50 protein-coding genes (2 of these 50 running past the window's edge) are annotated in these 57,671 nt (G+C 57.8%); 30 read left to right on the forward strand and 20 right to left on the reverse strand.

Annotated features, from left to right (window positions below; all coding sequences use genetic code 11):
- Positions 1-646: the 5' portion of an MFS transporter gene (locus tag H8B15_RS05875; protein ID WP_187318741.1), read on the reverse strand. It extends 620 nt beyond the left edge of the window; 646 of the gene's 1,266 nt are visible here — the first part of the coding sequence; it begins with the start codon at positions 644-646; its stop codon lies beyond the left edge, outside the window.
- Between the two features lie 278 nt (positions 647-924).
- Positions 925-2,499 (reverse strand): alpha,alpha-trehalase TreA, encoded by a 1,575-nt coding sequence (treA, locus tag H8B15_RS05880; RefSeq protein ID WP_187318742.1) that lies wholly within the window; start codon positions 2,497-2,499, stop codon positions 925-927.
- A 311-nt stretch (positions 2,500-2,810) separates the two neighbouring features.
- Between treA and H8B15_RS05885 the strand changes: the two genes are divergently transcribed.
- From H8B15_RS05885 to H8B15_RS05895, 3 genes are all read left to right on the forward strand, one after another.
- Positions 2,811-3,545 carry a hypothetical protein gene (locus H8B15_RS05885; protein ID WP_187318743.1) on the forward strand — a complete coding sequence of 245 codons (735 nt, stop codon included), beginning with the start codon at positions 2,811-2,813 and terminating at the stop codon, positions 3,543-3,545.
- A gap of 217 nt (positions 3,546-3,762) precedes the next feature.
- Complete coding sequence (locus H8B15_RS05890; protein ID WP_187318744.1) at positions 3,763-4,080, forward strand: hypothetical protein; 318 nt, start codon at positions 3,763-3,765, stop codon at positions 4,078-4,080.
- A gap of 58 nt (positions 4,081-4,138) precedes the next feature.
- A complete protein-coding gene (locus H8B15_RS05895) occupies positions 4,139-5,776 on the forward strand; it encodes a catalase (protein ID WP_187318745.1) in 1,638 nt (545 codons plus the stop codon).
- Between the two features lie 354 nt (positions 5,777-6,130).
- Here the strand turns inward: H8B15_RS05895 and H8B15_RS05900 are convergent, their stop codons facing one another.
- Positions 6,131-7,063, reverse strand: a complete 933-nt coding sequence (locus tag H8B15_RS05900) for a cation diffusion facilitator family transporter (RefSeq protein WP_187318746.1) — start codon at positions 7,061-7,063, stop codon at positions 6,131-6,133.
- A 142-nt stretch (positions 7,064-7,205) separates the two neighbouring features.
- On the opposite strand from H8B15_RS05900, the gene H8B15_RS05905 reads away from it, so the two are divergent.
- The gene (locus H8B15_RS05905) at positions 7,206-8,561 is read left to right on the forward strand and encodes an NAD(P)/FAD-dependent oxidoreductase (protein WP_187318747.1); all 1,356 of its coding nucleotides are present in this window, start codon (positions 7,206-7,208) and stop codon (positions 8,559-8,561) included.
- Positions 8,562-8,695: 134 nt separating this feature from the next.
- Here H8B15_RS05905 and H8B15_RS05910 read toward each other — a convergent pair whose 3' ends face one another.
- The 3 genes from H8B15_RS05910 to H8B15_RS05920 form a co-directional block, all read right to left on the reverse strand.
- A complete protein-coding gene (locus tag H8B15_RS05910; RefSeq protein WP_187318748.1) occupies positions 8,696-9,691 on the reverse strand; it encodes a glycoside hydrolase family 43 protein in 996 nt (331 codons plus the stop codon).
- Between the two features lie 243 nt (positions 9,692-9,934).
- A complete protein-coding gene (locus H8B15_RS05915) occupies positions 9,935-10,369 on the reverse strand; it encodes a hypothetical protein (RefSeq protein WP_187318749.1) in 435 nt (144 codons plus the stop codon).
- A 92-nt stretch (positions 10,370-10,461) separates the two neighbouring features.
- Complete coding sequence (locus H8B15_RS05920) at positions 10,462-11,718, reverse strand: BamA/TamA family outer membrane protein (RefSeq protein WP_187318750.1); 1,257 nt, start codon at positions 11,716-11,718, stop codon at positions 10,462-10,464.
- 177 nt (positions 11,719-11,895) lie between these two features.
- Between H8B15_RS05920 and H8B15_RS05925 the strand changes: the two genes are divergently transcribed.
- The 8 genes from H8B15_RS05925 to H8B15_RS05960 all read left to right on the forward strand — a co-directional run bounded on the left by H8B15_RS05925 (position 11,896) and on the right by H8B15_RS05960 (position 24,698).
- Entirely contained in the window at positions 11,896-13,347 is a 1,452-nt protein-coding gene (locus H8B15_RS05925) for a Gfo/Idh/MocA family protein (RefSeq protein ID WP_187318751.1), read from the forward strand.
- Positions 13,348-13,855: 508 nt separating this feature from the next.
- Entirely contained in the window at positions 13,856-14,482 is a 627-nt protein-coding gene (locus H8B15_RS05930; protein ID WP_187318752.1) for a LuxR C-terminal-related transcriptional regulator, read from the forward strand.
- Between the two features lie 110 nt (positions 14,483-14,592).
- A complete protein-coding gene (locus tag H8B15_RS05935; protein WP_187318753.1) occupies positions 14,593-16,215 on the forward strand; it encodes a Na+/H+ antiporter in 1,623 nt (540 codons plus the stop codon).
- Between the two features lie 551 nt (positions 16,216-16,766).
- The gene (locus tag H8B15_RS05940; RefSeq protein ID WP_187318754.1) at positions 16,767-20,375 is read left to right on the forward strand and encodes a patatin-like phospholipase family protein; all 3,609 of its coding nucleotides are present in this window, start codon (positions 16,767-16,769) and stop codon (positions 20,373-20,375) included.
- On the forward strand, positions 20,326-21,087 hold the full coding sequence (locus H8B15_RS05945; protein WP_187318755.1) for a LysM peptidoglycan-binding domain-containing protein: 762 nt from the start codon (positions 20,326-20,328) through the stop codon (positions 21,085-21,087). The genes H8B15_RS05940 and H8B15_RS05945 overlap by 50 nt, the downstream gene beginning before the upstream one ends.
- 207 nt (positions 21,088-21,294) lie before the next feature.
- The gene (locus H8B15_RS05950; RefSeq protein WP_187318756.1) at positions 21,295-21,960 is read left to right on the forward strand and encodes a hypothetical protein; all 666 of its coding nucleotides are present in this window, start codon (positions 21,295-21,297) and stop codon (positions 21,958-21,960) included.
- A gap of 235 nt (positions 21,961-22,195) precedes the next feature.
- The gene (locus H8B15_RS05955; RefSeq protein ID WP_187318757.1) at positions 22,196-23,635 is read left to right on the forward strand and encodes a vanadium-dependent haloperoxidase; all 1,440 of its coding nucleotides are present in this window, start codon (positions 22,196-22,198) and stop codon (positions 23,633-23,635) included.
- Positions 23,636-23,756: 121 nt separating this feature from the next.
- On the forward strand, positions 23,757-24,698 hold the full coding sequence (locus H8B15_RS05960; RefSeq protein WP_187318758.1) for a hypothetical protein: 942 nt from the start codon (positions 23,757-23,759) through the stop codon (positions 24,696-24,698).
- A gap of 340 nt (positions 24,699-25,038) precedes the next feature.
- Here H8B15_RS05960 and H8B15_RS05965 read toward each other — a convergent pair whose 3' ends face one another.
- Together H8B15_RS05965 and H8B15_RS05970 are read right to left on the reverse strand one after the other, a co-directional pair.
- Positions 25,039-26,967, reverse strand: coding sequence for an ATP-binding protein (locus H8B15_RS05965; protein ID WP_187318759.1), 1,929 nt, complete (start codon positions 26,965-26,967; stop codon positions 25,039-25,041).
- Between the two features lie 392 nt (positions 26,968-27,359).
- Complete coding sequence (locus tag H8B15_RS05970) at positions 27,360-28,334, reverse strand: GlxA family transcriptional regulator (protein ID WP_187318760.1); 975 nt, start codon at positions 28,332-28,334, stop codon at positions 27,360-27,362.
- A 171-nt stretch (positions 28,335-28,505) separates the two neighbouring features.
- On the opposite strand from H8B15_RS05970, the gene H8B15_RS05975 reads away from it, so the two are divergent.
- Together H8B15_RS05975 and H8B15_RS05980 are read left to right on the forward strand one after the other, a co-directional pair.
- Complete coding sequence (locus H8B15_RS05975; protein WP_187318761.1) at positions 28,506-29,051, forward strand: dihydrofolate reductase family protein; 546 nt, start codon at positions 28,506-28,508, stop codon at positions 29,049-29,051.
- Between the two features lie 42 nt (positions 29,052-29,093).
- A complete protein-coding gene (locus H8B15_RS05980; RefSeq protein WP_187318762.1) occupies positions 29,094-29,312 on the forward strand; it encodes a hypothetical protein in 219 nt (72 codons plus the stop codon).
- A gap of 170 nt (positions 29,313-29,482) precedes the next feature.
- Here the strand turns inward: H8B15_RS05980 and ettA are convergent, their stop codons facing one another.
- Positions 29,483-31,147, reverse strand: a complete 1,665-nt coding sequence (ettA, locus tag H8B15_RS05985; protein WP_185282073.1) for an energy-dependent translational throttle protein EttA — start codon at positions 31,145-31,147, stop codon at positions 29,483-29,485.
- A gap of 432 nt (positions 31,148-31,579) precedes the next feature.
- Between ettA and H8B15_RS05990 the strand changes: the two genes are divergently transcribed.
- From H8B15_RS05990 to H8B15_RS06000, 3 genes are all read left to right on the forward strand, one after another.
- A complete protein-coding gene (locus H8B15_RS05990) occupies positions 31,580-32,875 on the forward strand; it encodes a DUF349 domain-containing protein (RefSeq protein ID WP_187318763.1) in 1,296 nt (431 codons plus the stop codon).
- 136 nt (positions 32,876-33,011) lie between these two features.
- Complete coding sequence (locus H8B15_RS05995; RefSeq protein ID WP_019948259.1) at positions 33,012-33,233, forward strand: DUF2795 domain-containing protein; 222 nt, start codon at positions 33,012-33,014, stop codon at positions 33,231-33,233.
- A 31-nt stretch (positions 33,234-33,264) separates the two neighbouring features.
- On the forward strand, positions 33,265-34,050 hold the full coding sequence (locus H8B15_RS06000) for an ABC transporter ATP-binding protein (protein WP_187318764.1): 786 nt from the start codon (positions 33,265-33,267) through the stop codon (positions 34,048-34,050).
- A gap of 225 nt (positions 34,051-34,275) precedes the next feature.
- Here the strand turns inward: H8B15_RS06000 and H8B15_RS06005 are convergent, their stop codons facing one another.
- The 4 genes from H8B15_RS06005 to H8B15_RS06020 form a co-directional block, all read right to left on the reverse strand.
- Positions 34,276-35,445: a lycopene cyclase family protein gene (locus H8B15_RS06005; RefSeq protein WP_187318765.1), complete on the reverse strand. Its 1,170-nt coding sequence runs from the start codon at positions 35,443-35,445 to the stop codon at positions 34,276-34,278.
- A 61-nt stretch (positions 35,446-35,506) separates the two neighbouring features.
- Positions 35,507-36,148, reverse strand: a complete 642-nt coding sequence (locus H8B15_RS06010) for an RBBP9/YdeN family alpha/beta hydrolase (protein ID WP_187318766.1) — start codon at positions 36,146-36,148, stop codon at positions 35,507-35,509.
- Positions 36,149-36,446: 298 nt separating this feature from the next.
- Complete coding sequence (locus H8B15_RS06015) at positions 36,447-37,310, reverse strand: LOG family protein (protein ID WP_187318767.1); 864 nt, start codon at positions 37,308-37,310, stop codon at positions 36,447-36,449.
- Positions 37,311-37,582: 272 nt separating this feature from the next.
- Positions 37,583-38,845 (reverse strand): ABC transporter permease, encoded by a 1,263-nt coding sequence (locus H8B15_RS06020; protein ID WP_187318768.1) that lies wholly within the window; start codon positions 38,843-38,845, stop codon positions 37,583-37,585.
- A 222-nt stretch (positions 38,846-39,067) separates the two neighbouring features.
- Here H8B15_RS06020 and queA point away from each other — a divergent pair, with 222 nt between their 5' ends.
- From queA to H8B15_RS06065, 9 genes are all read left to right on the forward strand, one after another.
- Positions 39,068-40,117 carry a tRNA preQ1(34) S-adenosylmethionine ribosyltransferase-isomerase QueA gene (queA, locus tag H8B15_RS06025; protein WP_185282064.1) on the forward strand — a complete coding sequence of 350 codons (1,050 nt, stop codon included), beginning with the start codon at positions 39,068-39,070 and terminating at the stop codon, positions 40,115-40,117.
- A 353-nt stretch (positions 40,118-40,470) separates the two neighbouring features.
- Positions 40,471-41,187 carry a 2-C-methyl-D-erythritol 4-phosphate cytidylyltransferase gene (locus tag H8B15_RS06030; protein WP_187318769.1) on the forward strand — a complete coding sequence of 239 codons (717 nt, stop codon included), beginning with the start codon at positions 40,471-40,473 and terminating at the stop codon, positions 41,185-41,187.
- 158 nt (positions 41,188-41,345) lie between these two features.
- Positions 41,346-42,029 carry a cytochrome b/b6 domain-containing protein gene (locus tag H8B15_RS06035; RefSeq protein WP_187318770.1) on the forward strand — a complete coding sequence of 228 codons (684 nt, stop codon included), beginning with the start codon at positions 41,346-41,348 and terminating at the stop codon, positions 42,027-42,029.
- Positions 42,026-42,811 (forward strand): molybdopterin-dependent oxidoreductase, encoded by a 786-nt coding sequence (locus H8B15_RS06040; RefSeq protein ID WP_187318771.1) that lies wholly within the window; start codon positions 42,026-42,028, stop codon positions 42,809-42,811. The genes H8B15_RS06035 and H8B15_RS06040 overlap by 4 nt, the downstream gene beginning before the upstream one ends.
- A gap of 83 nt (positions 42,812-42,894) precedes the next feature.
- Entirely contained in the window at positions 42,895-43,509 is a 615-nt protein-coding gene (locus H8B15_RS06045) for a DUF4142 domain-containing protein (protein WP_187318772.1), read from the forward strand.
- A 49-nt stretch (positions 43,510-43,558) separates the two neighbouring features.
- A complete protein-coding gene (locus tag H8B15_RS06050; RefSeq protein WP_187318773.1) occupies positions 43,559-43,804 on the forward strand; it encodes a hypothetical protein in 246 nt (81 codons plus the stop codon).
- Positions 43,805-43,840: 36 nt separating this feature from the next.
- Positions 43,841-44,446, forward strand: coding sequence for a DUF4142 domain-containing protein (locus tag H8B15_RS06055; protein WP_187318774.1), 606 nt, complete (start codon positions 43,841-43,843; stop codon positions 44,444-44,446).
- 40 nt (positions 44,447-44,486) lie between these two features.
- Positions 44,487-45,098, forward strand: a complete 612-nt coding sequence (locus H8B15_RS06060) for a DUF4142 domain-containing protein (protein WP_187318775.1) — start codon at positions 44,487-44,489, stop codon at positions 45,096-45,098.
- Positions 45,099-45,368: 270 nt separating this feature from the next.
- On the forward strand, positions 45,369-45,941 hold the full coding sequence (locus tag H8B15_RS06065) for a DUF4142 domain-containing protein (RefSeq protein ID WP_187318776.1): 573 nt from the start codon (positions 45,369-45,371) through the stop codon (positions 45,939-45,941).
- Between the two features lie 57 nt (positions 45,942-45,998).
- On the opposite strand, the gene H8B15_RS06070 is transcribed toward H8B15_RS06065, so the two are convergent.
- Genes H8B15_RS06070 through H8B15_RS06085 form a run of 4 tightly spaced genes read right to left on the reverse strand, consistent with a single transcriptional unit; the run spans position 45,999 to position 49,475 of the window.
- Positions 45,999-47,330, reverse strand: coding sequence for a hypothetical protein (locus H8B15_RS06070; RefSeq protein ID WP_187318777.1), 1,332 nt, complete (start codon positions 47,328-47,330; stop codon positions 45,999-46,001).
- Positions 47,327-48,253 (reverse strand): DUF4097 family beta strand repeat-containing protein, encoded by a 927-nt coding sequence (locus H8B15_RS06075; RefSeq protein WP_187318778.1) that lies wholly within the window; start codon positions 48,251-48,253, stop codon positions 47,327-47,329. The genes H8B15_RS06070 and H8B15_RS06075 overlap by 4 nt, the downstream gene beginning before the upstream one ends.
- The gene (locus H8B15_RS06080) at positions 48,250-48,936 is read right to left on the reverse strand and encodes a hypothetical protein (protein ID WP_187318779.1); all 687 of its coding nucleotides are present in this window, start codon (positions 48,934-48,936) and stop codon (positions 48,250-48,252) included. The genes H8B15_RS06075 and H8B15_RS06080 overlap by 4 nt, the downstream gene beginning before the upstream one ends.
- Entirely contained in the window at positions 48,933-49,475 is a 543-nt protein-coding gene (locus H8B15_RS06085) for a sigma-70 family RNA polymerase sigma factor (RefSeq protein ID WP_187318780.1), read from the reverse strand. The genes H8B15_RS06080 and H8B15_RS06085 overlap by 4 nt, the downstream gene beginning before the upstream one ends.
- Before the next feature lie 141 nt (positions 49,476-49,616).
- Between H8B15_RS06085 and H8B15_RS06090 the strand changes: the two genes are divergently transcribed.
- On the forward strand, positions 49,617-50,045 hold the full coding sequence (locus H8B15_RS06090) for a hypothetical protein (protein WP_187318781.1): 429 nt from the start codon (positions 49,617-49,619) through the stop codon (positions 50,043-50,045).
- 80 nt (positions 50,046-50,125) lie between these two features.
- Here the strand turns inward: H8B15_RS06090 and uvrA are convergent, their stop codons facing one another.
- The gene (gene uvrA / locus H8B15_RS06095) at positions 50,126-53,101 is read right to left on the reverse strand and encodes an excinuclease ABC subunit UvrA (protein ID WP_216859081.1); all 2,976 of its coding nucleotides are present in this window, start codon (positions 53,099-53,101) and stop codon (positions 50,126-50,128) included.
- A gap of 281 nt (positions 53,102-53,382) precedes the next feature.
- Between uvrA and H8B15_RS06100 the strand changes: the two genes are divergently transcribed.
- The gene (locus H8B15_RS06100) at positions 53,383-53,835 is read left to right on the forward strand and encodes a hypothetical protein (protein WP_187318782.1); all 453 of its coding nucleotides are present in this window, start codon (positions 53,383-53,385) and stop codon (positions 53,833-53,835) included.
- 59 nt (positions 53,836-53,894) lie between these two features.
- Here the strand turns inward: H8B15_RS06100 and H8B15_RS06105 are convergent, their stop codons facing one another.
- The gene (locus tag H8B15_RS06105; RefSeq protein WP_187318783.1) at positions 53,895-55,526 is read right to left on the reverse strand and encodes an FAD-dependent oxidoreductase; all 1,632 of its coding nucleotides are present in this window, start codon (positions 55,524-55,526) and stop codon (positions 53,895-53,897) included.
- 108 nt (positions 55,527-55,634) lie between these two features.
- Here H8B15_RS06105 and H8B15_RS06110 point away from each other — a divergent pair, with 108 nt between their 5' ends.
- Complete coding sequence (locus tag H8B15_RS06110) at positions 55,635-55,883, forward strand: hypothetical protein (RefSeq protein WP_187318784.1); 249 nt, start codon at positions 55,635-55,637, stop codon at positions 55,881-55,883.
- Between the two features lie 133 nt (positions 55,884-56,016).
- On the opposite strand, the gene H8B15_RS06115 is transcribed toward H8B15_RS06110, so the two are convergent.
- Positions 56,017-57,477, reverse strand: coding sequence for a hypothetical protein (locus H8B15_RS06115; protein WP_187318785.1), 1,461 nt, complete (start codon positions 57,475-57,477; stop codon positions 56,017-56,019).
- 190 nt (positions 57,478-57,667) lie between these two features.
- Between H8B15_RS06115 and H8B15_RS06120 the strand changes: the two genes are divergently transcribed.
- Positions 57,668-57,671: the 5' end (the start) of a ribosome-binding factor A gene (locus H8B15_RS06120; protein ID WP_187318786.1), read on the forward strand. Its footprint extends 434 nt past the window's final position; only the first 4 of its 438 coding nucleotides appear in the window; it begins with the start codon at positions 57,668-57,670; the stop codon falls past the right edge of the window.

Raw genomic sequence — 57,671 nt, forward strand, 5'->3', positions numbered from 1 at the left:
AGGCCAGCCCATCGCGTAGCTCAGCCAGCATGTTTTTGGTGTGCAGCTTGGCTACGTAGGGCGGCAGCCGAATGGCCAGCAACGAGCCAATAACGGCCACAAAGCTCAGCGCATTCAGGCCAAAGCAGGCCACCGCGCCCAGGTGCTCCAGCGCAAAGCCGGCCAGCGCCGGCCCTACCAGCTTGGCCAGATTCACCATGGAAGAGTTAAGCGCCAGCGCGTTGGGCAGGTCCTGGCGGTTCTTGATCAGCTCCGGCACCAGCGACTGGCGGGCAGGCACATCGAAGCCGTTGATGATGCCCAGCACGGTGCTCAGGCCGATGATGCCCCACACGGCATCGGGTCGTTGCCAGACCAGGAGCGTCAGCAGCAAGGCCTGCCCCATGGAGAGCACCTGCGTGAGCAGCAGCACACGGTAGCGCTGGTAGCGGTCGGCCACCCCACCCCCGAGGAAAGAAAATAGAGCGGCCGGAAACAGGGTAGCAAACACGCTTACCCCCAGCATTAGCTTGGAGTTGGTGTGCGAATACACCACCCAGCTAACGGCCGTTTTCTGCATCCAGGTGCCCATCAGCGACAACGACTGCCCACCAAAATACAACCGGTAGTTGCGGCTACGAAAGGCGCGGAACGTACTAAAATTCATGTAGAATATCGAGAACAGACAGCAGCTGCACCAGCAACCTGCTTTGCTGAGGAGCGCACGAGATGCCCCTATCCCCCAGCAAAGCGGGCAGCGAGTCGGCAGCGCCTCAACGGTCAAAATGATGCGTCCCCTACCCCTGGCAGCTATATCAGGGAAAAGGGACATTCCTTACTATCAACACGATGCTATCTGATAGTGTTCATGTCCTTGCCTTTATCTGGCGCCGGCCTGTTGCCAAAACCGCGCTTATCAGCTGCGCTTTGTACAGTGGCGCTTTCCTACTTCTGGCGTTGCTCCCGCTCGTTTAGGAGTTTTAGCAAGACACCATTGGTCCAGCCAAAGCCATCCTGCAACGGGTACTCGCCGCCACCTGCGGTTTTGTGGATGTCTTCCACGTTGTACTTCTCCAGCAGCTTGCCGGTTTCCCGGAACACGCGCACGTTCAGGCTGGTCCAGCGGTGGGCTACGGTATCGGCCAGGGCGTGGTGCTGGTAGCGGCGCAGGCCCTGCACGGCCAGGTATTGCAGGGGCGCCCAGGCGTTGGGGGCGTCCCACTGTTGGCCGCTCTCGTTGCTGGTCGTCAGCAGGCCCCCATCGCGCAGAAACTCGCTTTCGAGGCGGCGGGCGGCTTTGCGGGCCTGCCCCGTGGTGGCTACCCCATAGGCCAGCGGAAACACGCCGGCCAGGGTATGGATGCCAGCCCGGCGCTGCTCCGATAGATTGTAATCTACGTACCAACCGGCCTGCCGGTCCCAGCAGTATCGTCGAATAGCTTTAGCACGCGCATTGGCTTTCTGCGCATACCGCAGGGCTTTTCCCTGGCTGCTTCCCTGGCTGTTTTGGTCATACGCGCGGGACAATGTTTGCTCCAGCACCAGCAACAGGCAGTTCAGATCAACAGGCACCAGGTTGGTGGTTTCGATGGTAGCCATGGTATTGGCCGGCCCAAACCAGCGCGTACTGAAGTCCCAGCCCGAGGCGGCGGCGGCGCGTACGTTGCGGTAGAACTCCGGCAGCGGCTGCCGCGTGAGCTTGCCCACCGCCACGTCCTCGGCATACGACTCTTCGCGGGGCTGGTCGCTGCTGTCCCAGTAGCGGTTCAGCAACTCGCCTTTGGGCATGCGCACCACGCGGCGGGTGGCGGTGCCGGGTTGCAGCGAGTCGGCGCCGGCCATCCAGTAGGCGTACTCCTTTTCGAGCTGGGGGCGGTAGCGGGCCAGGGTAGCGGGCGTGCCTTCGGCCTGGGCCAATAGCTGCACCATCTGGGCAAAAAACGGCGGCTGCGAGCGGGTGAGGTAGTAGGTGCGGTTGCCGTTCGGAATGAACCCTACCTTGTCGATCAGATAGGCAAAATTATCCACCATATCGCGCACCTGCTGGGTACGGCCGGCCTCGCGCAGCCCCAGCATCGTGAAGTACGAATCCCAGTAGTACACCTCCCGGAAACGGCCGCCCGGCACCACGTAGGACTTCGGCAGCGCCACCAGCGACGAGTAGGGCGGCGCCGTGGCCCGCGCCGGGCGGCGCAGCACCGTCCAGAGCGTATCGAGGTGGTGCCGGATGCCGGCGGCCACGTTGCTGTGGTAGGTGGCGGTGTCTTCGGCGGGCAGCACGAAGTAGCGCTGGGTGAAGGCTTTCAGGTCGAAGCCGGGCTGGTCTTTCTCGCGTTGGTAGGCGGCCATCACCTCGGCCGGCGGCACGGTGGGCAGCAGGTCCACAAAGGTCTTGTTGTCGGGGTACACGCGGCCCAGTTGTACGGCTTCAAACAGGCCGGGGTAGAGCTGCCGGGGCGAGGGCTGGGCATGGGCCACACCAGTAGCTAAAAGCAGAAAACAGAGCAGAACGTTCTTCATCGTCATCGTCGTGGGTGGTGTCGGGAAGGGTATCTGCGGAAAACGCAGCCCCGGCGCAGAAGTTGGCACTATCCCTACCCTACGCCCCGTACATGCCCACACTTCACTTTCGGAAGCCCCGAAAAGCACGCTTATTTCTTGTTGCACTGATTGTTATGCGTACAATATCACAATCTCATTATATTATCATAACATTATCAATACGTTACGTAAAAGTAAAACCTACTACTAGCCTTTCCTCATCCTATTCTATGGAAAACACTTCAACTCTAGAAAGAACGGCGCAGGTTGCTTCCACTCACTCGTCCTCTTTGCAATCCAACAAAGGCCGGGTGGTGCGGGCTTTTCCCAGTGTCGTTTTCAAATACTTGCTTATTGGGTTTAGTATTCTGGTAGCGATGCAGCTGCTGATTGTGACGGAGTTCCTGAATGATATCCGGCCTGGCCGCCTGCTGTTCGAGAAGTTTTACTTCGACCGTGAAGCCAACTTCCCGGCTTTTTTCTCGGCGTTCATTCTCTTTTTTTCCTCGGTTTTGCTGGCTGTTATTGCCTCTTTGAAGCGGCAGGACCAGGATGGTTTTTGGCGGCAGTGGCAGGGCCTCAGCTTCGTTTTCCTGTTTCTGGCCCTCGATGAAAGCGTAAGCCTGCACGAACTCCTGATTGAGCCCCTGCACAACATGTTTCATCTAGAGGGCTACCTGCGGTTTTCGTGGGTGATAGTGGGCGGCATCTTCGCCGTGGTGTTTGCCGTGGCCTACCTCAAGTTCCTGTTTTCCTTGTCGCCGCCGATGCGGCTGCGCTTTATTCTGGCCGGCGCCATCTTCGTGCTGGGCGCGGTGGTGTTTGAAATGCTGGGCGGCAACTACTTCACCGACGGTAACCCCGACCCTACCACTGACAATCAAACGCCTACCTACCTTATCCTGATGACGCTAGAAGAAACCTTTGAAATGGGGGGTATTCTGCTGTTCATTTCCACGCTATTTGCCTATATCAAGCAGCATTACAACAAGCTGATTATTTCCGTTGAGATGGTGAAGTTGTGAAATGGTGAAATGGTGAGTGGTGAGATGGTGAATGCAGAATACGGCTGTCATCCTGAGTGCAGCGAAGGACCTTCTCACGTTAGAAAGACAAGCGTTGCAACGACTTGTTCTTGTAGTCATCGTTCTAACGTGAGAAGGTCCTTCGCTGCACTCAGGATGACAGCCGTATTCTGTACTCACCACTCACCATTTCACCACTCACCATCTCACCACCCTAATGCCTGACTTGCTGCTGACCGTTGCGCATAGCTTTCGGGTGCCGGGGCTGGGCGTGGTGGCGCTACCCGCCGAGGCGGCTCCGCGTCTCCTACCCCTGGACCTGCACACGCCCTTGTCGGTGACGGTCATTTTTCCGGACAATCATAGTGAGTCTGTGACGGCCACTGTGGAGGAAGTGGAACACGAAGGCACCACCCAGCGCGGACTTTTATTGGAGTTCACAACACCCATTTCCCTACCCCCTGGTACCCGCGTCGTATCAACGGAGGCTATGCTGGTATCGAATAATTCAATGGGAAAACCGTACCTTTTCTAAACTCAAGTCAGTTTATAGCAGTTATTTCGGGGCACCAAAACCATCCAACACTACCACTATGGCAGACGAAACCAACAATGGCCAGCACACGCCCGCCGACGGTACCGGCACCGCCGTGAACGGCGTAGGCTCTTCGCACGACCAGCGCACCGCGGCCGGCGAAAATGCCCAAACCCTGACCACCCGCCAGGGCCACCCGTTGACCAACAACCAGAATCTGCGCACCGTGGGCAACCGCGGTCCGGCTACGCTGGAGAACTACCAGTTCATTGAGAAAATCAGCCACTTCGACCGCGAACGGGTACCCGAGCGCGTGGTGCACGCCCGCGGTGCCGGCGCCCACGGCGTATTCGAAGCTTACGGCAAGGTAGGCGACGAGCCGATTGAAAAGTACACCCGCGCCAAGTTGTTCAACACCAAAGGAAAAGAGACGCCCGTGTTCGTGCGCTTCTCTACGGTGGGCCACGGCGGCCACTCGCCCGAAACCCTGCGCGACCCGCGCGGTTTCGCGGTGAAATTCTACACCGAAGACGGCAACTGGGACCTGGTAGGCAACAACCTGAAGGTGTTCTTCATCCGCGACGCGATGAAGTTCCCGGACCTGATTCACTCGCAGAAGCCTGACCCGGTGCACAACCGCCAGACCGGCGAGCGGATTTTCGACTTCATCTGCAACACCCCCGAGACCATGCACATGGTGTCGTTCCTGTTCTCGCCCTGGGGCATTCCGGCCAACTACCGCCAGATGCAGGGCTCGGGTGTGAACACCTATAAGTGGGTGAACAAGGACGGCGACGCCGTGCTGGTGAAGTACCACTGGGAGCCCATGCAGGGCGTGAAAAACCTGACCGCTGGCGAGGCCGAGAAGATTCAGGCCAAGAACTTCAACCATGCTACCCAGGACCTGTACGAGAACATCAAGAAGGGCAACTTCCCCAAGTGGGAGCTGCGCGTGCAGATCATGTCGGACGACGAGCATCCGGAGCTGGACTTCGATCCGCTGGATGACACCAAGATTTGGCCCGAAGACCAGTTCCCGCACCTGCCCGTAGGCATGATGACGCTGAACAAGAACCCCGAGAACTACTTCGCGGAGGTAGAGCAGGCGGCGTTCGGTACCGGCGTACTAGTAGACGGCCTCGATTTCTCGGATGACAAGATGCTGCAAGGCCGCACCTTCTCCTACTCCGACACGCAGCGCTACCGCGTGGGTGCCAACTATTTGCAGTTGCCCATCAACGCGCCCAAGAAGCACGTGAGCACCAACCAGCGCGATGGTCAGATGACCTACCACGTGGACTCGGCTCCTGGCCAAAACAACCATGTAAACTACGAGCCTTCGTCGCTGAACGGCCTGAAGGAGGCGCCCCGCTCGGCTCCCGACCACACGCCGCAGTACACCGGCCGCCTGGTACGCCAGACCATCGACCGCGAAAACAACTTCAAGCAAGCCGGTGAGCGGTACCGCACGCACGAGGATTGGGAGCGCGACGACCTGATCAGCAACATGTCGGGCGCACTGGCCGATGCCGCTGAAGTGATTCAGCAGAAGATGATTGAGCTGTGCACCAACTGCGACCCGGACTGGGGCCAGCGCCTGCGCGAAGGCATTGCCGAGAAGAAGCAAATGATGATGAAAGACGAAGAAGCCGTGGAACAAGCCGAAGAGCTAGCTCACGACGCCAAGCCGTACTAACTCATCCGTAGCTTATATTGAAAAAGGGGGCGCTGACAGTAGTCAGCGCCCCCTTTTTTGTGGGAATTTTGAAGTAGTAAAAGAGGCTGTTTGGGTTAGCGGAACAGGTATCCGAAACGGTGTAGAGACGCAAGGTTGCGTCTCTACACCGTTCAGTGGCAACTCAAACCAGTTTCTAAACAAAGACGTCTGTCATCCTGAGTATTCCGCGCATCAAGCGGCGACGAAGGACCTCATCACGCAAGAACGAGTCGTTGTTACGCCTGTCGTTCTGCGGGCATAAGGTCCTTCGCAAGCTCAGGATGACAGACGCATCTTGCAACTCACAATTTCACAACCTCACAACTTCACCATTCACTCCATCGGCTGGATAAATACGTGCTTGATGTGGGGCAATTGCTGCTGCACGGCCGCCTGCACGCGCACCACAGCAGCCGCTACCTCCTGCGCCGACTGCTCCGGCTGGAACCGCACGCGCACTACTACCAACAACTCCTCCGGCCCTAAGTAGCTGGAAAGCGGTTCTTCAGCCGCCACAACGGCTTTATCTTCACGCACCACTTCGGTTACGTGGTGCAGCACGTCGGCCTCGGCGGGTTCGCCCATCAGCAGACTTTTGGTTTCGCGTAGCAGCAGGCCCGCCACAATCAATAGAATAACGCCGATGCCGAGTGAGGCTACCCCATCGAGGGCGGGCATGTTGAGCGTGTGGCTGAGGTAGACACCTAGGAAGGCCACTGACAGGCCCAGCAAGTCGGCTGCATCTTCGAACAGCACGACGAAGGTGCCGGGGTCTTTGCTGCTGTGGAAGGCCCGCCAGAACCCTACCCCGCGGCGCTGGGCATTGAAGGTGCGACGGGCCAGCAGAAACGAGCCGCCATCGAGCAGAAAGGCAATGCCCAGCACCCAGTAGTTCCAGGTAGGGTCGCTGAGGGGCTCGGGGTGGCGCAGGTGCTCCACGCCCTCGTAGAGCGATACGCCGCCGCCAATCCCGAAGATGCACACCGACACCACAAAGGCCCAGAAGTACAGCTCGCGGCCGTAACCAAACGGCCGGCGCGCATCGGCGGGGCGCTGGCTGCGGCTCAGGCCCAGCAGCAGCAGCCACTCATTGATGGTATCGACCAGGGAGTGAATGCCTTCCGACAGCATGGCCGAGCTGCCGGTGAAGTAAGAGGCCACAAACTTGACGACGGCAATGGCCAGATTGGCCGCTAGTGCTCCAAAAATGGCGATTTTGGAAGACGGCTGCTCAGGCGCCGCCGACTCGGGAGTAGTGGAATTCACGCGGGAGAGGAGAATAGAACGTGGAAATGGCTATACGCAAAGGATAGCCGGGTGGCTGCCAACTGCTTGCCGTTGCAACAGTAGCCGGACTTTTGAGGTATAGGGTAGCAACCTTTTCCTGATTTCCTTTACCTCCTTCAGCATGGAAGATTTAGCCAAACTAACAGACCTCGGCAAACCCCGTGTGGTGATAGTAGGAGGCGGTTTTGCCGGTCTGGAGTTAGCCAAGCAGCTCCGCGACGTGCCCGTGCAGGTGGTGCTCATCGATAAGCAGAACTACCATAACTTCCAGCCTCTGCTTTACCAGGTAGCCACGGCGGGCCTCGATGCCAGTGATATTGTATCGCCCTTCCGCAAGATCCTGGGGCGGCAGAAAAACTTCTACTTCCGCATGGCAGAGGTGCAGTCGGTGGACGCTGAGGCCCATATGCTCCAGACCTCTATCGGCCTGATCAATTACGATTATCTGGTTATCGCAACGGGCTCTACCACCAACTACTTCGGCGACGAGCAAATGGAGGCGAATGCTATTGCTATCAAGTCGATAGAAGATGCCATTGAGCTGCGCAACACGGTGCTGGCTAATTTCGAGAAGGCCCTGCAAATGGGCGACGCCGAGCAGATGAATAGCCTGCTGGATTTCGTGATTGTGGGCGGTGGCCCTACCGGCGTGGAAGTGGCCGGCGCCCTCAGCGAATTGCGCAAGCACGTATTTCCGTGCGACTACAAGGAGCTGGATTTCAAGCAAATGGACATTCACTTAATCCAGAGCGGGCCGGTACTGCTGAAAGGGATGTCGGCGGAGGCTTCGCAGAAATCCTTGGAATACCTGGAGGAGTATGGCGTGAAGGTGGTGCTGAATAGCCGGGTGAAGTCCTACGATGGCTACACTGTGACACTCAGCACCGGCGAGACACTGATTACACGCACACTTATTTGGGCGGCCGGCGTAACGGGCGCCCCCATACCCGGCCTGCGCCCCGAGGCTTTGCTGAAAGGCAATCGATATAAGGTAGACCAATACAGCCGCGTAGAAGGCTATACTAATGTATTTGCCCTCGGCGACATTGCCTCTATGCAAACCCCGGAGTTTCCGGAAGGCCACCCCATGGTGGCGCAGCCCGCCCTGCAACAAGGCCGCCAGCTGGGCCACAACATCCCCCGCCTGCTGAACGGCCACCCCCTGGAGCCTTTCCGCTACGACGACAAAGGCGCCATGGCCACTGTGGGCCGCAACCGTGCCGTGGCCGACCTGAAGCTACCCGGCGGCAAAGACTACCGCACGCAAGGCCTACTGGCTTGGTTGATGTGGACGTTTATTCACGTCATTTCGCTGGTGAGCTTCCGCAACCGCTTTGCCGTGTTGCTCAACTGGACCTGGAGCTATTTCAGCTACGACAAAGGCGACCGGTCTATCATTGGCAAAGCCAAGGACCCGTTGCGCGTGAAAATAAAGCCCCCGGTAGAGCAAATGGTTACCGAACCGCTGAAGGATTAGAGAAATGGTGAAGTGGTGAGATGGTGAAATGGTGAGTGGTGAGTGGTGAAGTGGTGAGTGGTGAGTGGTGAAGTGGTGAGTTTTCTGTTCGGGATAATATAAACAGAAAACTCACCACTTCACCACTCACCATCTCACCATCTCACCACTTCCGGGGCGGGCTGCGGCGCGGGATTGGGGGTACCGTCGGGTAGCACGCGGGGCCAGCCGTTTTCGTACACCACCCGGCTCAGTAGCATGACGCGGCGGGAGTAGCCTTGCTCGTCGTTGATGGCATCGAAGGTAGGCTGCTGCGGGTCGATGGCGTGGTAGGCCAGCCAGTCCTGGCCGGCCGCGTCGGTGATGAGGCAGTTGTGGCCGGGCGCGTGCCAGTGCGCGTTTCCTACCAGAATGGTGCTATCGGGGCGGCCAGTGGCTTGCGCCAGGGTTTCGAAGGGGCCAGTGGCGTGGCGGGCGCGGGCTACCATCACACCGTAGTGGGCATCGGGGCCGCAGCAGTTGTTGCCGGAGTAGAACAGGTAGTACCACTCATTGCGCAGCACCACCCAGCTACCCTCAATCAGGTGCTGGTACTCGTCGGCACCGCCGGCTGCTTCGGGCTGCACCAGTTCTACCGCTTGGCTGTTTGGTGCGAACGACAGCCGGTCGGGCCCCAGCTCCTGCACGCGCAGCGGCCCAAAGCCGGAGCCCCAGTACAACAGGCGCTGGCCGGTAGCGGGGTCGTCGAAGGCCATGGGGTCGATGTGCTCGAAGCCCGTTTCGCCGCAGTGCAGCGGCTCGCCTTTGTCTATAAACGGCCCGGCCGGGTGCTCGGCGGTAGCTACGGCCAGGCACAGGCCGCCCCCGTTGTTGGGTTGGGCCGAGTAGTAGAGGTAGTAGCGGCCGTCGGCCTCGCTCACGTGCGGCGCCCACAACCGCTGGGTAGCATCAGCCCAGCGGGGTTTGTGAGGTAGGGCCTCCCCCAGCCACTCCCAGTGCACCAAATCCTGCGAGCGGGCCACTTGCAGGTTGATAATCACCCCGTCGCGCTTGGTCTGGGTGCCATAGGCGTAGTATAAGCCGTCTGCCGCCCGAATAATAGTAGGGTCCGGAAAATCGTCGTCGAGGATAGGGTTAGTGTAAGTAGGCATGGTGAGGTGGTGAGTGGTGAGATGGTGAAGTGGTGAGTGGTGAGTGGTGAAATGGTGAGGTAAAAACGTGTGTCATCCTTTATCTGACGTCCGCCTGCGAAGGACCTTCTCACGTAAACACGAGTCGTTGATACGACAATCGTTCTAACGTAAGAAGGTCCTTCGCAGGCGGACGTCAGATAAAGGATGACACACGTTTTTACCTCACCATTTCACCACTCACCATCTCACCATTTCACCATCTCACAACTTCCCCTTTGCCTCCGAACAGTGGGAGTCGAGCCAGGCAATGGCTGCCCGCTCCTCCAGGAAGCGCCCTATCTGGTAGGGCAGGGTATCGAAGTAGGATAGCGGCAAAAGGGACGTATCTGCTTCCAGCACCTGCAAATGCACGGGCGCCAGCAGAAAAGCCAGAAACACCCGGCCTTGCAGTCGGTTTGCCAGTTGCGGATAAAACACTTCCATCATCCACGGAATACCACTCTGGTTGGTATGGTCGCGGCGGCGGGCGTCGATCAGCCAGCGCACGCAGCCCTGCGAAGCCGCGGCATTCAACATTAGGTTGTAGCCGTGCTGCATCTCTGCCACGCAAGGGTGGCGCATCCATCGGGCCACCAGCAGGTCCAGATCGGCCCGATACGTCAGGTCCAGGTAATCCGGCGACGGTAACTTATCCATAGGCAAAGAGCAAAGAAGATAGTGCAGTATAGTAGCAGCCGCCAGGACACCAAAAATGCGGCCAACAGCACTATTCTAAGCCAATCCCTACCCTAAAACACCTCCCCCACGTTGAACGTCAGCGCCCGCGAGCCATCGAACCCAAAGCCATAATCAATGGCCAGGTTGGTGCGCGAGAGCTTGTTCATGGCCACGCGCAGCCCTACCCCCACGGCGGGCACCACCTTCTCGAACTGGTTGCTAACGGGCTCCGATATGGTTTGCGCATTGCCGAACGCCACGCCGCCCAGCAGCCGGTTGCGCGTGATACGAAACCGATACTCAGCCTCGGCATACAGCATGTCTTTGCCCCGAAAGCGCCCCTGAATAAAGCCCCGACCGGTGTTGTTGTAGGTGTCCCAGCCGGTGCTGGGCAGGTCGAGGTAGGGCGGCGTGCCCTGCAGCGTGATGCTGTTGTACGACCACAGGGCCAGTGTATTGCCGGAGCCCTCGCGCAGACGCAGGTAGCGGCGGGCTTCCAGCAGCAGGGTCTGGTAGGTGACGGTGCTACCCAGCAGCTTCAGGTTGGGCCGGTAGAGCAGGTTTACATAAGCGCCGCCCGGTTGGGGATTGATGGCGTTGCCACGCGAGTCGTAGAGCAGGTTCAGGGCCGCCCCCGACGACACCGACGAGCCCATGACGCCCCGCTCGTAGCCCGAAATGCGCACTACCTCCTGCCCGTCGCTGGTGCTTTCGATGCCCCAATGATAATCGAGCTGGTAGCCCAGGCCGCCGTAGAAGTTGGGCAAGATGCGGCGCAGCATGGTTTGGTAGATGCGCAGGTAGTCGAACTCCATATTCACCACGCCGCGGCGGGTGCTGGTGCGGGTGCCCAGGCCGTAGGTGTTTTGGGGGTAGTGCATCAGGCGCCAGTCGCCAATCCAGTTGATGCGGTTGCCGGGCGTCCAGATAGAGGAAGTGGCCGTCAGAATCACCTGCTTGTTCTGCGTTACGGCCAGGGCCGACACCAGCGTGGATATGTTGGCGTTGGGCTTCTGATATGCCACGTTGCCGGCCACTTGCAGCAGCCCGCGGGTTTGCAGCGTGTAGCTGACCACGGGAATGATGGACACGAAGCGGTGGCCGCTTTCCAGCGTCATGGTGCTGTCGCGGACGCCGGGGCGCAGGCGCGGGAAGAAGTAGGTGAGCACGTCGCCCAGGTCGCGTCGGTCGTCGTCGGAGGTGGCCGCAGAGGGAGCAGCAGATTGCTGCCGCAGCGTATCCGCTGTTTGGGCACGCGCTGGGGCCACCCCGGCCAGCAACAGTCCACTCAACACCCACCACCAGCCCGAAAACAACGGCAAACCCATACGGCAAAAACAAACAAAAACTACGCCTTACGCTCGTGCTTGCGCAGCGCTTCGTCCCATCAACCGCGCCGCTACCCGAAAGTTATGTGCCACCCAAGACGGCGGGGCAGACATTACTTTTTGGCAGATCCTCGTACACACCCCTTGTATCCTGTCATCCATTTCACCTGCTACCCTATGTCTTTCACCAATGAGCTATTGAACACCGTGCTGCGCGAAGCCGGTCGGGAAGTGTCGCGCAAGGAATTTCTGAACCTGGCGGGCCGCGGCCTGGCCGTGGGCGTGGCGGCCGGCACCCTGGCCAGCTGCCAAGACAAGCCGTCGGAGGCCACTGGCGGCGGTGCCGCGGCGGCTACTGTGCCCACCACCGGCACGCCGGCCTCGCAGGTAGACGCCTCTACCACCTACACTGCTCCCGACGGACAGAAAATTCCGTCGTCGGAGGCCGTGTCGCCGCCTGCCAAGGTGCCCGCCGATGTGGAAAAGCCCATTGAGCTGGAAGCCTGGAAATCGGACGTCGACCCCCAGTCCGGCCCTACCCCTACCCCCCTGCCGCCCGACCGCCGGGTAGGGTACGCGCTGGTGGGCCTGGGCCACCTCACGCTGGAAGAGCTGCTGCCCGCGTTTGGGGAGTGCAAGAAATCGAAGCCGGTGGCCTTGGTGAGCGGCTCGCCCGAGAAGCTGAAAAAGGTGGCCGCGCAGTACGGCATCAAGCCCGAAAGCTGCTACAGCTACGAGAACTACGAGAAGCTGAAGGACAATCCCGAGGTGCAGGCCATCTACATTGTGCTGCCCAACTCCATGCACGCCGAGTACGTGATTCGGGGCGCGCAAACCGGCAAGCACATCCTTTGCGAGAAGCCCATGGCCACCTCGCCCGAGGAGTGCCAGGCCATGATTGATGCCTGCAACAAGGCCAAAGTGAAGCTGATGATTGCCTACCGTATTCAGTATGAGCCTTATAATAGAATGGTGCGCGACATGATCCGCGACAAGAAATATGGCGAGGTGCAGTACATACAAGCCCAAAACAGCCAAAGCTCGGCCAACCCCGACCACTGGCGCCACAAAAAAGCCCTGGCCGGCGGCGGTGCCCTCCCCGATATTGGCCTGTACTGCCTGAACACCTCGCGCTTCCTGCTGGGCACCGAGCCCACCGAGGTGTTTGCCTACAGTTACAGCACGCCCGGCAACCCGTTGTTTAAAGAGGTAGAGGAAATGATGTCGTTCCAATTGCGCTTCCCTAACGGCGTAGTCGTCGACAACATCACGCACTACAACACCCACGACTCGCGCTTCTATCGCGTGAACACCAAGCGCGGCTGGCTGCACCTGAACAATGCCTACGCCTACACCGGGCAGCAGCTGCAAACCTCGCACGCCGAGGGCAAGGCCAAGATGGAAAACCACATCACCATACCGGCCAAAAACCAGTTTGCCGCCGAAATGGACCACTTCTCGGAGTGCATTCTGGACAATAAAAAGCCTCACACGCCCGGCGAAGAAGGCTTGCAGGACCACCGCATTATGGCCGCCATCTACCAGTCGGCCCGCGAGGGTAGGCCCGTGAAGCTGGCTCCTGTGCAGGGTACCGACGTCTTTCGGGGCCCCGAGCCCAAGGAGGCGTAGGGCAGGGTTGAAGTATGGTAATGGCGCGGGGCTGTGCCTCGCGCCATGTTGGGCCGAGCTGATTATCGGCATTTGCCTACTGGCCGTGCTCTGCTGAGGCTCGTGGTCGAATAGCCAGAAGATAGCCTCCTGCCATTAGTTGCCCATCATCCTGTTTTACCGCGACTACGTGCTAGGCATTGTACTGTAAGCTGACAGTGGCAGTGCGGCTGGGCAGCTAATTAATGCACAGGGCGGTGAGGTGTGGTACACGGCCAAATCGTTGGGGAATAAGCCATCCTGTATAGGCTACTTAGTTGGTAAGTCACCACAAAACATATCCTTCTCATCACAGTACTATCAACAGCGAATAATCATGCTAAATATTTGATAAATACCTGATTGTAGGTATTGCCAAGGCCTCCGTAATACTGGAATTTTAACCATTCCACTGTTGGCAGCAGCCTCTGCTGCTTGCTCAAACTAGCGCCTTCGTTTCTACCTTCCATCCCTAACCAGTCAGGTGGTTATGGCTATTCCTTCCCTTTCCGTTTTGGTGGCGGCTACGCCTTCTTTGCAGCGCCATGGGCTGCTGGCCACCCTGCACGAAGCTTGGCCAGGCCTCACCACCGACACCACCGCCGATGCCAGCCAGCTAACGTACTTGGTGCGGCAGCACAACTACGCCCTGGCCATTATAGATGGCCTCTTGCCTGGCCTGCGGCTGCCCGAGCATTTGCTACCGCTGTGGCCTCGGTTGCCAGTATTGTTGCTCACGGGTAGCCGCCTGCCCGCTGCGGTGCGGCAACAGCTGTTGCAGGCCGGTACGGTGGCGCTACTCCCCTACCATACTACGCCTGCCCACATCATAGAAGCGGTGGAGCGGCTGCTGCGCGACCCGCGCAGTGCGCTGCTCACTACCCCCTTGGCTGCTCGTCGGGCCGCGGCGCCCGCCACGGCCTTCAGCCGCCGGGAGTTGGAGGTGCTGCGGCTGGTAGTAGCCGACTGCTGCAACCAGGAAATTGCCGACCGCCTGTACCTAAGCGTGCGCACCGTGGAAAGCCACCGCCGGGCCCTGTTGCAGAAAGCCGGCGCCAAAACGCTGGTGGGCCTGGTGGTGCAAGCCGTGCGCGAGGGCTGGGTGGCCGTGGCCTGATGTTGAGGTACTGCATCTCCAAGGGTCGTTTCTTGGGGTGAGCCTGTTGCGAGTAGCGTTTTTGCCAGGTAGCGCCTACCTTCCGGCGTTTCACGCTCGCTTTTGCCTTCATGCTTCCCCACAACCTGCACGCTACCATTCTGCTCATTCTGGGCCTGTTGCTGGCCATGCTCCTACTCGTGATGCTGGGGCAGAAGCTGCGCATCTCCTACCCCATCTTTCTGGTGCTGGCTGGCCTGGCACTCAGCTTTGTGCCGGGGCTGCCGCGCGTGGTCATCGACCCCGACCTTATTTTCCTGATTTTCCTACCCCCTTTGCTCTACCAGGCTGCTTGGGAAACCTCCTGGAAGGACTTCTGGCGCTGGAAACGGCCCATTATCCTGCTGGCGCTGGGGCTGGTGTTCTTCACCTCTACCCTGGTGGCCTACGCCTCGCGCCGCCTGATTCCGGGCTTTACGCTGCCGCTGGGCTTTTTACTGGGCGGCATCATCTCCCCGCCCGATGCCGTAGCGGCTACCTCTGTGTTGCGGGGCGTGCAGGTGCCCAAGCGCATCACCAGCATTCTGGAAGGCGAAAGCCTCATCAACGATGCCAGCAGCCTGATTGTGTTTCGGTTCGCCCTGGCTACGGTGGTATCGGGCACGTTTGTGTGGCAGGAGGCTATTAGCAGCTTCTTGCTGGTGAGTGGGATGGGCATTGTGATAGGGCTGGCGCTGGCTCATGGTTTCTACCTCATGCACCGCTACCTGCCTACCACGCCCAGCATCAACACCGTCCTCACCTTTATTGCGCCCTACGGCATGTATCTGGTGGCCGAGGAGTTTCACTTTTCGGGTGTGCTGGCCGTGGTGAGCGGGGGGCTGTTGATGTCGTTTCGCTCGCACCGGGTGTTCGATGCCGATACGCGCCTGCAGGCCAACAGCGTGTGGGCCAGCGTGGGCTTTGCGCTCAATGGTCTGGTGTTTATCCTGATTGGGCTGGAGCTGCCCCAGGTAGTGGAGGGACTGGGTTCCTATTCCCTGCCCCAGGCCATCACCTACGGTCTGCTCATTAGCGCGTTGGTGATGCTGATTCGGTTGCTGTGGATGTTTCCGGCGGCGTTTGTACCGCGCTGGCTGAGTGCCAGCATCCGCACTACCGAAGCCAGCCCCGGCTGGCAGGGGCCCGTGGTGATTGGCTGGGCTGGCATGCGCGGCGTGGTGTCGCTGGCCTCGGCGCTATCGGTGCCCCTGCTGCTGACGGATGGGCAGGCGTTTCCGCAACGCAACCTGATTCTGTTTATCACCTTCGTCGTGATTCTGGTAACGCTGGTATTTCAGGGCCTCACCCTACCCCTGGTCATCCGCCTGAGCGGCGTGGGCCAGCTTGAAGAACACATACCCGCCGAGGAGCAGGAGGCCGGCATTCGGCTGCGCCTGCGCCGCGTGGCCCTCCACTACATGGCCCAGCACTACGCCGCCGATGTGCAGCACAACGAGCTGATTCGGGCCTTGCAGCAGCGCATGCAGGCCGAAGCCCAGCGCACCGGCAACCTGCTCGAAGCCCTCGACTACGACGAAACCAAGCGCCAAGCCCTGCAACGCTACCACCAGGTACTGTTGCAAGTACTGCACGTGCAGCGCGAGGAGCTGTTTGTGTTGCGCCGCGAGGATGTGTTCGACGAGGAGATGCTGCGCCACCAGGAGGCCCAGCTCGATCTGGATGAGGCCAAAATCAGCCACATGCCGCACTAAGATGGGGTAATTAGGCTGTCGATGCGATAGGGAAGTTGATCAATAGGTAGGCGCGGTGTAGAGACGCATACTTGCGTCTCGTCGTTGCTGATGTTGTTTGATAGAACGGTACTGACGCGAGTTATTCAACGATGAGACGCAAGGATGCGTCTCTACACCGCGCAGTACTGTCGTGCTTGCGCGACTTACAAAACAGGCGCTTTTATTTCTGCGCCTTCTGCGGGCTATACACGCCTGTACCACGCGCCACCTAAAATTCAGTAGTGACACGGTAAAATCCGGTGTCGGAAACAGCCAGTTTTGGAGCAAGCATGACGGCGGGCAGGCTGAAGAAGGACTGATAGCCGCACAGGTACCTATAGCGGCGGCACACCGCACATGCCGCTAAACTTTTATCGTGGTTCATCATGATTGCAGGGCCATCTACCACGGAGTTCGGTAGCAGCTAACAGCAATAGACAGCCCGCTGGCTCAGCTTATCAGGTACGCGTTGTCTGTCGGGCGCATCGGCGCATCCGGCACTATGTATATACTTTATAAAGTAACGTGTCATGGATGTAGCAACCGAATTATCTACGCGCCTTGCGGGCTACGTGGGCTTGGTGCAGGATGTGCTGGCGCTCTTATCTGACAATGAGCGCACGGCCCTCAATCTTACTACGTCCAGATTCCAACGCCCCGACTTGCTCGCGCTCCGCCTACCCCAGGATGCAGGTCCGTTGCGGGTGCATTTGCTGGCCATCCTGGGTGCCTACCCCGGCCTGCTAACGGGCGCCCTAGAAATGGCAGCCCCCGACCAGCACCTAAGCCTTGCCGACAAACACCACCACGATACTCCCAAAACGCGGCAGCTGCAACAAGACCATCTGCTTGCCTTTGTGGCGCAGGTGGAGCGGCTACTAACCCACGTGTTGCTACCCCATCGGGATTTCCTCCGCGACAGCCTTGCCAAAAAGGCCGGTATGGCCGGGCTATCGGCCACGGCCGCCTCACCACCGCCCGACCACTGGCGCTATGCTATTCGGGCGCTGCTGTATGCGAATCCCGAAATCAGGGTGGCTGTGCTCGATGCCCTGGCGCCGTATGAGCCTATTTTGGTTGCCAAAGCCCGGCAAGTGCTGGAGCAGCGCAAAGCTGTGGGTCCAGAAGGGAGAAGAAGGCTGCTCACCGACGACCGATACCGCGACAAGGTGCTTGGTGCGGGCAAAAGCTCCCTACCCTTTGAGGTGGTGTTTCGGTGTGAGCTGAAGGAAGTAGAGGCCCGCCGCAATGCCCGGCCAGAAAACCGCCACTATCAGACCCCGACCCTACCCGAATCGTTCGACGCCTGGCAGCGGGCCGACGGGCTGGGCCTGTGCGGCCTGGCTTTCTCGGGCGGCGGCATCCGGTCGGCTACCTTCAACCTGGGCATTTTGCAGGGCCTGGCCGGCAAGGGCTGGCTGCCGCGGGTCGACTACCTCTCCACGGTCTCGGGCGGGAGCTACCTGGGGGCGTGGTTTTCGGCGTGGGTGAAGCGCGCCGGCTCCCTCGACAAGGTAGTAGACCGCCTGTGCCCCGACCTTACCCCCGAGCCCCGTGCCGAAGAAGTGCGCCCTATTCGCTGGCTGCGCATGTACAGCAACTACCTCGCGCCCAATCCCAGCATCATGTCGCAGGACTCCTGGACCATGGGCCTCACCTGGCTGCGCAATGCGCTACTGAATCAGTTGATACTCGTGCTGGCCCTGGGAGCGGTAGTAGCGCTGAGCATTGCCCTACAACAGTTGTGGCGCGGCCCCACAGGCTGGACGCAGCAGCCCAGCGGCTGGTCTGCGCTGCTCACGGTGCTCACGCTGGGCGCGGGCCTGGCGGGCGGCTTTGGCATGAGCATGTACAAGGCCGGTCACCGCTGGCCGCCCCGGCTGCGCGTGCGGCGGCTGGTAACGCTCACACTGCTGCTGAGCATGGTGGGGGCCTTTCTGGCCAGCGCCCTTATGGTGCACTGGCTGCCGCCTACCCTCGCCCCCCCGGCCCTACGCTGGACGGCCTACTGGCCGGTAGGCGCCTGGGTGGTGGCCACCCTGTTTGGCGTGCTCCTGCTTATTGCCGTCATCGGGCGCTACGACCGTTGCTTCTACAACGTAGAAGACCAACTGCCTCGCAAGCGTTGGAAAAAGCGGCTTGCCTGGGTCTGGATTGGCTTTTGGAGCCTGCTGGCGGCGGTGGTGGGGCTGGTAGCCTTGCTGGCGGTGTGGCACGGGCTGTTCACGCTGTTTCATTACTCACTTTCGCCTAGTCCTGAGCAGCAGCCCGGCATAGGATCGTTCGACTACTTTGCGCGGGCTACCGATACGCTGTTTTACCAAGTGCTGCGGCAACGGGTGGCGCCGTTTACCCCGCTGTACATGGATCTGGCTTTTCTGCTGGGGCTGCCGCTGGTGCTGGAAGCGCTGGCCGTAACGGTTATCGCCCGCATGGCGCTGCTGGGCCGCAACTTCCCCGACGAGCGGCGCGAGTGGTGGGGGCGCCTGGGGGCCGTCATCAACCTGACGGCCGTGCTGTGGCTGGTGGTGGTAGGCAGTACTTTCGTGGGGCCCTACCTGTTCGAGGTTATCCAGAACAGCCTAGCCGCCAAGGTGGCCGCCACTGGTTGGGCAGCCTTGGTGGCAGCCGCAGTGCGCTGGGCGTATAGTGCCCGCACCCCCGCCCAACCCGACCAGCCCGGCGCCAGCTCCTGGGTAGACACCCTGCTAAGCGTAGGCCCCTACGCCTTTGGGCTGGGCCTGCTGCTGCTGATTGCAGCGCTGGTAAAAACGTTGCTGGTACAGGTGGAGTGGGTCATTGCCGATGAGGCCCTGCGGGCGTTTGCGCTGGCCGGCGTGCTGGGCGCAGTGGCCTTGCTCCTGGCCTGGCGCATCGATGTCAATGAGTTTTCGTTGCACCACTTCTACCGCAACCGCCTCACGCGCGCCTACCTGGGGGCCTCGCGCAGGCGCTCCGAGCGCGCCCACACCGCCAACCCCTTCACCAGCTTCGACCGACTAGACGACCTCAAGCTGTGTCGCCTGCGCCGACACGACCCACTCCAATTCGACAAGCCCTATGACGCGCCCTACCTGATCATCAACGCCGCGCTGAATGCCACTGTGGTAACGGACCTGGCCCGTCAGGACCGTAAGGCCGAGTCCTTCGTGTTCACGCCCCACTACTGCGGCTTCGATTTCACGAGCCTGCGGGCCGTGAACCCTACCGTGCCGTCGGCCGACTTTGGCTACCGCCCTACCCGCCAATACGCCTACCCCGAGGGCAACGGCCCGGCGCTGGGCACAGCCCTTACCATATCCGGGGCGGCTGCCAACCCCAACTGCGGGTACAGCTCGTCGCCGGCTTCGGCTTTCCTGCTCACGCTGTTCAACATCCGGCTGGGGTGGTGGATGGGTAACCCCTGGCGGGAAGATACCTGGCGCCACTCGGGCCCGCGCCTGGGCCTGCTCTACCTGCTGAAAGACCTGGTGGGCCGCTCCGGCACCGACGACCGGTACGTGAACCTCTCCGACGGCGGCCACTTCGACAACATGGGCGTGTATGAGCTGGTGCGCCGCCGCTGCCGCTTCGTTATTGTGGGCGACGGCGAGGAGGACCACCTGTTTTCGTGCGAGGGGCTGGCCAACGCCATCCGCCGCTGTCGGGTGGATTTTGGGGTGGAAATAGACTTAGACGTGACGCCCATCACCAACCGCACCAACCGGGTTTCCAAGCGCCATTATGCCATCGGCACCATCAGCTACCCCGAAGACCCACCGCGCCAGCCCTCGGGGCGCATCCTCTACCTCAAGTCGTCGCTGACGGGCAACGAGCCGACCGACATACGCGAGTACGCCGAGAAAAACGCCGATTTCCCGCACCAGTCCACGGCCGACCAATTCTTCAATGAGTCGCAGTTTGAGAGCTACCGGCGGCTGGGGCTGCACCTGGTAGAGGAATTGAACCGCCACGTACCGCTTGCCCTCGGGCCCACCCGCTCGCTGGCGGCCGTGTTCGATCAGCTCCAGCAGACCGTAGCGCCCCCGCCGTCTCAGAAGTCGGTTACCAAGCACCGTATTCACACACACGCCAACCATCACTACCACTATGCCCATTACCGCTACCTACGAAATCAAACCGGGCGACACACTGGCTAAAGTCGCGGCCAAGTACAAGCTGACGCTTAGCACCCTGCTGGCAGCCAACCCGCAAATCACCAACCCAAACGTTGTAGTGGTGGGGCAGCTGCTGGTTATTCCGAGCCGCGTGCCCGACCCCGCCCCTACCCTTACCAACTACGACGGCCTCACGCCCGCGCCCGGCACCATTGAAATCAACGCGGCCAAGCTCATTCACCCGCCCCTGACCAACGAAGAAGCGGCCCGCACGGCCACCGTGTATACCGAAGTTATCGACCAGTTTGCCGTGGGCAAAAATCCACGCTACCGCCCCCGCGACGGCAACACCTATTGCAATATCTTTCTCTGGGATGTGACCCGCGCCATGCACTGCGAAATTCCGCACTGGGTGAATGCGCAGGGCAATCCGGCCGAGCCGTTTCAGGCCGGCGCCAGTGAGATGAATGTGAATGGCACGCTCACGTGGCTCACCAACCAGGGCACCCGACACTTTGGCTGGAAGCCCACCGACGCGGCCGATGCTCAGCGCTGCGCCAACGAGGGCCACCCGGCCGTGGCGCTCTGGCGCAATCCCACTGGCGGCCACGGCCACACGGCCGTGGTGCGCCCTGGCGCGTTGCTGGCTGGTCGTGGTGCGGCTATTGCGCAGGCCGGGCGCCTCTGCTTCAACCTGGGCCACATCAAAGACGGCTTCGGCAACCTGACCCCAAAGTTCTACGTGCATGGATGATGAGCCGACCACCACGTATTGGTAGAGCACGTGCTGCTCTTACTCGTCATGTTGAGCGCAGCGGAGCGGAGTCGAAACATCTCGCGTGCTCCCGGTAATTTCCTGACGATTAGGATTAGCGTAGCACGCGAGATGTTTCGACTCCGCTCAACATGACGGGCAACGAAAAACCTAGACCCCAAGACCCTAAGCCCCCAAGACCCCACTATGGCTACCCTTCTCCAACCCGATACCGTATTTGAGCCCTCGGCCGTGCTGGGGCAGCAGGCGCTGCTGGGTAACCTCAGCCGGGAGGTGCTACCCATTACCACCCAGGCCGTGCGCATGAGCCTGAAGTCGGTGTTCATCAACCGGATTCGGGAGTTGGGGAGAGGCGAGATTCAGGTGATTAGTGTGGTGACGGATGGCGTATCGGCAGAGCCGATTCAGCTGTGCTCGGAGGTGTACCGAAACGTCAGAAGGCGCACAACCCTACCCATTGGCCCCGGCGGTATCACGCTCTACCGCACCCAGGCCGAGGGCAAAATCCCGCCCTTTCTGGACTACCGCATCTTGGTGATGGAGCTGGACGATGACGCCCGTCAGGCCGGCGACCTGCTGGACCAGGTGCGCCAGGACAGCCAGTTTCAGAGCTTCCGCGACTCGCTGTTGCAGGTAACTACTTTCACGGCGCCGCAGATTGCCCTCATTGGCGCTGCCACCGACTTCACCCTCAACATCATTGCCAAGCTCCTGAAAGCCAACAAAGACGATCAGCTGTATCTGCTGCGCGGCTCCTTCGACAACGCCTTCGACGACCTGGGTGTGGGCTTTGGTGAAATAACCCAGGGCAACCGCAACGTGACGGTGAAGTACCAGGTGGAAGCGGTGTAGGAAAGGAACAGAAACGCCCGGTATGCCGTGAGCTCCCAGACTACTTTCCTATCCGTGCGCCGGCTGCCGAATGGCCGCTACCGCACGAGCGACAGGCTAAAATTCAGTGTTGGTACGGTACGAGTGGACCGAAGGACATAGTAGATTTAATACATTGAACAGTAGTTGTTTAGCACACAGCTGGCGCATGTTCTGAATCAAGTATTTTTCTATTTCCATCAAACCCATTTTTGTCATGGCTCCAGGCAACGTAGTACTAGAATGGAACAACATTTACCTTGACCTCGTCCGGAAGATTGGCGGTGCTCCTGGTCCACTCTCCCGCATTGGTGCGCTCATGCACTTGGCTATGTATGAGGCAGTAACCCGGCTTACGGCTACTTCTCCCTACCCCAGGCACTTGCGGGATTCGGACATTAAAGATCCGAAAACCAATCAGGTAGTGATGCCGGGCAATGCAGTAGCCAACACAACCGCTGCCTACGCGGCTTGCCACATTCTGACCAAAGCCGTGGAAGTGTATGTGTCAGCATCTAAGCGGGCCCAAGGGGAAGTGCTAAACCCTTTTGATCCGTTTCAGGTAAGACCCGGTGCTGATTCCTCCTCGCCCGCCCTGGAAGTACACACCACAGATGCCAACGCGCAGGCTTCTGAGGCGTATGGAAAAGCCATTGCCTACGCGCTGCTTGCCAAATACAACCCCGCCGAGGGGCTAAGCCCGGCAGTGACCCTCAAACCTGATCAAAAAGGAGAATGGCGCGATACCGGCTCTGGCCCGGCTCTTACGCCTAACTGGGGTGAAGTTGATCTGTTTCTGCTCCCTCCTCCCGTGCAAGACTACCTGCCAACGGTCATTCCGAATGATTTGAACAACTACGAAGATTTACTGGAGTCTTCGATGTATGCAATGCAGCTGGCAGAGGTAAAGCTACTTGGCGAAGCGAATTCCACAGCGCGTACCCGCGAACAAACCGAAATAGCCATTTTCTGGGCCAACGACCTCAACGGTACCTCCAAGCCTCCCGGACAGCTTTATACCATTACCCAGACGGTAGCCCAGCAGCAGGGCACGCTCGTGGATGTGCAAAACTCCAGCGGCAACCCTACCGGCAATGGGCTACTCGAAACGGCCCGGCTGTTTGCCATGGTGGGCACGGCCATGGTAAACGCCTCCATCGTAGCCTGGAAAGCCAAGTATTTCTGGCCCAACAAAAACCAGCCTCTACGCTTGTGGCGCCCCGAAACGGCCATTCAACGAGCCAACGAAGATGGCAACCCCAGCACCGCCGCCGATGCCACCTGGCAGCCCCTCTCGGCGATGCTCAGCGGCATGCGCTTTTCGCCCAACTTTCCGGCGTACGTTTCGGGCCACTCCACTTTTGCCGCTGCTCATGCCGCCGCCATGCGGGCCTTCTTCGGCCGCGATACGATTGCCTTTACCGCTACCACCGAAGATCCGCACGCCCTACGCGACGAAAACGGCATCCGCCGTACCCGCCGCTTCAGCTCCTTTACGCAGGCAGCGCTCGAAAACGGCCGTAGCCGCGTGTACTTAGGCGTGCACTACCAATTTGATGCGAATGGCGGTTATGAGATAGGCACCTTGGTAGGAGAGCATACCGCCGATTTGTTTGAGGCCACTGTTCAGACGCCTGCCCCCTCCGTTATGGCTTAGCCCCATAGCAGAACGAAAACCGGCGCGCCACGCAACGAAGGAGTTGTTTGGCGCGCCGGTTTTATAAAGTAATCTACCGGTCCGCTAGCCCATTTCTGTTTTACGTGTAATCTGTTTCCCTATGGAAGCCAACCTCGCTTTTCCTGACAATGCCGTAACCGATGTAGCGCGGCAACCCACGTCATCGGTTACTCGTCCTGCGGTAGATGCCATTATGTGGTGGCTGCCAGTTGCCTCGGCAGTGCTTGTCGCCGCAACCATCTACCTGTTGCAAGAAGCCAAACCAGCCAATTACAGCTTCAAGGACACTGCCGCCGCACTAGGCTTTATCACGGCTGCTGCGCTGGGTATTGAGCGTTTCATTGAAACCCTCTGGACCATTGTCGGCAACACAAAGCTGGGTGCTTACTGGCCTTTCAATGTAGTGACTGACCAGATAGAAAGCATGACTGCCGACCTGACCAAGGCGCTGCTACCCTTCCAGGAAGCCGCTGATAAAGCGCTGCTTGAAGGCAAAGCACAACTAACCGAAGTGGAGGCCGCAGCCAAGGACGCCAAGAATAAAATTACGAAACTGACGGCGCAGCTTCAGGAGCTGCACAAGCTGGCGCCCGGCAACCAACGCCGCCAGCTACTTTCCGCTACCGTATCGCAGCAGGTGAATGTTCTGCAAGCCACGTACGGCACGTTACTGCCCGATTTCAATCACGCGGCCGCCGTTGCCAATGCCTCTATCGATGGTTTGCAGAACTTCCTGGCTACGTTTAAAGACAACTCCGGTCGGCGCCTGATTAGCCTTTGCTTTGGCGCATTGCTGGGCCTCGGCCTGGCCGCCGCTTTCCGCCTCGATTTGTTCAGTGCCGTGCTCAATGCAACAACAGACGAATCGAATAGTATTATCTCCCCCCTTGCCGCTGCCGTTCGCGTGGTGCTCACCGGCTTGATTATCGGCCTGGGCTCCAACCCCACCCACGAGGTTATTCGGGCTGTGCAGGTCTTTAAGGAGCGCAAGAAGGGATTAAGTATCGCCCAACCTGATCAGCCTTTTACCCCTGCGCCATAGAATTAGTAGCCTTCCACCGCTCCGTGAGCAATAGTTATCGGTTGTGTGGCACGCATGGGCGTCCTGCTACGTGCCCTTCTCTACACTCTGCGCCGGCAAGCAGATGTGCTACCGGTAGCAATAGCTTCGTGGCGGCGCTGCTACTCAGCAGCAGGCTCCTGCAGCATCTGTTGTCGAATGGCCTGGGCGCCAGCCGTTGGTTGGTAACGGAAGCGCGTTGCGGAAACTAGCGCAGTAGCAATGTCTGACGCACCACCTCGCGGGCGGCGGGGTCTTACAAAAGCGTCCACAGCTCGGCATCCAGCATGGCGTAAGCTACGGGCAAAACGGACGATAAATGCTAAGACATTGCTCGATAGGCTTGTTTAGTGCTTCGTGGCTTCTCCGGATAAAGCAATTCCAAGTACCCTGAAGCTACAAGCCTAGTCAAATATCTATCCCTTATACTAGTTGTACTTCGCCCTATTATTTCAGCTAATTGCCTTGCTGTTAAATACCTCCCCTCACATAGCTTAAGAATGATATTGTCTATAACATTTTGCCTTGGCTGCCCTTCTCTAGCTACACGAGCTATATCTAGTAAGATGTTGTACTCTAATTGAGGTATGCTACCTGCTTTTTGAGGTATGTTAGAACTAGTTTGAGGTATGTCTTTTTCAATTTGAGGTATGCCTTTTTCAATTTGAGGTATGTCTTCAACATTATGGGGTATGTTGTATACTTGATTAAAGAGGGGGAGTTGACCCAAGCCTGGGATCTTGTAGTCTCGATATATAATCTCAGGTTTTCCTTCTCCCAGCCGATAACTTGTCCATCGTCCTGCTAACTTTTGCTCAAGAAAACCGGCTTTTACCAGACGTACCAATAGTTTGGTCAAATCAGCAGAGTGTAGCTCCATCTGTTTGCTTAAAAAGCTATTTGTTACGCTTTCATAGTGCCAAGCACAAACTAAAACATAGCGTTCATGTGCATCGAGCTGCTGAAAAGCTTCGCCGTAACGCTTGTTAAGTTCCTGGACGGCTTCAGCAGGAATAAGGCTTATCAAGCGCATATCTAACTCCACAGCTTCTAATGTAGCATGATCAGATAAGCTAGGTTGCAACCACGACTGTTCTTTCCATGCTTGTAGAATTGTTGAGAAGCCTGTTCCTGCCCGATCAGCTACGCCAATCAGCTGAAACATCTTCTGGACTGAACGATTACGACAGTCACTAGTACCTCCGCGATAAATTTCTTCTGAAGAGATTCGTAACAATCCAGGGTTGCGAAAGCTAAATCGTCCTGGCTGCTTAATAATGCGGATAGGCACACTACCGCTATAATCAGAATGAACAAGCGTATTGACCAAAGCCTCTCTAAGGGCTTTGTGTACATCTGTTTCGTCTACGCGTCTGTCTTCTATTAATTTGAATGGCACTTTTAAATCAGCAACTAACTTCGGATAGACGCGCCGATAAAAGTCATAGAGGTTACCTGACCATGATGCGTCGGGGGTTACTCTGTCAAGCCAACGTGATACTCCAGGTGCCTGCTCCTGATAATCTGGGCCATAATGAGGCACTTGTTGAGCAATTGTATGCTGCTCGCCAAACATGAGCAGCCCTGCCAAAGTCAAGCATCCCTGGCCACTAATGCGGTCGATATGCCAGCCGCCTAAGCATTCCAAAAACTTTTCGTCGGAATAACTATTCCATCGATGTCCAGGACGACGCTGAGCAAACTCAGTACGATAGCCCCTGAGCGTATCCAGATCAAGGTCAGCTAATCCGTACCCAAACAACGCTCTGTCGTCCAAAGTGTCGTGCTGAGCTTCACCAAGCATACGCTTAACTAGGTTCTCAGGGCAGCGGTAGTCACCTTCGTGCTGTCGGCGAAATGTACCAGTTAATACGTCTGTACCTACGTACACTGGACGGTCTTGACGCCGGGCACGTGGTACGCGTACCAACACCACTGCTCCGTGCCCATGCACTGTTATTATTGATACATTTTCATTATTCAGCAGATTATGGCTAATAATTTTTCTGTTGTTCAGACCATTCCATAACTCCTTTTGTAAACGTTCTGGCTCCGGTACGCCCTTAACATCTAGACTATGGTCAGTCAGCTCTTTTACTCCTAGCGCTATAACGCCCCCATCAGTATTGGGAAAAGCACTATATGTCTCCCAAAAGGTTTGCGGCAAAGTTCCTTTCCCATCTCGTCCCAGAGCGACTTTAGCTTCAAAATCTACTCCCTCTCGAAATTCCTCTAATTCTAGCAGGGTCATTAGCTGTCAGTTTATTCAGCAAAAAGATAAAAATAGGCCCAATAGCCTATATGCATAGCATGTTTATTTGATTAAAATTAACGCATTGCTTTACTCCAAACTCAATGAGGTGGTCAAGTGACCACCGACTGGAACTAATGCCGCCGCAAGCATTAAAGCTTATTGAGTGATTAATCAGTTCGCTCTTCACCCTAGTTCCAACAGCCATCACAGAGGCTAGGATACTGATTTTCAGCTAGGTACCGACGCGCGCAGGGCCTACGCCTAGGGTAGTCCGCTACCAGCGACGTGCAACGCGGCCGTCACGGCGTCGAGGCGGTGCACTAGCTCCTTCGCTGAGGAAAAAAGGGATGCAGTTCGGCCAACAGCGTATTGGTGAAGGTTTTAGTATTCTACCCCACCACCCTGCTATACTTCTCCCGATACTGCTTCGGCGACAGGCCCGTTACGCGCTTAAACGTCAGCCGGAAGGCTTTCGGATCGGTGTAGCCCACACGGTACATCACCTCGTTCACGTGGTCGGCCGATGATTCCAGGCTGTTTTTGGCTGCTTCTACCTTCACCCGCTGGATGTACTCGACCACCGAGTTGCTGGTGGCGCGCTTGAAGCGGCGCTCCAGGTTGCGGCGGCCCAGTGCCAGCAGGTCGGCCAGCTGATCCACGGTTATTTTGTCCTGGTAGTGTGTTTCGATGTAGGTCTGCGCCCGTTTGATTAGCTCGTCGGCGTGGTTTTTCTGCCCGTTGAACACCACAAAGGCCGACTGACTAACCCGCGCCATATCAATCTGAAACACCTTGGCGCAGAGCACGGCCATTTCGCGGCCCGCGTATTTCTCTACCAGGTAGAGCACCAGATTGAGGTAGGAAAACGCCCCACCGCTGGAATAAATACCGTGTTCGTCGGTGAGGAGGCGGTCTTCTACCAACTCTACCTCCGGAAACATGCGCCGAAAATCGGGGGCGGCGGCCCAGTGCGTGGTGCACTGCCGGCCCGCCAGCAGACCGGTGGCCGCCAGCAGAAATGCCCCTACGCACAGGCTGGCCACCTCGGCCCCGCGCTGGTGTTGCTGCACCACCCAGGGTAAGAAGGCCTTGTTGTGTTCCAGCGCCAGTGCCAGGTCGCCGTCTACGGCCGGAATGATAACGAGGTCGGTGTGCGCTGGGTCGGGCAGGAGGTGGTCGGCCGCTACGGTGTAGCGGCCGCCACACACGGGCGTGGCGGGCTCCAGGCCTACCAGCCGCACGGCAAATAGCGGGGGGCGGCCCATACGCTGCAACAACGCATTCACCTCCGAAAACACCAGCCGGGGGCCTTCAATGCTTCCCAAAATAGCCCCCTTCGGAACCAGAATCGAAATGTGTTTCATGGTACGTGCGCTACGATGTGGCGATGTCGCATTTACCCCTGATTTAGTCGGGATTACCCCCGCAAACGCAAAGGCTGTTTTACTAATTTTGTTGGCAACAACACCGGAAATATAGCCAATATTTCCATGCGAATTAGCAAAATATCTTCCAACCAACATATTTAACTTCCGATGAGCAAAGTAACCGTTGCCATGTACCTTACGCTGGACGGCGTGATGGAAAATCCTGCCTGGACCACGCCCTACTTCGATAAGGAAGTAGCTCATTTTCAACAAGAAGCTATGTACAACTGCGACGCCCTGCTGCTGGGCCGCGTCATGTATCAGGCGTTTGCGGCCGCCTGGCCCGCCATGCCAGACGCCCCCGGCGCCGACCGCATGAACATCCTACCCAAGTTCGTGGCCTCTACTACCCTAACCGCCAGAGCGTGGAACGCTACCCTACTGCGTGGCGACGTGCCCGCGGCCGTTCGGCAGCTCAAGCAACAGCCCCATCAGAACTTGCTGGTGTATGGCAGCGGCCGATTGGTGCGCACGCTTATGCAGCACAACCTGATTGACGAGTACCGACTGATGGTGCATCCGCTGGTGTTGGGCAACGGGCAGCAGCTATTCACAGAGGGTGTTGCGGCGACTCTGCAATTGCAAGAAGCCCGGCCCACTGGTTCCGGCGTGCTGCTACTCACCTACCACCCCCAACGCACCAACGCCGAGTAGGCCAGTGCGCATCCGATGGTTTCATACTCTTGACTTTGCGCTATGGTAGAAGTTTTCAAAACCAACGTCCGCACCCGGCACCATGCCCGGCAGCTGGTGCGCCAGATCCACGTCACCTTCGCCCATTACCACGCCAACTTCGACCTGGACGACTGCGACCGAATCCTGCGGGTGGAGTGCACCAGCGGCTTCGTGCTCCCCTCCTGCCTGATTAAGCTGCTGCGCGATGCCGGCTTTCAGGCCGAAGTGCTGCCGGAGTAAACAAAAACGCACTGCCTGATTCGGCAGTGCGTTTTTGTTTACTGAGTCCGTGGGCGTCGGATCGGTATCGTTGTACGAGCTTCGTGCTGACGGTTATTAACACGGCGCAGGCATTAGCAACGGCAACCGGTCGGACGCCTACGGCGTCGGACCGGTGGACGCTCAGTACCCTACCCCAAGCTGCGGTAGCGCACGCGCTTGGGCTCTACGTCGCCGAGGCGCTTCTTCTTGGCTTCTTCATAATCCGAAAAGTTGCCCTCGAACCACACCACTTCCGAGTCGCCCTCGAAGGCGAGGATGTGCGTGGCGAGGCGGTCCAGGAACCATCGGTCGTGGCTGATGATGACAGCGCAGCCGGCAAAGTTCTCCAGCGCATCTTCCAGCGCCCGGATGGCGTTTACGTCCAGGTCGTTGGTGGGCTCGTCGAGCAGCAACAGGTTGGCGCCTTGCTTGAGGGTGGTAGCCAGGTGCACGCGGTTGCGCTCGCCGCCCGACAGGCTCCCTACCTTCTTCTCCTGGTCGCCGCCGCGGAAGTTGAAGTTGCTCACGTAGGCGCGGGCATTCACGGGGCGGCCGGCCAGCAGCATCGTCTCCGTGCCGCCCGAAATCGACTCGAATACCGACTTGGCCGGGTCCAGCGTGTCGTGCTGCTGGTCTACGTAAGCGGTCTGCACGGTAGGACCTACCTCGAAAGTACCCGCGTCGGGTTGCAGCTGGTCGGTGATGAGGCGGAACAGCGTGGTTTTGCCGGCGCCGTTCGGGCCAATGATGCCTACGATGCCGCCCTGAGGTAGGGAGAAGCTCAGGTTCTCGAACAGCAGCTTGTCGCCGAAGGCTTTGGTCAGCCCTTCGGCCTCAATCACCTGGGCACCTAGGCGCGGGCCGTCAGGGATAAACAGCTCCAACTTTTGCTCTTTCTCCTTGGCGTCTTCGCTCACCATTTTGTCGTAGCCGGCGAGGCGGGCCTTGCTCTTGGCCTGGCGGGCTTTGGGGGCCATGCGTACCCATTCCAACTCGCGCTGAAGCGTTTTCTGGCGCTTGCTCTCGGTTTTTTCTTCCTGGGCGAGGCGGTTGGATTTCTGCTCCAGCCATGAAGAGTAGTTGCCCTTCCACGGAATGCCCTCGCCGCGGTCCAGCTCCAAGATCCAGCCGGCCACGTTGTCGAGGAAGTACCGGTCGTGGGTTACGGCTATCACGGTGCCTTTGTACTGCTTGAGGTGTTGCTCCAGCCACAGCACGCTTTCGGCGTCGAGGTGGTTGGTGGGCTCGTCCAGCAGCAGCACGTCGGGCTCTTGCAGCAGCAGGCGGCACAGGGCCACGCGGCGCTTCTCGCCGCCCGAGAGGTTGCCCACCACGGCATCGGCCGGGGGCGTGCGCAGGGCGTCCATGGCGCGCTCCAGCTTGCTGTCCAGGTTCCAGGCGTCGAGTTGGTCGAGGCGTTCCTGCACTTTTCCTTGCCGTTCGAGCAGTTTATCGAAATCTGCATCCTCGGCACCAAATGCCTCGTTAATTTCGTCGAACTCCTTGAGCAGGGCCACGGTTTCGGCCACGCCTTCTTCCACTACCTCCTTCACCGTTTTGGAGGCATCAAGCTGTGGCTCCTGCTCCAGGTAGCCTACCGTGTAGCCCGGCGACCAGACTACTTCGCCCTGAAACTGCTTGTCGACGCCGGCAATGATCTTCAGCAAGCTCGACTTACCCGAGCCGTTCAGACCCAGCACGCCGATTTTGGCTCCGTAAAAAAAAGAAAGGTAGATGTTCTTGAGAACCTGTTTCTGGGGCGGAAACACCTTGCTGACGCCCGCCATCGAGAAGATAATCGTCTGGTCGCTCATGTGACTAAAAAGAATGGAAATGAAACGAATAATTAACGGCACTGTCAGGGGTAGCTCCTACCCCTAGCACCTCCACGCTACCGCCGCCCGCCGCCGGGTTTTGCAGTGGCCTTCAGCGGAAGTATACTACAGATGCCCTATTTTGCGTATGATTGATTTGAATCAATAACATGACAGGAGGTTTTCATAGCTCACACTTCACCTTATTGTTCGTTCTACAAACTTCACTTGACTGCCGGACATACCTTGCCAGCACACCACCCGGCAGGGCCGAATTTGCCACAAAGGTAGCGTCCTGCGTGGCTTTCCGCCCTACATTATGCTAAGTGTATAGGCATTTTTGCCCGGCATCCCGTAAACTTGTGCACATAGTCTAGCTTCGCATTCCGCCCGCTCCTCCCTCCACTTATTCGCTTCCGCACTATCCCAATTATGGAACAACACGACCACCTCCTCGCTACCGCCCGCCAATACGGCTATGTCGAGGGTGACCAGGTGTGGCTCCGTCCGTTTATGACGCTGCCTGCCCGCCGGGTAGGCCAGGTCAAAGACTCCCCCGACACCTCCCTCATCTACTTCGCCCAGCGCTTCGAGCTATTTCGGGCCAAGGTAGAAGACCTGCTGGCTAAGATGGCCGACTCCGACAACAAGGGCTCTTTTCTGATGAAGGCCCTGCACCTGAAAGAACAAATAGCCAGCTACGATGGCCTGGGCGATTTTGAGAGCCTCCATCATCGCCTCACCGAGGCTGAGGAAGGTATCAATGTGACGATTGCGCAGAACCGGGAGAAAAACATGGCCACCAAGTTGGGCGTGTTGCAGGAGCTGGAAGCCCTGCGTGACACCCTGGACTTTCAGACCGCCACGGAGCGGGTGAAAGCTCTGCGCCAGGTCTGGATCAAGACCGGCCCCGTTGATAAAGAGCTGATTGAGGACATGGAGGCCCGCTTCCGGGCGGCCGTGGATGCCTTTATGCAGCGCAAGCGCGACTTCCTGGCCGACAAAAAGGCCATGACCAACCGCGTGCAGGACAAGTACATGGCCCTGATTCGGCAGTCGGAAGCCTTACAGGATTCCGACGATTTCGAGAACACCACCCGTAAGCTCAAGCAGTTGCAGCAGGAGTGGAAAGATATTGATGCCTCCCTACCCCGCAAGCAAGCCAACGACCTGTGGACGCGGTTCCGGGCAGCGCACAACCACTTCTTTGAGCGCCTGAAGGTGCACATCAACACCAAGCGCGCCGAAAACCAGCCTGAAGACAACCTGGCCCGCAAGCGTGGCTTGGTGGCCGAGGCTGAGGCTCTGCTGCACCGCCCCATGTCGGAAGCAGTGGCCCGCGCCAAGGAGCTGCAAGCCGCCTGGAAGAAGGTAGGCCCCGTGCGCGGCGAGGAATCGGACCGGGTATGGGAGCAATTCATTGCCGCCTGCGACAAGGTATTTGAGCTCAGCTCATTAGAGCACTACATTCGCAAGCGCCACGGCGGCGCCACCGAGCCCGGCACCCGCGACGACCAAATAGCTGCCCGTGTGCAGGCCCTGCGCGAGTTTGTGAAGAGCGACCGGCAGGAGCAGCTGGTGCTGGAAGAAAACCTGAGCAAACTCAACGTATCGCCCGGCAACGAGTCGTTTCGAACCATGCTACAGGGGAAAATACGAGCGTTTGAGCGGAAAATTCGCACCAAAAATCATTTAATCGAGCTTCTGCAAAAAGGAGTGCTTGTATAAGCAACCTTCAGTTGTATTTTACGTTGTCGGCAAGGAGCAACGTTTTGCCGGCCTCCGTGTCTACCTTCACATCGTCGTAGACCACCGAGCTTGCGACGTGCCACCTTTTGCCAACCTTTTTTTATAGTACACGACTATGTATTGGACGCTGGAACTGGCTTCCTATCTGGAAGATGCCCCCTGGCCTGCCACCAAGGATGAACTCATCGACTACTCTATCCGCTCGGGTGCGCCGATGGAAGTAGTGGAGAACCTGCAGGCCCTGGAAGACGACGGTCAACCCTACGAGAACATTGAGGAGGTATGGCCCGATTATCCGACCAAGGAAGACTTCATGTTCAACGAGGACGAATATTAAGCAGTGTTGAATTTTAGGTGTTGAGTATTGAATGAGTGATTTTGAATTAGCTGACAATCATTCCTTACGCAGCATTCAACATTCAACAATCGACATTTCCGGATTGGTTGCGGGGTACGAACAGCGCGTTCTGCTCCGCAACCTTTTTTTTGTGGTGCCCGAGCCGGCTTTCGTGGCGATTATCGGGCACAACGGCTGCGGCAAAACCACCCTGTTTCGGGCCCTCACAGGGCGCATACCGTACCAGGGTACCATCCGGGTAGGGGGGCGCGACCTGCGCACTGTGGCGCGCCCAGCCGCCGAGGGCCTGCTGGCTTACCTACCCCAGCGCACCACCGTGGGCTTTCCCATTGCCGTGCGCGAGCTGGTGGTGATGGGCCGCTACCGTCACCACCGCTTTCTGGGCGGCTACTCCGCCACCGATTACACCCTGGCCGACAGCGCCTTGCAGCAGGTAGGCGCCGCCCACCTTGCCACCCAGGATTTTACGCTGCTTTCCGGTGGCGAGCAACAGCTGGTGTGGCTGGCGCAACTCTCCTTGCAGGAAGCCACGCTCTACCTGCTAGACGAGCCCACCCAGCAACTAGACGTGTACTACCGCCGCCGCGTGTTCGCCCTGCAACAGCAATGGGTAGCCGAACAGGGCAAGACCATCCTCTGCATCACCCACGACCTCGACAACCTCACCGCCCTCCCGCCCGGCGGCCACCTCCTCAACCTTTCCCGCCCCACCCCTACCCTACTCCCCCTCACCCCCGAGGTGGTGCTAGCCGAAAAGGCGTATTTGGAAAGCGAGGAAAGCTTTGTGAAGCGGTGAGATGGTGAGATGGTGAGTAGTGAGTGGTGAGATGGTGAGATGGTGAGATGGTGAGTAGTGAGTAAAAAATACGGCTGTCATCCTGAGCTTGCGAAGGACCTTCTGCCAGTTGAACGAGTCGTTGTTACGCTTGTCGTTTTATCGTGAGAAGGTCCTTCGCAAGCTCAGGATGACAGCCGTATTTTTTACTCACTACTCACCACTCACCACTCACCACTCACCATCTCACCGCTTCCCCGGCCGGCCGCGTAGCACGTGCCAGATAGAGCGCATAAATGGCCACGGGGGCACGGAGTTCATGATCTGGAAGTTTTCCCACCACGAGGTGCGCTCATCTAGGAAACGCAACACACGCTCCAGGGGGTTGTTGGTGAACAGGTCGGAGAAGATGCGGCGGGTGGCTTCGCCGCGGCGCTGCATGATGTCGAGCAGCAGGGTATCGAACCAGTGAAACTGCCACTGGTCGCCGGTGGGGTCGTGGGGTGGGGCGCCCGTTTCGGCCAGGGCCGCCACCAGCCGGGCCGTGTGCGCCTGAATGCGCTGAAAAGCGTAGCCGGTACTGGGCTTGGCTCGCCCGGCGCGCGTGCCCAGGTTGATGATGCGCGCTCCTGCCCGCGCTGGCAGTGGGTGGTCGGTCATGGGAATGGCGCCTACCTCCTCGGCCTCAATATGGAAGTTCTCTACCCCCAGCGTATCGCGCAGGTAGGCGCGCATGGCTTCTTCGTACTCGGCTTTGGGTAGGACTTCGGCCGAAAATAAAGTGTACTCTACTAGTGCTTTGGTGGGGCTGAAGGGTAGCACGTAGATGAAGCGCGCCTCCTGGTGCTGCGCACCCCGAAAATCCATGAACTCCACTGTGGCCGGGTCGAATACGACGCGGTCGGTCGTCACCTCCCAGCCCACAAAGTGCTGGAGTAGGTAGCGGTGCTTATCGGGCCGGCGCGTGAGGGTAGGCGGGCGACTATCGAAGGCATACCGAGCCGTGAACTCGCCGGCCGTGGTGGTAGCACGCACACCAGTGGGCATTTCCGTGAGGGTTTCTACCCGGCCACGCACCTGCGTTACCTGCGAAGCGGCGGCCAAAGCGGCCCGCGTGAACTGGTAGAAATCCAGCCCCCTAATCATCTTGTAGGTATATTCTTCCAGCCGAAACACCCGGTTTAGCCAAGGGCTACGAAACGCCAGCTGCCGCCACTCGTGGGCCACAATCCCATCGAAGGGGGTAGGCGCGGCCGTCCAGAACGACCATGTGCGGTCGTTCTGGTCTTTGGCTTCGGGCTCGATCAGCAACACCCGCTTGCCGCGGAGGCGTGGCTCTTGTGTGATGGCATAGGCCAGGCTGAGCCCAGCCGCGCCGCCACCTACCAGCATGTAGTCAAAATCAGAACTTTCCAAACGCAAACGGCGGCCGGAATAGACCGGCCGCCGTTGCAAGTTAGGGTTCCTGGTGTAACTACTACGCCATCATAGGGTGCAGCTTCAGACCACCGGCCAGGTCGCGCACAGCGTCGCGCACGTCCAGATCTAGCTCGGCGCTGAAGTGCTGCCGCCCCGACAGGATGCTCACTTGCGATTGAAGGCGCTCCACCCACAGCTGCTCGTTTTCCTTGTAGCCGGAGGTATAGGGGTCGTCGTCAGACAGCAGTACCATCAATTTATCTTCTGGAATCAGGGTGCGGGCCGCTTCGTAGTCGACGGGGGCATGCATCCAATTCAGAATATCCTGCCAGGGACTATCTACTGAAAACCAACCAGCTACGCATAGCACACCGCCTATTTTCCGGGGTTTTTCTTCTTCTTTTGCCACGCTAGCCAAGTAATGCAGAATAGCCAGACAGCCCACGCTATGCCCCACCAGAATCACGTTTTCGTTGAGTTGAGAGGGGGGTAATACCTCACGCAAATAATCTACGGCGCGCTCAATCACGGGCAGGTCCCAGGCAGGCATATTCAACGCTCGCACTTGATAATTGATATCGTCTTCTTCGGCAGCAGCCGCCAACTGGCTGCCCAACCAGGGGTACCAGTCGTTATCAGCAGCGCCTGCCCAGCGCGGAATGATGTATACAGTTTTTGTAGTGGGAGTAGTAGTTGGCATGGTGGGTAGCGTTTGTTTTAGAGAATCTATATACTACAAAGGTAGTGTAGCCGGATTCCCGCTTTGCAAAAAATATTCCATTTCTGAAATAACCTCTTTAGTACCCACGTCTACACAAAATACAAATGGAATAATGCAGTAAACCAATAACACCTACCTGATATACTATTTAAACAGCTATTTATCAGTATATTCTTATACTTTACCTAAGTATAGTATTATAAAAAGACAAAACCTACTATCCTCCCAGAAGGAAGAATTAGCAGGTTTTGTCCTATAAATAGAAATATGCTTCTGCTTAGAAGTTGGGCGACAACAGGTATTTGGAGTAGAAGTCGTCAATGATTTTCACGGCCGACTCGGCATCATCCACGATCTGCACCAGTTGCAGGTCCTCGGCCGAGATGTTGCTTTCCTCGTGCAGCATCACGTCTTCAATCCATTTAAACAGGCCATTCCAGTACGCCGAGCCCACCAGCACGATGGGGAAACGGCCAATTTTCTTGGTCTGAATCAGCGTCATAGCCTCAAACAATTCATCCAGCGTGCCGAAGCCGCCCGGCATGCCAATAAAGCCCTGCGAATACTTCACAAACATCACCTTGCGCACGAAGAAGTAGTCGAAGTTGATGATTTTGTCGGAGTCGATGTAGACGTTGTGGAACTGCTCGAAGGGCAGTTCAATGTTGAGGCCTACTGACTTACCACCCTCGGCGCGGGCGCCTTTGTTACCGGCTTCCATAATGCCGGGGCCGCCGCCCGTAATTACACCGTAGCCGTGGCGCACCAGCTTGGCCGCAATTTCCTCAGCCATTTTGTAATAAGGATTGTCTGGCTTGGTACGCGCCGAACCGAAGATGCTCACGCACGGCCCGATTTTGCTCAGCTTCTCGAAGCCTTCCACAAACTCGGCCATTACCTTAAAGATCTGCCAGGAGTCGGCAATCTTGATTTCGTTCCAGTCCTTGTCTACGAATGCTTGGCGGATGCGCTGTTCGTCGTCGAGCTGCACGGTGCGCTGGCCGTGGGTTTGCTCGCGAATGTCGCTGATGGTCTTGGCCTTATTGTCGTTTACATCGGGCCGCACAATGGTTTTGCCGCTGCCCGCATTCAGGGTTTCATCGGCAATCTTGGTTTTGCTGTTTTTGGTAATTTTTGACATAGCCTGTACTGAAAAACCGTCGGGTCGGGCTTAATCGACCAGATGGCAAAAGGGGTAAAATAAAAATCGCCCGCGCTGGGGCGGGCGGCCAAATGTAGGCCTAAGCAAGTTAACAATTTGTTAACAATAGGTAGTGGATTTGTTACGGGTAGGGGTGCCTTGCAGGCGCCCCTGGCAGGGTAGGGACGAAAGAACGTCATGTTGAGCGCAGCATGACGTTCTTTCGTCCTATCCTTCCGCCTACCCCTACTACGGGTGCCTACAAGGCGCCCCTACTTCGCCCGGATGGCAATAACCGGGTCGAGGTTGGCGGCCAGCACGGCGGGAATGATGCCGGCCAGCATGCCAATCACTACCGACACCGTGAGGCCCAGCGTGATGTTGCCGGCCGATAGAAACAGCGGCATGGCGTCCTGCGGAATGGCCGTTATCAGGAATACCAGAAAGATACCGGCCCCGCCGCCCAGCAGGCACAAGAAAACGGCCTCAAACAGAAACTGGAACAGGATAAAGTAGTTCTTGGCGCCCAGTGACTTCTGAATGCCAATGATGTTGGTGCGCTCCTTCACCGATACAAACATAATGTTAGCGATACCGAAGCCGCCTACCAGCATGGCAAAGCTGCCGATAACGGCCCCAGCCACGCCAATCACCGAAAACAACGACGTAATGGCATTGGCCAGCATTTCGGGTCGGTTCAAGGAGAAGCTGTCTTCCTCGCGCGGCTTGAGCCCCCGGATATTCCGCATCAGTCCCTGCACCTCCGATTCAAGATTGAGCAGGCCGGGGTCAGAGTCTACGCCTTTAATGCCAATAGTGGGCGTGACGCCGCCGCCGCCGCCAGTGGCCACAGCGAATATCTTGGTGAACATGCCAAACGGAATAAAGCAGTTGGCATCGTTGCTGGGTGTATCAAGCAGCTTCTTGCCTTCTTTCTGCAATACCCCGATAACGGTGAACGTGAGGCCTTTGGCTTTAAACGTTTGTCCCACGGCTGACCGGTTGGGAAACAAATTGGCAGCAATATCGGCCCCAATGATGGCTACGCTCCTAGCCGATTCCACTTCCTGGGGCGTGAAGTAGCGCCCCTCGGCTAGCGGCACATCCGACACAATGTAGTAGTCGTAGCTGACGCCTTCCAGGCTACAGCTCGTCATGCTGTTGCTACCCGCTTTGAAAGTGTTACCGCTGGTGTTGGCGAAGATGGCTACCCCACGGTTGCTGCCGGGGCTAAGGTTGCGCTGCAACGCCCGGAACTCGCGCACGGTAGGCACGGGGCGGTTGAAGTACTTCCACCACGGAATGCCCGGCCCAAAAGACCACGGCCACTTGTTCACGTAAATCACCTTATCGCCCACAAAGCTCATGCTCTGGCGCACGTTGGCCTCCAGCGAATCAACCACCGCAAACACGGAGATGATGGAGAAAATGCCCACCGTGACCCCCAGCAGCGACAGAATGGTGCGCAGCAGATTGCCCTTCAATGCGTCCCACGCAAATCGAAAACTCTCGAAGGTCAAACGCAAGGCTTTCATAGGATATAGGTAGAAAAGGCCGATGGAAAAATAAAGATGGCTGCAAGGAATGAATTTATTGCACAAAGCAGCCGGCAATCGTGTTGAATACCGTAGAGCTTAGTCGGTAAGCGCTGTGAAAGACGTTGCCTACCGGCCTGACTCTGTGCTTATCCGGCGAATTTATGTACTTTTGCCGGCTCAAATTTTCGTTACTTCCCCTACTATTGCCCATATCTGCCCATGAAACTTTCTGAGTTCAAATTTGATCTGCCCGAAAACCTGGTGGCGCAGCATCCGGCCAAAAACCGCGACGAGTCGCGCCTCATGGTGCTGCACCGCGACAGTGGCAAGATCGAGCACCGCGTTTTCAAAGATATTATCGAGTATTTCGACGAGGGCGACGTATTTGTACTCAACGACACCAAAGTGTTTCCGGCCCGCCTGTATGGCAACAAGGAAAAGACCGGTGCTAAAATCGAGGTATTCCTGTTGCGCGAGCTGAACCGGGAAATCCATCTGTGGGACGTGCTGGTAGACCCCGCCCGCAAAATCCGGGTAGGCAACAAGCTGTATTTCGGCGAGTCGGATATGGTGGCTGAGGTGATTGACAACACCACCTCGCGCGGCCGCACCATCAAGTTCTTGTTTGATGGCTCCGATGAAGAGTTCTACAAAGCCCTGCACGACCTGGGCGAAACACCCCTACCCCGCGAAATCATCACCCGCGATGCCGACGCCCAGGACAAGGAGCGCTACCAGACCATTTACGCTGCGCACACAGGTGCCGTGGCCGCGCCTTCGGCGGGCCTGCACTTCACCCGCGAGGTAATGAAGCGCCTGGAAATCAAAGGCGTAGATACCGCTGCCGTTACCCTGCACGTAGGCTTGGGCACCTTCCGCCCCGTGGACGTGGAAGACCTGACCAAGCACAAAATGGACTCGGAGAACTTTATTGTTCCCCAGGAGGCCGCTACCATTGTGAACAAGGCGCTGGACGCTAAGAAGCAGGTGTGCTCGGTGGGTACTACCACTATGCGGGCGCTGGAGTCGTCGGTGTCGGCGCACGCTCGCCTGAAGGCCAACCAGGGCTGGACCGACCGTTTTATCTTCCCTCCTTACGAGTTCAAGATTGCCACTTCGCTGCTCACCAACTTCCACACCCCGGAGAGCACGCTGATGATGATGGCCTCAGCCTTCGCCGGCCACGAGTTCCTGATTGAGGCCTACCAAACGGCCATCAAGGAGAAGTATAAGTTCTTCAGCTACGGCGACGCGATGTTGATTCTGTAAATAGGGTCTTGGGGGCTTAGGGTCTTGGGATCTTGGATTTTTGTTCTGATTCTTTGCCTTATCCGCCTTATACCGGCTGCTATCCTGCATGTAGGATAGCAGCCGGTTTTTTTATTGCGTTGCTCGAAGCGCCGCGTAGCGGTGCAAGGTTTGTAGTTTAGCTAGTCGTTGGACGAAAGCGCCGCGTAGCGGTGCAAGAAAGCGCAGGTATTTCTTGCACCGCTACGCGGCGCCACCCCATTTTCAACTACACTTGCTACAAACCTGTTGCCGCTACGCGGCACACCCGAAGTCTTACCTTACTGTACAACAGGCGGCTGCAAGCCGCCCCTACGTCGCCCCTACCCCATCCTATGCCCGAAAACCAAGACCCCAAGACCCCAAACGTCCAAGCCCCCCGATTCGCTATTCTCGTAGCAGGCGGCAGCGGCACGCGCATGGGGGCTGCCAAACCCAAGCAGTTTCTGGATTTGCTGGGCGAGCCGGTGCTGCTGCACACGCTGCGCCGATTTGCCGAAACGCCGTTGCGGGTGCAACAGTGCGTGGTGGTGCTGCCGGCCGAGCAGTTCTCGACCTGGCACCAGCTCTGTGCCGAGCATCATGTACGTATACCGCACACCGTAATAGCGGGCGGCCCTACCCGCTGGGCCTCGGTGCGCAACGGCCTCGCCTACCTCGCCGACCAGACAAGTGGCACCGTAGCCGTGCACGACGGCGTGCGCCCCCTGGTGCCGGCCTCGGTGATTGAGGAATGCTTTGCCACGGCCGAGGCGCACGGTACCGCTGTGGCTGCTGTGGTGCCCAAAGACTCGGTGCGCAACCTGTCGCAGCAAGGCTCCTATGCGCTAGACCGCGCCCGCTTGCGCCTCGTGCAAACGCCCCAATGCTTTGAGCTAGACTTGCTACGCCGCGCCTACCAGTTGCCCGAGCTGCCTACCTTCACCGACGATGCCAGCGTGGTAGAGGACCTGCATCCCATTCAGCTGGTGCCCGGCGACTACCGCAACCTCAAGATTACAACTCCCGAAGATTTGCTGCTGGCCGAAGCTATTCTGCGCAGCACTACGTAAGTTGGGGTGAGCCGCGGGGTAGAGGCACGCTATCTTGTGCATCATCGTTCAATAGCTGGTAGCAACCATCGAACAACCCCACCAGCCGAAGCCGACGAGACACAGGATGTTGTGTTTCTATCCTACTATACAGCTTTTAATAACCCTACCCTTCCACCATGAAAAAGCTGCTCGAAAAGCATCCGCTGGCTATCCGCTGGTTCCACTGGATCAACTTTCCGGTGCTGGCCATTATGATGTGGAGTGGCTTGCTGATTTACTGGGCCAACGACGTGTACCGCATTGGGTGGGGCGACACTACCCTGCTGAAGTTCTTCCCGAAGTCATTTTATGAGGCCTTGCACGTGCCGTTTCAGTTGGCGAAGGGCATGGCCTGGCATTTTGTGGTGATGTGGCTGTTTGTGCTGAACGGCGTTGCGTACGTGCTCTACACGCTGTTTTCGGGTGAGTGGCGCTACCTGGTGCCGGGCCGACACGCCCTGCGCGAGGCGTGGCAAGTGGTGATGCACGACTTAGGCATCCGCAAAGCGCCCCTACCCGTGCGTAAGTACAACGCGGCCCAGCAGCTTGCTTACTCGGCTGTGGTGCTAATGGGGGTAGGCTCGGCCCTCACTGGCTTCGCCATTTACAAACCCACTGAGCTGGCGGGGCTTACTACCCTGCTGGGCGGCTACGAGTGGGCACGGGCCGAGCATTTCATCCTGACGCTGGGCTACGCGCTGTTTTTTGTAGTGCACGTGGCGCAGGTAATCCGCGCAGGCTGGAACAACTTCCGCTCGATGATAGCCGGCTTTGAGCTGGTAGACGCGCCCACTCCTTCCTCCAAACCGACCCGCCCATGACCTCTCCCCAACGCCCTACCCCTACCCCCGACGACGAAGCCGTGGAGCAAGAGGCTGCCCGCCGTTCCCGCCGGGCTTTTCTGACGGCCGGCATAGCCTCGCTGGCGGCGCTGGGCGGCTGGCGCTGGCTGGTCACGCGCCCCACCGACGACGGCGCCCTGTGGCCCCTGCGCCGCGTGCTGGACGTGAATGGTAAGATTTCCAAAGAATTCCTCTCTAATGCCGATCTGGCCCCAGTATTTCCGCGCAGTCGTGCCAAAGCGCCGCGCATTAATGGCAGCTTGGGCTTGAAGAGTCCATTGGATACGGCGGCCTGGCGGTTGCAGGTGCAAGGCATGCGCGCCGATGGCCCTGCGCCGGTGCGCACGTTTTCGCTGGCTGATATTCAGGCCCTACCCCGCGTAGAAATGACCACCGAGCTGAAGTGCATTGAGGGCTGGAGCGTGGTGGTGAACTGGGCCGGAGCGCGCTTCTCCGATTTCGTGACGCGGTACCAACTAGCGTCGGCGGCCGACCTGGCGCCTTACGTGCACCTGGTAACACCCGATCAGAAATATTATGTGGGCCTGGATATGCAGAGCGCCCTGCATCCCCAAACGCTCTTGTGCTACGAGATGAACGGCCAACCGCTAACGTTGGAGCACGGCGCCCCCCTACGCCTGGTGACGCCCCTGAAATACGGTATCAAGCACATTAAGCGCATTGGTAGCATTGCCTTCACCCGGCAGCGCCCAGCCGATTATTGGGCGCAGCGTGGCTACGACTGGTACTCAGGCTTGTAGAAGCGCAACCGTAGCCCAACGCATTGGGTTTGCCTAACCACCCCGAACCAAACTACCACACCCAAGGGCGCGTATAGCAGGGCATGGCTCTCTCTACCTCCCTCCCAACCTATCGTCGTCTGCTACCGCTGCTTGTGGCAGGTGTCTGCACGTTGCTGTTGAATGCCTGCTCGCCGGGCGCCAATAGCGACGACCCCGTGGCCGCCGCTCTGGCGCAAAACGAAAAGCGCATTGATGACCTCGACATCACCAAAAAGCAGAAGCAGGACGCCACCTTTATGGTGAATGCCGCGGCCGATGGCATTCTCAACCAGCAATTGGCTACGGTGGCGCTGCAACGCGCCGCTACCCCCAGCGTGCGCAACTTGGCGCAAAACCTGCTCAACCAGTACATCAAAATGACTGGGGAGTTGAAAACGCTAGCCGGCCGCAAGGGCATTACACTGCCCGAAGCATTAGGAGCCGAACGTCAGGAAGTATACAAGAACCTGTCGGCACTCACGGGCACTGCTTTCGATAAAAAATACAGTACGGCCATGGTCGATGGCCAGAAGAAAGCCGTAGACTCCTACGAAGACCTCAGCGAAGACGCCTACGATGGCGATATCCGGGGTTTTGCCGCTAAATACCTACCCGTGCTGCAACAGCAGGTAACCCAAGCCCAGCAAGTGCAGGACGAGGTTGAGAAACTACCTTAATTTCCTTCTCCCCTCCGCTCTTTTCCACACCATTTCACTTTTCTTTCTGATGATGTATCGTATTCTGACCGGCCTGACGCTGGCCGCCGCTCTTTCCCTTTCTGCCTGTGGCAACGCCGAAAAACGCACTGATGGCACCGCCGGCGAAGCGGTGAGTGACATTGATAAAGCTGCCGAGGAAGGCGGCGTGCAGGCCGATGCCGTGGTAATCGATAACAACGCTGGCCCTACTGTTACGCCATCTGCCGCCGACTCGGCCGCGCTGGATAAGAGCGGTACGACCCAACAACCCTAAGCTACCCTTCCCCTCCACCCTATTCTTTTCTTTCCGATGAAACGCATGTTGTTAGCCCCGCTATGCGCGGTGGCTTTGCTGGCAGCCACAGCCAGCTGCACGTCCAACGGCGACTCCGTGGATCAAGCCCAGAAAACCAACGAAGCCCGCCACGAAAACGCTACTGCCAACACAGAAATGGGCGACATCAAGCAGGACAAGAAGGATTTCGACTCCGACTTTATGACCAAAGCCGCCAGTGGTGGCATGCTGGAGGTAGAGTTGGGCCGCTTGGTAGCTCAGCGTGGTGCTACTCCCGAGGGCAAACAATTTGGCCAGCATATGGTGGACGACCACAGCAAAGCCAATGAGGAATTGAAAGCTTTAGCCGCCCAAAAGAACATTACGCTTCCCAGCACACTCGGCGAAGACCACCGCGAAGTGCTGGATGACGTGACCGACGAAAAGGGCGTGGACATGGACAAGAAGTACCTCAAAGAGATGGTGAAAGACCATGAAGAGGACGTAAAAGAATACACGGAAGCTTCCGTCCGTGCCAGCGACCCAGACATCAAGGCCTTCGCGGCCAAGAACGTCCCCATTTTGAAAGAGCATTTGTCGATGGCGCAGCAGATGCTGGCGGCAGTAGACAAGCGTGATTAACCCTTGTTCAACTCACCACTCATCTTATTCTTTTTGTCCTATGAAAACGTACTTCCTGACTCTGGCTTGTGCTGGCGCCTTACTGACTTCTGCTTGTGGCAACGACTCCGCCACCACTACCTCTGATTCGGCCATGAATACAGAGAATAGCGCCCTGATTGATTCCAGCACAATGGGTACTTCGGCCGCCATGAATATGGCCTCCGATACGGCCACGGCTCCGCACGCCACCGACGAGCAGTTTATGGAATCGGCCGCGCACAGCGACCAGAACGAAATTCAGCTCAGCAAATTGGTGCTCGAAAAAGGAGTGACAGGCATGGTGAAAGACCACGCCAACCAGATGATAACCGACCACACCAAGTCGACGGCCGATCTGAAAGCCATTGCGCAGAAGAAAAACGTGACCCTACCCACCGACATGGATGCCGCGCACAAGGCCATAGCTACCACTCTGCAAAAGCTCTCGGGCAAGGATCTGGAGATGCAGTATACGCAGCAGATGGTGCTAGACCACCAGAAAACGCTGAACACCATGCAGGCCCACGATAAAATGACGCAGGACGCTGACCTAAAGGCCTTCATTGCCAAAACGGCGCCCGTGGTGCAAAATCACCTGACAATGTTTAAGCAGCAAGCGAGTGCCATGTAACGTTGTTGACCTCTGCTTTATGAGAAAAGCCGCTGCCTACAGGGTAGCGGCTTTTTAGTTGAATACGGGCCATACTTAGTCGATGCGTGCTATGTATGCACAACACAAATATTTACTATTCAACTATTTACCAAGGAACAGATTAAAACATGTTGCAACATATATTGTACACAATCAGTATACACGAGCTGTTGCGTGCTACCACGTAGGTAGCAGCGCCTTTTTATATTACACATGAAATCAACTGTAAAATATATTTTGGGGGGCCTTTTGATTGGCTCTTTCTCGTTGGCTACCGCCCCAGCAGCACAGGCACAGAAGAAGCCAGTGAAAGAGGCCGAAAAAATCAATAAGAAGCGCAACAAGCTGAAAGCCGACTTCTCGCCTTACTCCAAAGACCAGTTGCAATACGACGCAGAGTTTGCCGTAGCGGCCTCCAGCAGTAACATGCTGGAAATAGCGCTGGGCAAGCTGGCCCAGCAAAAAGCCATTGCCACGGAGGTGAAAGAGTGGGGCAAGCGCATGGAGCAGGAGCACGGCCAAGCCGAGCAGCAACTCCAGGCCATTGCCGAGCGCGCCCGCATCACCCTACCCCAGATGATGGGCAAGGACGACAAAGGCATCTACGACGACATTGACGACCGGAAATACTTCGGCTTCGACAAAAAGTACATGCGCGACCTACAGGAGCTGCACGAGCGCACCATTGCCCGCTTCGCCGATGCCGCCGCAAAAGTCTCCGACCCCGCGCTACGCACCTACGCCGCCGAAATGCTACCCAAGCTGCGGGAGCACGAGGAAATAACGGACCAGCTGTTCGAAAGAGCTAGTGATAGGAAGTAAAGTTGAGAAAAAGAAGAACCTTAATTGATTTGAGGTTCTTCTTTTTGTATAACACCGTTATAAGTACTTAAATCGGTATCGCAGGCCCAGACTAACCCCGACACCGTCAATTAAGCCACTAAAGACAGGATTAATCAATACAGCCTCCGCAGTGGCCTGCACTCGCTGGGTACGGCCAAAGCCGTACCCAGCATTTAGACCCAGTATAGGATTGATAGCAGTACTTCGGTCGCGACTATTATCAATAGTCAATGGTTCGGTTTGGCCATTGATATATTCTTTACGCTTGTACTGCTGCCAGGAAGCAACTATCGCAGCGCCTACTACCACATCTACTTGCGTACGCCGTTGCGGTAATTTAGTCAACGTGTAGCGTACTAACATCGGTAAAGCGACTTTGTGTTGACTATATAAACTCTGATAATACCCCTGTCGTATTGGATAGAAAAAGTCATTAAAACGGCTATAATCATACTGTATACCTATTTGTGCGGCTAAGCGAGGTTGCAGGTAGCGACCAACATATAGGTATGGGCCAGTCATCGCCACTCTATTGTATAACTGAGGAGACTTATCCTGTTTCGCTCCATATCCATAAATACCATATTGGGCTCCAACATACCATTGTGGTCTCAAGATGCCATCAGTTACTTCTGGTACGTAGGAACGCGTGGCTGGCCCACCATTTAGTACCATACCTATGCGTATGCTACCAGTAATCTGCTTAGAATTGTAAATTTCTGTATCGGTTAGCTGCTGTACGTAGCCGGCATTCACATCAATGAAACCGCGCTTCCATAAACGGCGCTGCACACCATATAGTAGCGCTACTTGGGTATGTAACAGTTGCCCATGGAGGATGTCTAATTGAAACGGCAAATCTGAATGACGCCCTAATCCAGCGCCTAGGCTCACGGAAAAGTAGTTAGCCGAAAAATTACCAGCATTATGACCTCTCCGAATGCGCCGTTCTAAGTTGTAGTAAAAGCGCCCAGCCAATTGCCCTCGTACATTGACTGTTCCACGATAGTAGCCATTAGGGTAATAACCAACAGGATAGCGTAGATAACTAGGACTAATTTCACTCAACAACGACCATGCAGGGCTCCACAACTTACGTTCGTACATGATATGTATCCCATAGCGTCGAAAGGTAAGATTATTCAGCGCTAGTCTCCACACAGCGCGTTCCTCTTGCTGTACTCGTAACGCAACGGTATCTATTACTAAGGGTTGATTAGTAACTTCTTCCGTATAGCTCACATGCGTAGAATCGATAGTAGTCTGGGCATCGGCAAAACCAGGTAGTACAGCTGCACAGAACAATAAACCGCGTCGCAGTAGCGAAAAGAAGTAGCACATAGTGAGTGATATGATAAGGAAAGTCAAGGCTGAAATACAAGCTCTTGTGTTTGAAGCGTAAGCGGCGCGTAACTTGTACTGACGCGTACTATAGGCTGAGTTGATGCATTTTTTGTAGCAAGAGTAGCGCGGTCTTTGGCTATATGCTTAGCCATTTGATAGCTATTGGGTAGCAGCAGACGACCTTGTTGCACACTTAACTGATAAGCAAATTGTTCGGGTTGCGAGGCGCTAATAGTAACCTCTGTTCTATCGGCTTCTATAACCAGTTTGTGCAAATATGCTATGGGCTGAGCATGCACGCTTCCGTACTGATTGTGAATAGTAGCAGTGCCACCTATCCGCAGCAATCGGATGGCTGATTTGTTGGCCTCGCATGTGAAATTTGCTTCTACATCAGTGGCCGTCACATCAGCATAACGGGCAGTAACAGCAACGCTACCTTGCAGATTTTGTAAAGTGATTCGTCCAAAGTCTTGCTCCAATTGCTGCCAACCATACAGGTCGACTAGGCTGGTATGACCATAGGTATTGGCAACAACCAGATGGTTACCAGCAGGCATCATTACTGTATACTCAGCTCGCAAGTCGCTTTGCACAGTGGGCGCCCCAGTGGGTAGGGAAAAAAAGTTAACTAAGTTGATGGCGCTGACGTTCTGCTGCAAGCGGTACTGCGCTGCCGCTAAGTCGCGCTCGGCTATGGCACGGTCGGGGTGGCGGGCGCTTAGGCGCAGCACTACCTGCACGATGGGTTTGTCCCAACCCTGCACCCGTAGTGTGGCCTTCTCGGCCCGGATGCGCACCGATGTATTGGGTTTGCACACCCAGCGCTGCTCCAGCGTGCGGGTTACTACCTGCACCTTTTGCTGCGCGTAAGCGCCAAGGCTACTCAATAGCCAAAGCAGCACCAGCACGCCCACCCGACAACGATTCTGTACGATGCTACTCATGAGATAAGAAGTTGAACCAGCTCGCGGGTGAGCGTGGCGCGTAATGTGGTTAGCTGTACTTGCTGCCGCACCAGAGCGGGCGAAGCGCCAAACCGCCCCGCATCTTGCTGCAACCGCCTTTCTTGTTCCTCTACCTCTCTCAGCTGTGTCCGCAGTTCCCGAAACTCATCCGACTGGCACACTGTGGGTAGGGAAGTGCAATGGGCATCAATGAAAGCCTTCCCCTCCTGCGCCAGCGAGTCAGTGGGTGGCGCAAGCCGCCCAGCAGCAACCGGCGCGGCTATCTCTTCTTCGCTGAACGTGATTGTCTCGTGGGGAACTGCTGCTATCTGCTTGTTTAGCCCAGTAGGCCACAGCCACCACACACCAAGTAGCAGCAGGATAACAGCAGCTATACTTGCTACCTGGCGCCATGCAGCCGTGGGCCGCAGGAGGCGGAAGACAACGGCAGCAGCTGGTTCTTCAGCATTATCGAGTTGGTTGGCAATGGCAGCCCATAGGGCAGCATCGGGTTCGTGACTAGGTAGGGTAGGCAACGCCTGCGCAATGGCTTGCTCCGCGTCGAGCTGCGCTGCAATATGCAACCAAGTAGCCGCCTCAGGCTCGTGCGCAGGTAGGTCGGCTACGGCTCGGCGTAGGTACTCGCGCCCAGTTTCCTCGGGTGGTTTGGGGAAATCACTCATCGGTACAAATACTGAAGTTTGCGTTGCAGCAACCGCTTGGCGTGGTATAGCTGCGACTTGCTGGTGCCCTCCGTGACGCCCAGCAGCTCGGCCGCCTCGCGGTGGGAATAGCCCTCTACCTCCAGTAGGCAAAAGGTAGCGCGGTAGCCGGCCGGCAGCTCGCCGATGGCCTTTTCCAGCGCCTCGCCGGTCAGGCTGTCGTGCCAGGCTACCAGCGGCTCGGGGTGGCTATCGGGGTCGTAGACCTCCATGCGCTGCTCGCGCCGGAGCGTGAGCAAGGCCCGCCGCACCACAATGGTGCGTATCCAAGCGCCCAGCGCCGACTGCTGCCGGAAGCTGCCCAGCTGCTGAAACACCTGTACGAAGGCGTCCTGCAAGGCATCCTGCGCCAAGTCTCGGCTGTTCAGAATGCGCAGGGCGCAGGAGAACATGGTGGTTTTGTAGCGCTGGTACAGCTGGTACTGCGCCTGCCGGTCGTGGGTCAGGCAGGCGGTTAGCAGCTGTTCGTCGGTGAGTGGCAAGGTGGCGGAAGCTAGCACGGGGCGGATAGTTGTCCTAAAGTGCTGCTCCGCCGGGAGAAGGTTGGTTGGGGTAAGGAAATTATTTTTTGGGATATAGCCGTGGCAGCAATTGCTTTCCCTATTTTCCGGCTATCACTCTATTTTTCAGCCATTTATTCGATGAAGAAAATCTACTTGCTGCTAGCTATGTGCGGTGCCGGCCTCTCGGCGCATGCCCAACTCAACGTGGCGTACCATCAATCGGGTCTACCCTTCGCTTCCGTATCCTACGACTTCGGCCGCTTCCACCCCGATTTTCGGGTAGGCACCGACGCTTTCACTTCTAGCCTAGACCCAGAGTTAACGCTGAATTACAAATTTGTAAACAAAGAAGATTACTACGTGTATGGAGGCCTTGGGGCCCGTACCAACAATCTTGCTGGGGCCGTGGTACCGGTAGGCATCGTAGTGTTTCCGTTTGCCAAGAAGCGCCTGGGCTTTCACACAGAATTATCCGTTATTGGTATTAGTGAGGATGCTGCCGTGCTACGAGGTAGCTGGGGCATCAAGTTTCGTTTTGGCCGGGCGGAAGAGGGGCCGGGAATATAAATGCTACGTATTTTGATAAAAGCAAAAGCGCCCGCACTACAATAGTGCGGGCGCTTTTGCATGAAAGTTTAAAAGGCAGGTTAGACTACCTCCGCGTACCTACTCGTCTTCAGCTCCTCAGCCAAAAACTTCCCCGTATAACCCTTCTTCGACTTAGCTACCTGCTCAGGCGTGCCCTGGGCCACGATGGTACCGCCGCCGGCGCCGCCTTCGGGGCCGATGTCAATGATATGGTCGGCTACTTTGATCAGGTCGAGGTTGTGCTCGATGATGAGGACCGTATTGCCCTTGTCGACCAGCTTTTGCAGCACGTCGGAGAGGTGATTGATGTCCTCGAAGTGTAGGCCGGTGGTCGGCTCGTCGAGGATGTAGAAGGTCTGGCCAGTGTCCTTCTTGCTGAGTTCGGTGGCCAGCTTCACGCGCTGGGCTTCGCCACCTGAGAGGGTAGTAGCCTGCTGGCCCAGCGTGAGGTAACCCAGGCCTACATCATTCAACGTCTGAATCTTACGCAGAATGCGGGGCTGGTACTCGAAGAACTCCACGGCTTTTTCCACCGTCATGTCCAGCACGTCGGTGATGCTCTTACCCTTGAAGCGCACTTCCAGGGTTTCGCGGTTGTAGCGGCGGCCTTTGCAGGTTTCGCAGGGCACGTGCACGTCGGGCAGGAAGTTCATTTCAATGGTGCGCAGGCCCGCGCCCTCGCAGGTTTCGCAGCGCCCGCCCTTCACGTTGAAGGAGAAGCGGCCGGGACCGTACCCACGAATTTTCGATTCGGGCAGTTCGGCAAACAGCTGGCGGATTTCGGTCATCACGCCCGTGTAGGTAGCCGGGTTGGAGCGCGGCGTGCGCCCAATCGGCGACTGGTCTACCTCAATTACCTTATCAATAAACTCCAGACCCTCAATGCTATCATACTTCAGCGGCTCACGTTTGGCGTTGAAGAAGTGCTGGTTGAGGATGGGGTAGAGCGTGTCGTGAATAAGCGACGACTTGCCCGAGCCCGACACGCCCGTAACGGCTATCAGCTTGCCCAGCGGAAACTTGGCCGTCACATTTTTAAGGTTGTGACCTTTGGCGCCTTTCAGCACCAGCTCTTCGCCGGTACCCTCGCGCTTTTTCTTGCGCAGCTCAATGTGCTTCTGCCCACTGAGGTACTGCGAGGTGAGGGAGCCAGAGTTGAAAATCTCGGTAGGCGAGCCTTCGGCCACGATGCTGCCGCCGTGGATGCCAGCGCCGGGGCCGATGTCCAGCACGTGGTCGGCGTGCATGATCATGTCCTTGTCGTGCTCCACCACAATCACCGAGTTGCCGATGTCGCGCAGGTGCTGCAAGGCCTTGATTAGCCGTTCGTTGTCGCGCTGGTGCAGGCCGATGCTGGGCTCGTCCATGATGTAGAGCACGCCTACCAGCTGGGTACCAATTTGGGTAGCTAGGCGGATACGCTGACTCTCGCCGCCGCTCAGCGTGCGCACCGAGCGGTGCAGGTCGAGGTAGTCGAGGCCTACCTCCAGCAGGAAGCCGATGCGCTTGCGAATTTCCTTCAGCAGCTCGCGGGCAATCAGATTCTGGCGCTCCGAGAGACGGTCTTCCAGCCCTTCAAACCACGCGGCCAGCTCCTTGATGTCCATCACCGATAGCTCGCCAATGTGCTTATCGGCAATCTTGAAGTGCAGCGACTCTTTCTTGAGGCGGTAGCCCTGGCACTCGGGGCACTCCTTGGCTTGGGTGTACTGCTGAATCCAGTCCCGGATGTTGTCGGAATCGGAATCCATCTGGCGCCGCAAAAAGGGGATGATGCCCTCGAACGGCTCGGTGTAGTTAGCTTTCGTGGTATCGGCGTCCTCATCCTCGGGGATGCCGTGCAACAGGCGCTGCACCAGGTCTTCGGGCAGCTTTTGGATGGGCGTGCTGAGCGAGGCCTTGTGCTTTTTCAGAATCAGCTGGAGCTGCTGGAAAATCCAGATGTCGCGGTACTCGCCCAGCGGCGCAATACCGCCGCGGCTGATACTCAGCTTCTTATCCGGCATCACGGTTTCCTCCGTAATTTCCTGCACCTCGCCCAGGCCGTTGCACACGGGGCAGGCACCGTAGGGCGAATTGAACGAAAACGTGTTCGGCGCGGGGTCGTCGTAGGCGATGCCGGTGGCCGGGTCCATCAGGAAGCGGGAGAAGAACTGGGTGTTGTCCTTCTTCTTGCTATCGGGGTCGAGCACGAGCATGGTGCCTTTGCCCTGGGTAAGGGCATTTTGCACCGAGCCGGACAGGCGGTGGCGGTCGTCGGCCTTCACCACCAGGCGGTCAATCACGATTTCGATGTCGTGAATCTTGTAGCGGTCCACCTGCATCTTGGCCGTGATGTCGAGCAACTCGCCATCCACGCGCACTTTGGTGAAGCCCAGCTTGGCTACCTGCTGAAACAGCTCGCGGTAGTGGCCTTTCCTACCCTTCACCACAGGGGCCAGCACCACCAGCTTCTTGTTGTCGTAGTGCTTGAGAATGTAGTTGATAATCTGGTCGTCCGACTGCCGGATCATCTTCTTACCTGTCACGTAGCTGAACGCCTCGGCGGTGCGCGCATAAAACAAGCGCAGGAAGTCGTAAATCTCGGTGATGGTGCCGACGGTGGAGCGCGGGTTGCGCGAGGTAGTCTTCTGCTCGATGCTAATCACCGGCGACAAGCCCTCGATCTTGTCCACGTCGGGCCGTTCCAGGCCGCCCATAAACGAGCGGGCGTAGGCCGAAAACGTCTCCATGTAGCGGCGCTGGCCCTCGGCATAAATCGTATCAAACGCCAGCGACGACTTGCCCGAGCCGGAAATACCCGTAAACACCACCAGCTTGCCCCGCGGAATCTGAATGGAAACGTTTTTCAGGTTGTGCTCCCGCGCGCCGTACACTTCAATAAAGGGCGCTTCGGCAGCAGCGGGGTTGGGGTGGTCGTGCCCGTTGGGAGGTAGAGCTACGGCCGCGGCCGTCAGCTCGGCCTGGGCCGTGGCTACTTGGGAAAGGGGAGAAATGGTAGCGGCCGCAACGGCCGGGGCTTTTTTCTTAGCCATGCAAAGCAAGTCAGAATAAGTCTGCAAAGGTACGCAAAACGCAGCCGGATGGCTACTCCGAATAGCTTCTTAGCCAGTGATTTTAGCGAACATCGGAGCGGCACCCAAGGCTGCCGGATATGCGGCAGATAGGGTACAACAACATGGCGCCCCGAAATGTCCCGTTCGCCCCAAAACTTCTCTTGGAGCCTCACAGTAGGATTATGCAGAGATGGATTTGGCCTTGTTCTTGTCTAAGGACCATTAGAATTGATTTGTTCTCTTTCTCCTACCCCCTACCCATGAAACGACTCCCTGCTTTTGCCATTGCGGCCCTGTTTGCGGTGGCCTTCGCCAGCCCTTCTGCCCAGGCCCAACAAGTTACAGTCAACATCAATACGCCCTCCTGGGGACCGTCGGCGCCGGCCGGCTCGCAGTACTACTACATTCCGGAGGTAGGCGGCTACTACGACCTGCGCGACCAATACTACGTGGTGGAGCGGGAAGGCAAATGGCAGCGCCTGAAATCCATCAGCGGGTACGCGCCCAGCAGCTTCCACCCCGTCGTGATTGACTACCGCGGCTCCCAACCTTGGGCACAAATCACCCGGCACCGGCAACTCTACCCGGTGGCCCTACCCCCCGGCCAGGTGAAGCGCCTGCAAAACGGCAAGGGCCTACCTCCCGGCCAGGCCAAAAAGCTGTATGGGGGCGGTAATGGCAACGGCCACGGCAAAGGAAAAGGCAGGCACTAAGCAGCTATAACCAGTAGGGGCGACGCGAAGTACATACTTTGCGTCGCCCCTTTTCTATGTTATTGTTTGACAAGCTGTTCCCACTTGGTTTCTGCGCTGATATCGGCGGGAGGCGGCATCTTATTGGCCGCTAGCAGAGCTTCAATGTAAATCATGTCCGGGTCGTGGTTCATGCCGGCGACGGCTTTCACCTGGTCGTCCTTGAGGTAGAACGCCAGAAAATCCTGCTCGCCTACGTTGCCCACGTAGCGGATGTCGTCCCACTTTTCGGCGTGGCCGGCGTAGCGCAGGCTCTTGCCGTATTGCTGGGTCCAGAAGTAGGGCGCGGCAGTATATTTCACCTGCTGGCCTAATAGGTTTCGAGCGGCCAGGCGGCCGTGCTGCTGGGCCACGCGCCAGTGCTCAATGCGCAGCGTGTCGCCTGTAGCAGCCGGGTAATGGGCAATGTCGCCGGCCGCGTAGATATTGGGGGCGGCTTGCAGGTACTCATCCACCTTTAGGCCACCGTCTTTTTCCAGCCGGAACGCTTCTTTTAGGAAATCGGTGGCAGGCCGCACACCTACCCCCAGCACCACCAAATCGGCGGGCAGGTCTTTGCCGGATTTCAGCCGGACGCCGGCCACGCGGCCGTTCTTGCCGGTTAGCTCCGTCACCTCGGCTTCGGCCTCAAACTGCACGCCTTTTTCCTGGTGCATGGTGCGGAACATCTTGCCTACCTCCGGCCCCAGCACCTTCTCAAAGGGCTCCTTTTCCTGAGCAATGACCGTCACAGTACGCCCCTCCTGCCCGGCAAGGCTGCTGGCCGCTTCCATCCCGATAAAGCTGGAGCCGATAATGACCACTTGTTTGGCTTCTTTGGCGGCCTCTACTATCGCCTCAGCATCGGCTTGGGTGCGCAAGAGCAACACGTGTTGCAGGTCGTGGCCGGGAAGCTTGGGGAGGGAGTTGGGCGTGCCGCCAGGGGCCAGCAGCAGCTGGTCGTAGGTCAGCGGGGCAGCATCGGCCAGTAGCACCTGCTTTTTTTCCAGGTCCAGGCCGGTGGCGCGGGTATTGGTTAGCAGCTCAATGTGGTGCTTCGCGTAGAAATCGTCTTCGCGCAGAGGTAGGCTTGCGGGCTTGGCCTTGCCCGCCAGATAGGCTTTGCTGAGCTTGGTGCGGTCGTAGGGCGCGGCTGCATCGGCCGACACCAGTACCACGCGCCCGGCAAAGCCTTCCTCGCGCAGGGTTTGGGCCGCCATCTGTCCGGCTGCGCCACCGCCTACTATCACGATAGTAGACTGTTTAGCCTCTTCTTCCTGAGCAGCAGGCACAGGTGCGCCGCCTACCTCGGCGGTGGGCGTTTCGTCGGGCTTGTCGGTGCTGGCGGGCGGGTTGTCGGGCACCGATACGTATACCCTACCTTCGGCCTCGCGCACCGCAAAGGTGGGTAGGGCATCGAGGGCGGGCGGCTCGCACAGGCTGCCATCGGTGGCCTTGAAACAAGCGTGGTGCCACGGACACACAATTTGCCCCTGTACCAACCGGCCTTTTTCGAGGGGGGCGCCGTAGTGCGGGCAATGCGCGGCAAAGGCACGATACTGGCCTTCGTGCCGCACTAGCAGCACCTCGGGACCTTCGTGGGGGGTAGGGAAAGCGCGTAGCTCCCCTTCTTGCAGCGCATCGAGTGGGGCTAGGTTGATTTCAGTGGGCATACTTGTGGAGCTTGATCTGCTTTTCACAACGCACGCCAGCACAACCGGGTTGGGCCGGCAGTACGTATTAGAAGAATAACCCATTTCCCACCCCTTACCTGCTTTCGTATGGATACCCCCTATACGCCCATCAGCTGCTCGTTCTACGATGAGTTGGAAGCGCTGGCCACCACCCGCCAGCCCTGCCAACTCGTGTACCGTACCCAGCCCGATTCGCCTCCAGTCACCTACCAGGGCGTTATTGCCGACCTGTTCATCCAGGACAAAGTAGAGTATCTGCGCCTCACCGACGGCTTCACCCTCCGTCTCGACAACCTCCTGGCCGTAGACCAAAAGGAACGCCGCGACGTGTGCTAGGTGGTGAGATGGTGAGTGGTGAAATGGTGAGATGGTGAGTTTGATGTTCTGACGGCACAGTTCGCGCAAGTGGCGCCGTCAGAACATCAAACTCACCATCTCACCACTCACCATTTCACCACTCACCATCTCACTATTTCACCAGCTTAAACAAATGCGGGGTGCTAGTGGGCTTGTAGCGGCCGAAGGTGGTGGGAAGTTTGTAACGCAGCTCAGGCAGTAAGTTATGCTCGTCGATGAGGTAGACTGGAGGGCGGCGCATGTTGCGTGCCAGCCGGAAGGCGGCGGCGTACTCGTTGAGATGACCAAAATCCTGCTGCGCCAGGCGCCAGTCGAGGTAGGGCGTGGCGAGGCGGTTGGCGAGGTAGGGCCGCCGGTCGGTGCCTAGTACCAATAGCGTTTGGTTGCGCACGCTGGCGTAGGCAGGGTTAGGCTGCACAGCAAAAGAGGCCTCAGCAGGAATAGGCAGTAAGTTGCCGAAGGGCAGCACGCTCCGGTAGCGGATGCCTACCACCGTCCCTATCAATACTAATAGTAGCAGCTCCAGCAGCCACGGCCGCGGCGCCCGCTGCCACAAAAACAGCCCGAAATAGGTGAGCGGCGGCAGCGCCAGCACCAGCGTACCGGGCGCCCTACCATCCCCAACGGCGATAATGGCGATGGTGACTACCAGCCACACCAGCATCAGCTGCAAAAATTTCACCTGAAAGACCAGTCCCAGCGAAGTGGCAAACGTGCGTAGTAGCGCCGCTGCCAGCAGTACGCCCGGCAGCACCAGCAGCCGCAACTGCACTAGGCGGGGCATGCCATCAGCGCCGGCCGTGAGGCCCGCCAGGGTAGGGCGCAGATGAAACTGCGAGAAGGCCGGCAGCGCATCGGCGTACAGCAGCACCGTGCCCACCACCACGTACGGAAAGAAGAAGCCACACAGCAGCAGCAAAAAGCTTCGGAAGGAGTTGGCTGCAAAGATGATAACCGCAAACAGAGCCAGCACCAGAAATAGCGCCAGCGGTAGGTAGAACAGCGCCGCCAGCCCCAGCAGAAACCCCGCCTGAAACAGGCGGCGGTTGTCGTAGCCCTCGCGCGAGGTGGGCAGCAACGCACTGAGCGCATACACCACCAGCGTGTGCCCCACCAGCAATGGCGACAGAATATCCAGGTCGGATGTGACGCTGGCGACCAGCAGGTAGGTAAGGGCCGCCACGTAGCCGCGCTCGGGGTGCACGTCGGCGCGGTTTAGGATACGGTTGAGGCGCACGGCCTGCACCACCAGCAGCGCCAGCGCCAGCGCCCGATACAGCCACAGCGGCCGGCTCCCCACGGCTTCGAGCAGGCCATACAAGGCGCTGGCTAGTGGGGCAGTGCTGTCGTACAGGTCGCGATAGGGTACGGCGCCGCTGTGCAACCGCTCGCCTATCAGGAACGCGTGCAGCTCTACGGCCGATAGCGGCACGCCCAGCCACAGCAGCGGCACACGCACGGCCAGCACCACCAGTAGCAGCACCACCAAGCGCGAGGGAAGCGGACTTTTAAAGAATTGGAGCAGGGTCTTGGGGTCTTGGGGTCTTGGGGTCTTGGTTGATGTTCTACTCATCAACTATCCCCCTGGCCTACAAAAGTAGCAGGTGCAAGACCACCCATTCAATAAACTACCTGGCAAAAGCCTACAAAGCCACGTAGAACTGGGTAGGGAAGTTGGGATGCGAAAATAAAATCCAAGACCCTAAGCCCCCAAGACCCCAAGACCCCAAACAAGACCCCAATCACCTATCTTTGCCTGTTCTATGG

This window comes from Hymenobacter citatus (genome assembly GCF_014333615.1).
Taxonomy (GTDB): domain Bacteria; phylum Bacteroidota; class Bacteroidia; order Cytophagales; family Hymenobacteraceae; genus Hymenobacter; species Hymenobacter citatus.

What these genes read in the sequence shown, in the direction of transcription:
- H8B15_RS06105 (WP_187318783.1), bottom strand. Translation starts at nt 55,526, where the DNA reads ATGCCCACTGAAATCAACCTAGCCCCACTCGATGCGCTGCAAGAAGGG.
- H8B15_RS05980 (WP_187318762.1), top strand. Translation starts at nt 29,094, where the DNA reads ATGGTAGAAGTTTTCAAAACCAACGTCCGCACCCGGCACCATGCCCGG.
- H8B15_RS06090 (WP_187318781.1), top strand. Translation starts at nt 49,617, where the DNA reads ATGAAGAAAATCTACTTGCTGCTAGCTATGTGCGGTGCCGGCCTCTCG.
- H8B15_RS05895 (WP_187318745.1), top strand. Translation starts at nt 4,139, where the DNA reads ATGGCAGACGAAACCAACAATGGCCAGCACACGCCCGCCGACGGTACC.
- H8B15_RS06060 (WP_187318775.1), top strand. Translation starts at nt 44,487, where the DNA reads ATGAAAACGTACTTCCTGACTCTGGCTTGTGCTGGCGCCTTACTGACT.
- H8B15_RS06115 (WP_187318785.1), bottom strand. Translation starts at nt 57,477, where the DNA reads ATGAGTAGAACATCAACCAAGACCCCAAGACCCCAAGACCCCAAGACC.
- uvrA (WP_216859081.1), bottom strand. Translation starts at nt 53,101, where the DNA reads ATGGCTAAGAAAAAAGCCCCGGCCGTTGCGGCCGCTACCATTTCTCCC.
- H8B15_RS06020 (WP_187318768.1), bottom strand. Translation starts at nt 38,845, where the DNA reads ATGAAAGCCTTGCGTTTGACCTTCGAGAGTTTTCGATTTGCGTGGGAC.
- H8B15_RS05940 (WP_187318754.1), top strand. Translation starts at nt 16,767, where the DNA reads ATGGATGTAGCAACCGAATTATCTACGCGCCTTGCGGGCTACGTGGGC.
- H8B15_RS05935 (WP_187318753.1), top strand. Translation starts at nt 14,593, where the DNA reads ATGCTTCCCCACAACCTGCACGCTACCATTCTGCTCATTCTGGGCCTG.
- H8B15_RS06050 (WP_187318773.1), top strand. Translation starts at nt 43,559, where the DNA reads ATGATGTATCGTATTCTGACCGGCCTGACGCTGGCCGCCGCTCTTTCC.
- H8B15_RS06080 (WP_187318779.1), bottom strand. Translation starts at nt 48,936, where the DNA reads ATGAGTGATTTCCCCAAACCACCCGAGGAAACTGGGCGCGAGTACCTA.
- H8B15_RS06075 (WP_187318778.1), bottom strand. Translation starts at nt 48,253, where the DNA reads ATGAGTAGCATCGTACAGAATCGTTGTCGGGTGGGCGTGCTGGTGCTG.
- H8B15_RS06010 (WP_187318766.1), bottom strand. Translation starts at nt 36,148, where the DNA reads ATGCCAACTACTACTCCCACTACAAAAACTGTATACATCATTCCGCGC.
- H8B15_RS05975 (WP_187318761.1), top strand. Translation starts at nt 28,506, where the DNA reads ATGAGCAAAGTAACCGTTGCCATGTACCTTACGCTGGACGGCGTGATG.
- H8B15_RS05950 (WP_187318756.1), top strand. Translation starts at nt 21,295, where the DNA reads ATGGCTACCCTTCTCCAACCCGATACCGTATTTGAGCCCTCGGCCGTG.
- H8B15_RS05955 (WP_187318757.1), top strand. Translation starts at nt 22,196, where the DNA reads ATGGCTCCAGGCAACGTAGTACTAGAATGGAACAACATTTACCTTGAC.
- H8B15_RS06030 (WP_187318769.1), top strand. Translation starts at nt 40,471, where the DNA reads ATGCCCGAAAACCAAGACCCCAAGACCCCAAACGTCCAAGCCCCCCGA.
- H8B15_RS05925 (WP_187318751.1), top strand. Translation starts at nt 11,896, where the DNA reads ATGTCTTTCACCAATGAGCTATTGAACACCGTGCTGCGCGAAGCCGGT.
- H8B15_RS05990 (WP_187318763.1), top strand. Translation starts at nt 31,580, where the DNA reads ATGGAACAACACGACCACCTCCTCGCTACCGCCCGCCAATACGGCTAT.
- queA (WP_185282064.1), top strand. Translation starts at nt 39,068, where the DNA reads ATGAAACTTTCTGAGTTCAAATTTGATCTGCCCGAAAACCTGGTGGCG.
- H8B15_RS05995 (WP_019948259.1), top strand. Translation starts at nt 33,012, where the DNA reads ATGTATTGGACGCTGGAACTGGCTTCCTATCTGGAAGATGCCCCCTGG.
- H8B15_RS06040 (WP_187318771.1), top strand. Translation starts at nt 42,026, where the DNA reads ATGACCTCTCCCCAACGCCCTACCCCTACCCCCGACGACGAAGCCGTG.
- H8B15_RS06035 (WP_187318770.1), top strand. Translation starts at nt 41,346, where the DNA reads ATGAAAAAGCTGCTCGAAAAGCATCCGCTGGCTATCCGCTGGTTCCAC.
- H8B15_RS05970 (WP_187318760.1), bottom strand. Translation starts at nt 28,334, where the DNA reads ATGAAACACATTTCGATTCTGGTTCCGAAGGGGGCTATTTTGGGAAGC.
- H8B15_RS06000 (WP_187318764.1), top strand. Translation starts at nt 33,265, where the DNA reads ATGAGTGATTTTGAATTAGCTGACAATCATTCCTTACGCAGCATTCAA.
- H8B15_RS06045 (WP_187318772.1), top strand. Translation starts at nt 42,895, where the DNA reads ATGGCTCTCTCTACCTCCCTCCCAACCTATCGTCGTCTGCTACCGCTG.
- ettA (WP_185282073.1), bottom strand. Translation starts at nt 31,147, where the DNA reads ATGAGCGACCAGACGATTATCTTCTCGATGGCGGGCGTCAGCAAGGTG.
- H8B15_RS06100 (WP_187318782.1), top strand. Translation starts at nt 53,383, where the DNA reads ATGAAACGACTCCCTGCTTTTGCCATTGCGGCCCTGTTTGCGGTGGCC.
- H8B15_RS05965 (WP_187318759.1), bottom strand. Translation starts at nt 26,967, where the DNA reads ATGACCCTGCTAGAATTAGAGGAATTTCGAGAGGGAGTAGATTTTGAA.
- H8B15_RS05910 (WP_187318748.1), bottom strand. Translation starts at nt 9,691, where the DNA reads ATGCCTACTTACACTAACCCTATCCTCGACGACGATTTTCCGGACCCT.
- H8B15_RS05920 (WP_187318750.1), bottom strand. Translation starts at nt 11,718, where the DNA reads ATGGGTTTGCCGTTGTTTTCGGGCTGGTGGTGGGTGTTGAGTGGACTG.
- H8B15_RS05905 (WP_187318747.1), top strand. Translation starts at nt 7,206, where the DNA reads ATGGAAGATTTAGCCAAACTAACAGACCTCGGCAAACCCCGTGTGGTG.
- H8B15_RS06110 (WP_187318784.1), top strand. Translation starts at nt 55,635, where the DNA reads ATGGATACCCCCTATACGCCCATCAGCTGCTCGTTCTACGATGAGTTG.
- H8B15_RS05960 (WP_187318758.1), top strand. Translation starts at nt 23,757, where the DNA reads ATGGAAGCCAACCTCGCTTTTCCTGACAATGCCGTAACCGATGTAGCG.
- H8B15_RS05930 (WP_187318752.1), top strand. Translation starts at nt 13,856, where the DNA reads ATGGCTATTCCTTCCCTTTCCGTTTTGGTGGCGGCTACGCCTTCTTTG.
- treA (WP_187318742.1), bottom strand. Translation starts at nt 2,499, where the DNA reads ATGAAGAACGTTCTGCTCTGTTTTCTGCTTTTAGCTACTGGTGTGGCC.
- H8B15_RS05890 (WP_187318744.1), top strand. Translation starts at nt 3,763, where the DNA reads ATGCCTGACTTGCTGCTGACCGTTGCGCATAGCTTTCGGGTGCCGGGG.
- H8B15_RS05945 (WP_187318755.1), top strand. Translation starts at nt 20,326, where the DNA reads ATGCCCATTACCGCTACCTACGAAATCAAACCGGGCGACACACTGGCT.
- H8B15_RS06055 (WP_187318774.1), top strand. Translation starts at nt 43,841, where the DNA reads ATGAAACGCATGTTGTTAGCCCCGCTATGCGCGGTGGCTTTGCTGGCA.
- H8B15_RS06015 (WP_187318767.1), bottom strand. Translation starts at nt 37,310, where the DNA reads ATGTCAAAAATTACCAAAAACAGCAAAACCAAGATTGCCGATGAAACC.
- H8B15_RS05915 (WP_187318749.1), bottom strand. Translation starts at nt 10,369, where the DNA reads ATGGATAAGTTACCGTCGCCGGATTACCTGGACCTGACGTATCGGGCC.